Here is a 56,144-nt window from a genome sequence, read left to right on the forward strand (position 1 = left end):
CCGTTTCCATTTGCAAAGTCAGGATATCATAATTAGACATTCCGCGTTTTGACGGTACTAATTTTTCGATATGTAAATCGACTTCCAGCACGAATTCGTCTTTACGGGATTTCTTTTCCTTAACAAAGGAACGTTTCTTTTCCTCTTCCTTTTCTTTCAGAACCTGGCTTAAACTCTGATTTGAAGTAAAATATTTTAAATCACTGGTTTCCATTTCTTTAACCAATTGACCTGACAAAAATTTCATCGTAAAACCATCTTCGGTTTCAATAACGACATACTCCTTTTCGAAACCCACCACGACGCCATTAAAATCGTCATCCAATACCGAAACTTTATCTCCAATACTAAACATCTTTCTCTTCGTCTTTATGGTTACTCGGTGTTTTCGACATCAGCTTCATCATTCCGTAAAAGAATATTACCACACCTACAACCTGAATCCAGATATTTGGATTAGGTTTGGATTGCTCATAAAAAGCAACACCAAAAACAATCAATAAAAGAAGTATATAAACGGTTTTCATCGCTATCCTATTTGCCCTCAAAAATAGTAAAGTTTAAAATATCTTCCGGATTATTTCTAAAGTATTAAGTTTTTCACTAAAATTGCTTACAGAAAAAAGCTACCAATGGAAGAATACATGTTGCCCTGCTTCAGCAAAAAATTTTTAGGAATCGAATGCTTCGGTTGCGGCACACAACGCGCTTTGGTTTTACTGTTTCAGGGAGAATTCAGTGCTGCATTCAAAATGTTTCCGGCCATTTACACCTTAGTGCTTTTTGGCCTTTTCATCGGTTTGAATTTTATGGACAAATCGAGAAATTACCACAAGATTATCGTAACACTGGGAATTGTAAACGCAATAATCATGGTAGTTTCCTATTTCATAAAACATTATTACAACATTTAATACTAACTAACCAAAATCAAATTAAACATGGAAGAAAACTTCAACAATTTTGAAACCAAACAAAAGCTGCCTAACGCGACAGCCGTAATAATTTTAGGAGTTTTATCAATTTTAGTATGCTGCTGCTACGGAATTCTGAGCGTGCTTCTAGGAGCATTGGGGATTTATCTGGCGAAAAAAGACACCGATACCTACAACCTGAACCCTTCCTTGTATACCAACTTCAAGAATGTAAAAACCGGAAGAGTATTGTGTATCATCGGAATCGTTTTAGGTGTTCTTATGTTGGCTTACATGATTTGGGCAATTAGCTACTTCGGATGGGAAACACTTCAGGATCAGGAATTGATGCAGGAAAAAATCCGCGAAATGATGGGGAACTAAAATCCTTCACATTCAGACATAAAAAAATCCGCTTTTCAGCGGATTTTTTTTTATAAGTAATTATTTCTCAAATTCTTTTAGTGTTTTAGTGATTATTGAAACGCAATCTAACAGTTGTTCTTCGGTCATTACCAAAGGCGGCGCAAAACGGATAATGTTTCCGTGTGTTGGTTTAGCCAACAAGCCGTTTTCTGCTAATTTCATACAGATATTCCAAGCAGTCTCGCTTTCTTCCGTATCGTTGATTACAATAGCATTAAGCAATCCTTTTCCGCGAACTAAAGTGGCAATATTCGAAGTTTCGATGTATTTACCAATTTCCGTACGGAACATTTTACCTAAATATTCTGCATTTTCGGCCAGATTTTCATCTTTCACTACTTCTAAAGCCGCGATGGCTACAGCCGCTGCAATTGGATTACCTCCAAAAGTAGAACCGTGCTGACCAGGCTTGATAACATTCATAATAACATCATTGGCCAATACAGCCGAAACCGGGTAAGCGCCTCCTGAAAGTGCTTTCCCTAAGATCAAAACATCCGGAGTTACATTTTCATGCTGCACCGCTAACAATTTACCGGTACGGGCAATTCCTGTCTGAACTTCGTCTGCGATAAATAACACATTGTGTTTTTCACATAACGCTTTTGCTTTTGCCAAATACCCTTCTGACGGTACATAAACACCTGCTTCACCCTGAATAGGCTCTACAAGGAATCCGGCAATATTTGGAGTGGATGTGATCGCTTTTTCCAAAGCATCGATATCATCATAAGCGATTTTAATAAAACCAGCCGTATAAGGACCAAAGTTCTTACGGGCATTCTCGTCGTTTGAAAACGAAATGATGGTTGTGGTTCTTCCGTGGAAGTTGTTTTCACAAACTATAATCTGAGCCTCATTTTCATGAATCCCTTTTTTCTCATAAGCCCATTTACGACAAAGTTTCAAAGCAGTTTCAACCGCTTCGGCACCGGTATTCATCGGCAATACTTTATCGAAACCAAAATAATCGGTTACGAATTGCTCATAAACACCTAATTTGTCATTGTAAAAAGCTCTTGAAGTTAACGTCAGGGTTTGTGCCTGACGGGTCATAGCCTCAATAATTCTCGGATGGCAATGTCCTTGGTTTACTGCTGAATAAGCCGATAAGAAATCATAGTACTTTTTTCCTTCAATATCCCAGACAAAAACGCCTTCACCTTTACTTAATACTACGGGAAGCGGATGATAATTATGGGCACCATATTTATCTTCCAATTGAATAGCTGCTGTAGAACTCATTTTTTCTAACACTTGCATTTTAAATTGATTTTAGTAGTTCCGTTATTATAAAATTCTATTGGGGCTTTATTTGGATGCAAGTTAACAATTCAAATCGAAAAAAATAACATTTAGCACTCATTTTTGTGAATTTTATAACAAACGGCTTTTGTTGTATCCAAAAATATAGTAAAAAAACAACATAATACGCTCTTTACATATAGTTAACAAAAAGCAAAGAACTTGTTACAAATAATAACCTTTTGTGAATATTTCGCAAAAATTACCCTAACATACGCCATATAAATTTGCATTATCTAATAAAAAACAAAAAACAATGAAATTTATCTATGCATTTTTAAGTACGGCGACATTGCTAACCATTGCTGCCTGTAATTCTGATGAAAGTTCAGACAACAAACCTTCAAGTCCAATCGATTTGAAAAACCATTCGATTACTCCTGCATTACTAAATGCGAAACCTGAATTTGCCGGCGTGCAGACATTTGCCTTATTTTCAAGTGAAGACGATTTCGTTGAAACACCTGATTATGTTTTTGGAGGTTCTGCCGATGGTTCCGGATTGTTCAAAAATACTGACGGTACCTTTACTTTCCTTGTAAACAACGAAGATAACTACTCTGTTTCTAAAATCAAACTTGACAATACCTTTAAACCGGTAGCCGGAGAATATGTATTGAATTCAAGCGGATCAGGTAACCGTTTATGTTCTGCTTCTTTAGCAACTCCAGAAATCCACGGTTTCGGACCTATTTTCCTTACTGCCGGAGAAAGCGACAGCGAATCTCAGGTTCACGGCATCACTCCTTATGACACTAAAGCTAACAATACAACACCAAGACCGGTTTTAGGCTTTGGAAGATGGAGTGCTGAAAACGCAGTACCACTGGCAAAAGAAGCTTACACAGGACAGACCATCGTTCTTTTAGGAGATGATGATTCCGGGACCTATGGAGGTCAACTTGTGATGTACAAAGGCACAAGAGGTGATTTGAACAACGGAAAAGTATATGTTATCAAACGTACTGACAACGTTACCAACGAAAGAACCATGACAGAAGGCTCTACTTACCCTGTTGAATTCGTAGAAGTTACAAATGCAAGAACCAATACAGGTTTACAAAACAATCAGGCGGCACAGACTTTAAACACAATTGTGTTTGGCCGTGTTGAAGATATCGATTACCGCAAAGAAGCCGGAAAAGAGCGTGAAATTTACTTTAACGTTACCGGGCAAAATAATACTGGAGCTAATGCCGACAATTCACGTTCTAAATACGGACGCGTTTACAAACTGCAAATGGATGCCAACAATCCTTTGATTGGTCAGCTTACTTTGGAATTAGATGGTGACAACAGAAGCGGAAAAGCCCGTTTGTTCCAGAATCCGGACAATATCTGTGTGACTAAAAACTATGTTTACATTCAGGAAGATTCTAACGGTTATGGCGATGAAACGCATGATGCTTATATCTACCAGTACAACATCACAACAAAAGAATTGAAAGTTGTTTTTGAATTGGATCACAAAAGAACCGATCCTTCAAACAAATTCATGAGTGCAACATCCGCTTTAGGTTCTTGGGAATACGGTGCATTAATCGATGTTTCAGAAACTATCGGCGTTCCGGACACCTTTATGTTATCTGTACAACCGCATACCTGGAGAACAGATGCTTTCAAAGGTGTTGACGGCGGATCGGTTCGTCCTAATGAAAATCAGGGAAGTCAGATTGTTGTAATCAAAGGATTGCCAAGATAACCCATCAATCAAAGAATACAAATAAATCAGGGGCCGGAGAAATCTTGCTCCTGATTTAATAATTATGCCCATGAGAAAACTTATTGCTTTACTGACAGTGCTTTTTTTAGTTTCCTGTCAGCAGGACAAGTACAAAAACCTAAGTCCCGTTGAAAAGACCAGGCAACGCTTTATTGAGGATTATTCCGAATTCGCCAAAAATGTTTCAGAGTTAAATACTGAGGCTTTAAAGAATTCTTCAAAAGAAAAACTTCAGCAAAAGTTTAAAGAAACCCGATTAGCCTACAAAAAAACGGAGGCGCTCTTATCCTTTTATTTTCCGGAAACCGCCACTAAACTCAACGGTGCGGCCATTGATAAAAACGATGTTCAGGAAACCAGCCGCAAAACAGAAGAAGCCACCGGTTTTCAGAAAGTGGAAGAATTGCTTTTCTCCGAAGAAACCGATTCTGCGGAACAGCAAAAACAAATCGGGATTTTGAACGGCTATACGCAATCCATGAAAGCTACCGTGACAAATCTTCAACTTTCCGACAGCAATATTTTCGAAGCACAGAAACTCGAATTATTACGAATTATGAGTTTGGGTATTACAGGTTTTGATTCGCCGGTTGCCTTCAACTCCATTCCGGAAACAAAAGCAGCCATTGCGTCAATCGAAACCACACTTTCCTTTTTTAAAGAGGATAAAGTTTTCACGGAACTCATCGGTAAAACCAAAGTTTATCTGCATAAAAACAATAATTTCAATGCTTTTGACCGTGCCGAATTCATTGTTGGTTACTGCATCCCCATCGCCAAAAAAATACAACAACTCCAGAAAACACTCAACATCAAAAACAATCCCTATTCCGGTGCCATTAATTTTGATGAACCGACAGTTTTCGAAGAAACCGCTTTCAACGTCAATTATTTCGCCCCTGCTTACAACCGAAATCCTTCAAAAGAGCAGATTGCTTTAGGAGAACAACTTTTTACCGACACCATATTGAGCGGCAACAATCAGGTTTCTTGCCTGACTTGTCATATCCCATCAGAAGGATATGCTGATCATAAAGCCAAAGCCGTCGAAAACGGAAAATTATCCCGAAACACACCTACCTTGTTAAATTCAGGGTTTCAGAACACTTTGTTTTTGGACGGTCGCGTGAATTATCTTGAAGATCAGGCTAAGGCAGTTATCAACAATAAAGACGAAATGCACGGAAGTTTTGCCCATGCGCTGCAAAAAGTAAAAGCCAGTGCGAAGTACCAGGCTGAATTCAAAAAAGTTTTTCCTTCCGAGAAAGAAATCACGGAACAGAATCTGTTGAAATCCTTAGCGGGTTATGTGCGTTCGTTATCCAAACTCAATTCTAAATTTGATGATTATTTACGCGGAAAAGCAGCACTTTCGTCAAATGAAAAAAAAGGATTCAATCTGTTTATGGGAAAAGCGAAATGTGCTACCTGTCATTTCTTTCCACTCTTCAACGGAAGTGTTCCGCCTTTGTATAATGAACTGGAAAGCGAAGTTTTGGGTGTTCCTTCAAAAAACACAACTCAAAAGGCAACCATTGATGCGGATTTAGGTGAATATGCGGTTACCAAAGCACCTTTAAAGAAATTTGCCTTCAAAACCCCAACGGTTAGAAATTCGGCAATAACTTTTCCTTACATGCACAACGGTGTGTACCATTCTCTCGAAGAAGTAATCGATTTTTACAACCGTGGTGGTGGTGCAGGCATCGGAATCAATTTAGAAAATCAAACCTTACCGACGGATAAATTGAATCTTTCCAAAACAGAAATACAGGACTTAATCGCCTTCCTAAAAACTTTGAATAATGAGTACTAACGGAAGAAACTCATAACTCATAACTCATAATTTATAGCTCATAATTCATCATACATTTCCAATAGCTTCGTAACGGTATTCAGATTACGCATCGTTGCCGTTACGTTAAGCTTTTTCTCGATGTATTTCTGATCGAAACGCGTCTTCCCTGCCCCGACATCATATTTGATGTAAATACGGTTTTTGTCGATTACGGCTTCGTCGGGTTTCACCTGACTCATTTTCAAATCGTGAATAGCGTTATCGTTCAGTTCTTTGGAGATGAATGTGAAATAGAGTTTTTTGGTATCGACGTCTTTCTCCTTCAGATAAGGTGTATTTTTAAGACAGGCTTCTAGATCCTCTTTAGTGATAACGATAATCGGGACATCGTAGCCCCATTCCTTAAAAATTTCCTGCTTGATTTTAAATCCGACCGTAGCCCCGTGTTCTTCATCGGAATCCACAAACACATTGCCGGATTGGATATATGTACGGACATTTTGAAATCCCATGCGCTCGAGTAAGACACGGAGTTCTTCCATTTTAATCATGTTGTGACCGGAAACATTGATCCCGCGAAGAAGTGCTAAATGACGATTCATAATAGTTCTGAATTTGAACTACGAAGTACGAAATTTGAAGGTGTTTTTGCAACTATATTTTCAGTTTGCCTCAATTTTTAAAATCGCTTCGTTTCTCAATCAAAAACTGAAGTACGTCCAGCACACCGTTTTGTTGGATAATATCCCTTGATTTCAAATCATTTTCACAAAAAGTTATAAAAGGATCGATTTCACTTTCCTTCAGATCCAGCTTAGAGGTAAAGAATTCATTTGAAAATTCCCGTCGCACATATTGTTTAAAACTCACTGTTTTCTTAGCAACACCTGAATCTTTTTTGGGCGCTAATTGCCTGTCCAGAAACTTAATTACTTTAACACCAATTTCGACGAAATCAGTTCCCATTTCTATTTCTCCGGTGTAAACCCCAATTACTTTAGGTTGTGCCTGCTGTTTTTCCAACTGGGCCATTTTGGTAGCCTCATAAGTTGCCTCTACCTGAATTTTTTCAGCTTTGGCAATTTCGACTTCTTTTAATTCAATGGTTTTTTTTTCAAGTTCAAACACGGCTTCGGAAGAAAAATGCCTGCGGTTGACTTTCACTCTTCGCTCATTATAATTCTTTGCCGCAAAAAGAAGTTCATCGTAGACGGAAGCTTCAATTGAAAATCTTCCTTTATCATCTGTTGTTTTGGAAATACGCTTGGTCACATTTACCACTTCAACATGAGCCAAAGGGGAATTATCACTCACCACAACACCTTTCAGAGTAGTCTGTCCGAAAAGATTCAGCGTAAAAAGAAAAAGCGAAAAAACTATAACTATACGACTCATCACACCCATTGTTTATTGCTTCTCCTAAGTTACTCAATCCCTACACCATTTACTATTAATATTTTGTTAATTAAATAACTGATTTTCAATACATAAGCTCACTTTGTACTTTATTCATACTATTAAGTTAACGGGTTTCAAAATACAATCCTTATTTTTGCCGCATGGGAAGAAAAAAAACAGACAAAATCGTATTCGAAAACGTAAAAGTCCTTGATGCAGGTGCAAAAGGCGTTTCGGTAGCCAAAGCTCCGGATGGTAAAGTAATTTTTATTCCGAATGTTGTGCCGGGCGACGTGGTGGATGTGCAAACCTTCAAAAAACGCAAAGCCTATTACGAAGGAAAAGCCGTGAATTTCCACGAGTTTTCCGAGCATCGCATTGAACCGATCTGTGAACATTTCGGGGTTTGTGGCGGATGCAAATGGCAAAACATGAAGTACGAACAGCAATTGTTCTATAAAAATCAGGAGGTTTTCAATCATCTGAAAAGAATCGGTAAAGTGGAATTACCTGATTTTGAACCCATCTTGGGATCTAAAGAGCAATTCTTCTATAGAAATAAAATGGAATTCGGCTTCTCGTCTTCGCGTTGGATGACACAAGAGGAAATCGATTCTGAAGTGGAATTGGACAACAAAAACGCTGTCGGTTTCCATATCCCGAAAATGTGGGACAAAATCCTGGACATCAAAAAATGTCATTTACAGCAGGATCCTTCAAACGATATCCGTAATGAAATCAGACGATTTGCCAATGAAAACGGTTTAACGTTCTTTAATCCGAGAGAAAATCACGGTTTGTTGCGTACACTAATGATCCGTACTGCTTCAACCGGCGAAATCATGGTATTGATCCAGTTCTACGACAAGGACAAAAAAGGCATCGACCTGATGATGAATTTCTTAGCGGAACGTTTCCCGGAAATCACCTCGTTACAATATGTGATCAACCAGAAAGCCAACGATACTATTTACGATCAGGACATCATTCTTTTCAAAGGAAGAGAGTATATTCTGGAAGAAATGGAAGGTTTGAATTTCAGCATCAATGCAAAATCGTTCTACCAGACGAATTCCGCACAGGCATATGAATTGTATTCGATTACAAGAGAATTTGCAGGTTTGACCGGAAATGAACTGGTATACGATTTATATACCGGAACCGGAACCATTGCACAATTCGTTTCCAAAAAAGCGAAAAAAGTAATCGGTGTGGAAGCTGTACCGGAAGCCATAGCCGATGCAAAAGAAAACGCAAAACGCAATAACATCACCAATTGTGAGTTTTTCGTAGGAGACATGAAAAATGTATTCAACGATGACTTCATCAAAACCCACGGTCATCCGGATGTGATTATTACCGATCCACCACGTGACGGAATGCATGCTGATGTTGTAGGACAGATTCTGAAAATCGCTCCTGAAAAAGTGGTTTACGTAAGCTGTAACTCCGCAACACAGGCCCGTGATTTGGCGTTGATGGACGAAATGTACAAGGTAACCCGAGTGCGCCCGGTGGATATGTTCCCGCAAACGCACCATGTGGAAAATGTTGTACTTTTAGAGAAAAGAAATTAGTTTGCAGTCTCAGTAATCCGTTAAAAATATTGATTAGTACATTGATTCTAAATATACTATGAAAAAACTAAAAATAGTTGCCTTATCGATTCTTCTTGCCAATTCCTTTTGGAGTTGCGAGAAAGATGATATCTGTGCGGAAGGAACGCCAACCACTCCGAATGTGGTCATAGAATTTTATGACGCGGCCAATCCAACATCATTTAAATTGATTTCAAACCTTAGGATAAAAGATCCCGCACTTTCTACTTATATTGATTTAGCAGGGGGAACTAAAATAAAAGTGCCTTTGAAGGTCAATGCCGATGAAACCACACTTCAGTTCATCAGAAACGGTTCCGATACAGATAATACCAATGACAATATCGACGTACTGACTTTTAATTATGCACGGGAAGATGTTTACATTTCAAGAGCCTGCGGATTTAAAACCGTTTTTCAGCTGAATGCCGACAGCCCGACTTTAACTGATGGTGATGCCGGTATGTGGATACAATCAAGAACGATAACGCAATCAAATATTCAAAACGAAAATGAAACACACATTAAAATCTATTTTTAATATAGCTTTACTGTTGGTTTCATTATCAACATCGGCACAGGACTCGAGCGTAAGCGAACAGGCGAAGCAAAAAGCAAAAGACACTGTTGCATCCGGAAAAACAGAGCGTTACGGAATCCGGGTTGGCGCGGATTTGCACCGTTTGGCAAAATCAGTTTACGACAAAGATTACAGAGGATTTGAAATCGTCGGGGATTATCGACTGACCAAAAAAATCTACATAGCCGGGGAATTAGGAAACGAAAAGAAAACCGTTGACGAAGAACAATTAAACTTCACCACAAACGGAAGTTATTTCAAAGTTGGTTTCGATTACAATGCCTACCAGAACTGGCTGGATATGGAAAACATGATTTATGCCGGTGTACGTTATGGAGTAAGTTCTTTTTCACAGGAACTCAACAGTTATACAATATACAATACTGAACCTTATTTCGGTCAAACAACGTATTACCCAAATAAAAAATACGACGGATTAAATGCTAGCTGGATTGAAATTGTGGGCGGTGTAAAAGCAGAGCTTTTTGATAATCTTTACTTAGGCTTCTCAGCCCGTGTGAATTATCTGGTATCAAACAAAAAACCGGATAACTTCGACAATCTGTTCATCCCTGGTTTTAACCGAACTTACGAAGGGAAATTCGGGGTTGGCTTCAACTACACACTTAGTTACTTTATACCGTTTTATAAAAGCAAGAAATAAAAAAATCCCAACCGTAAAGTTGGGATTTTTTGTTTTATTTCACTTCTTTAACACCTTTCATAAAGAGCCACTTCATAAAAATCTTTTCCCCTTCGTTCGTATTGATGGCCTGAAACTTCGGAGCCAATATTGACGCAGCCACAGCCGCCGTTAAAGGAAGCCAGAAACCGGTTAAGTTAGTGGTATAACCTGCTACAATTCTGACTAGAATGAACAAGGGTGCAAACCCTAAAAAGTTATATAGAAATGCTTTTGTTTTTTTTGACATATCTTTTTAAAATTACAAATTACGAATTACAAATTACGAAGTACGAAGTAAAAGCCTCAGATTTAAAATCACCACTCTTGCCTCTTGATTCTTGTCTCTTTACTCTTTATTTTGGAATTTCGTACGTTTACTTCCTTCGTACATTTCGTATTTTACCAAACGGGATTCCAGTTTCCCGTTGAATAATTTTATTTTCCTTGACGGTTTTAAACCTACGAATTTAAGCGCTTCCAGGTTGGCCGTGATAAACCAGGCATTGGTTCCCGGATAACTCTGCTTCAACGTATCCCCTATTTCCCTGTAAAAACGTTCCATGTCGATATCCAGACGTTCTCCGTAAGGGGGGTTGAACACCATGTGCAATGGTCCGCGGGTTTCTTTTTCAGTATCGAAGAAATTACGCTCGGAGATTTTTACGTATTCATCAAGATTTGCGTTTCGGATGTTGTCTTTAGCTTTCATCACAGCTGATGGTGCTTTGTCATATCCTGTAATCGTATAATGAAACTCTTTTACTTTCTTCATCAGTGAATCCATGATCTGATCGAAAAGCGCATTGTCCCAATCGTTCCAACGCTCAAAGGCAAATTCCTTTCTGTTGATGTTCGCCGGAATATTACAGGCAATCATCGCTGCTTCTGCTAAAATAGTACCGGAACCACACATCGGATCGATAAAATCACCTTGTCCGTCCCAACCGGAAAGCAAGAGCATTCCTGCCGCTAAAACTTCGTTAATCGGTGCAATATTAGTAGCCGTTTTGTAACCTCTGTGGTGCAACGAATCACCGGAACTGTCCAAAGAAACCGAACACTGGTCACGGTCGATATGCACGTTGATACGCAAATCCGGGAAATCTTTATCAATGTTCGGACGTTTACCGAATTTATCACGGAACTGATCCACAATCGCATCCTTAGTTTTTAAAGCGACAAACTGCGAATGGTTAAAATGTTCCGAATGTAAAGTGACATCCACCACAAAAGCCTGATGTGCCGACAAATACTTTGACCAGTCAATTCCCTGGATACCACGGTACAGACTTTGCTCGTTAAACGCGCGGAAATGGTAAATCGGTTTTAAGATTTTCAGTGCTGTACGCAAAGACAGGTTTGCTTTGTACATAAAACCTTTATCACCCACAAAACTCACCATTCTGGTTCCTGTTTCTACGTCTTGAGCCCCTAATTGCTGCAATTCTTTTGCTAATATTTCTTCGAAGCCAAATAAGGTTTTGGCAATCATTTTAAAATTCTCCATCGATTGAAATTCCAAAAATTAAATTCCAAATTCCAACGCATCTTACAACACAACTATGGAATTAGTCCGCAAAAATACGTTAAATTTGCAAGATTAATTATCCTCCAACAAAAGAATACATGTCAGATATACAAAAACCATCCACCGAAAACTGGTTTGCCTCTTGGTTCGACACTCCTTACTATCATATTTTATACAAAGACCGTGATTATGCCGAAGCGCAACACTTCATGGACAACCTTACCCATTACCTGAATTTACCCGAAGATGCCAAAATCCTGGACTTAGCCTGTGGAAAAGGGCGCCATTCCGTATATCTGAACCAATTGGGCTATGATGTAACCGGTGCCGATTTATCTGAAAACAGTATCGCGGCCGCTTCTGAATTTGCTAATGAAAAACTGCATTTCAAAGTACACGACATGCGTGAACCGTTTGAAGAAAAGTTTGATGCTGTTTTTAATCTTTTCACAAGTTTTGGCTATTTTGAAAGCGACGACGATAATCTGACCACATTAAAAGCAATACAGGACAGCCTTACGGAATACGGTTTTGCGGTAATCGATTTTATGAACGTGAATTACATCATCAACAATCTGGTTCCGCAGGAAGTTAAAACCGTGGAAGGCATTGATTTCCATATCAAACGCTATGTAAAAGACAATCATATTTTCAAAGAAATCGATTTTGAAGATAATGGACAAAAATTTCATTTCACGGAAAAAGTAAAAGCCTTAACTTTAGACGATTTTGAACAGATGATGGAGGAAGCCGGAATTTTCCTTTTGGATGTTTTCGGTGATTATAAATTGCGTAAGTTTTTCAAAAACGATTCAGAACGTCTAATCATGATTTTCAAATAATATGATTTACCTGCTGCCCTTACTTTCGGTAATTTTAGGTTATCTGATTGCAACGTTTTTCAGACCGAAAAGCAAAAAGAACATAAAGGTTTTACTGGCCTTCAGCGGTTCTTTTTTACTGGCCATGACGATATCACATCTGTTGCCGGAAGTCTACAATTCGTCCGGACTTTCTTTTGATGTTCATGGTCATAAAAATCATGTAGGTATTTTTATCATGGTGGGAATCGTTTTCCAGATCATCCTGGAATATTTTTCACAAGGCGCAGAACACGGTCATGTTCACGGACACGACACCATGCACCATATTCCGTGGGCCTTGTTTATCAGTTTGTGTTTACATGCTTTTTTGGAAGGGATGCCGGTAAGTCATAACAACGATTTGGCCTGGGGGATTTCAATACATCATTTCCCGATCGCCATTATCTTAACGACCTTTTTTGCGCAATCCCATTTAAGCAAAGCATCGATACTACTGTTTATGATAACCTTTGCCGTAATGACGCCGTTAGGGACCTTTTTCTCAGAATACAGCAGCCTTTTACAAAATGTAAGAGCAGAAATAACTGCTTTTGTAATCGGGATACTGTTCCACATTTCCTCGACCATTATCTTTGAAACCAGTGAAGGACATAAGTTCAATATGGCGAAACTATCGGCAATAATATTGGGAATTGTGCTGGCTTATTTTATGTGATTTTGGGCGTGATCCCGTTAAAAAAAACGAGACCGGGCTATCCGCTGCAATCTTTTTTGCAAAACGTTTAGCTTAGAAAACAAATTTGTCTTAACAAAAAAGGATTTTCACTTCAAACGTAGTTCACTGAACACATAAAAAAACAAAAGCACCGTGAAGTAATCCCTCACGCGGCCTGTAATTTCAACATTAATTTTACAGTAAAATTTAGAATAGTAATTCCTGACAAAACTTTGTAACTTAGCAACTTTACTACTCAGTAACTTAAAAAATATGTCATTTACCAAAACCACCGAACAATCCTCAAAATACGAACATCTGGAAAAAATGTCGGTTCACGATTTGCTGACCAACATCAACAACGAAGACAAAACTGTTCCGCTTGCCGTAGAAAAAGCTTTGCCACAAATTGAAACACTGGTTGCCAAAGTAGTGGAAAAAATGAAAGACGGCGGACGCTTATTTTACATCGGTGCAGGAACTTCCGGAAGACTGGGAATTGTAGATGCTTCGGAATGTCCTCCTACTTTCGGGGTTCCGTTCGATTTGGTAATCGGATTGATTGCCGGTGGTGATACCGCTATCCGAAAAGCAGTGGAATTTGCCGAGGACGACGCGGCACAGGCCTGGAAAGATTTATCCGAATGGAACATCAATGAGAAAGATGTTGTTATCGGTATTGCCGCTTCAGGAACAACGCCATATGTAATTGGTGGCTTGTCAAAATGCAATGAAAACAATATCACAACCGGCAGTATTTCCTGCAATGCCGGAAGCCCTTTATCACAAACCGCGCAATTCCCTATCGATGTGGTTGTTGGGCCGGAATTCGTAACCGGAAGTTCAAGAATGAAAGCCGGAACAGCACAAAAATTGGTCCTGAACATGATTTCCACGGCAACCATGATTCAGCTTGGCCGAGTAAAAGGCAATAAAATGGTCGATATGCAATTGAGCAATACCAAATTGATTGACCGCGGTGTCCGCATGATTATGGGGGAAATCCCGGTTTCGTATGAAGAAGCCAAAGCATTATTGGAAAAACACGGCAGTGTGAGAAAAGCAGTTGACAATTATAACAACAAATAAAAAGTATGAAGAACATTTTCACCCTAATCTGTATACTGTTTGCAGTTACAGCGTTTTCACAGCAGATCCGAATGGAAAAAGGAAAGTTTTTTGTAAAAGGCGATCAGATTTCCACTCGTGAAACCAAACAGCTATTGGCAACAAATCCTAAGGCTTTAAATCTTTTCAAAGCAGGAAAAAGTAAAGAATCCATTGGTGGATTCCTGATTGGTTTCGGAAGCGCCATGATTGTTGGTGATTTAGTGGCAGGATTGGTTTCCGATGTGGAATACCCTTCCGCGATGACCTATATCGGAGCGGCTTCGGTGATTACTTCCATTCCTGTTATGTCCGGGAAAAACAAAAAGATGAAAGAAGGAATCGATTTATACAACAAAGGCGTTGAAAACACACTTGGTTTCAACGACAAACCAAAGGTTGATTTAAACATTATCGCTAACCGTTACGGTTACGGAATCCAAATTGCATTCTAATGGCTACTGACAAAAAAATTCTGGTCAAAGGCGTACGTTATATGGCTTTTGCCTTACCCCTTATGTTTATCGGCCCGAGTATTGTCCACAGTTCGTTCAAAAATCAGAACCACCCATTTTACATTCCTGTTCTGGGTTTGGGCATTATTTTTTGCCTGTTATCAATTTTCTTATTGTTCAGAGGTATTCAAACTATAATGAAAAGCTTATTCGATGGCGATAAACAATAATTATCTGGAAAGTATAAAAAGGCTGTTCCTCTATTACAAAACCATTGGGGAAAAAGCCATGGACCAGTTAGAACCGGAGCAACTTTTTTTTGCTGCAAACGAAGATACCAATTCGATTGCTGTAATCGTTCAGCATTTATCGGGCAATATGCTCTCGCGCTGGACGGATTTCTTAACTTCCGACGGGGAAAAAGAATGGCGCAACCGGGACGGGGAATTTGAAGAAAACATCAGCAGCAAAGAAGAACTGATGCAGTTGTGGGAAAAAGGTTGGGATTGTCTGTTTTCAGCACTAAATTCTTTAACACCGGAACAACTTTCACAAATCGTTTATATCCGAAATGAAGGCCATTCGGTTTTAGATGCGATTAACCGACAACTGGCACATTATCCTTATCATATCGGCCAAATTGTATTTTACGCCAAAATGATCAAACAAACGGAATGGACGAGCTTATCCATCCCAAAAAACAAATCCGGCGATTACAATACCGATAAATTTTCTAAAGAAAAAAGCACCAAACATTTTACAGACGACGAACTAAACAAACTAAAATGAAACTAGTCGCACTACTTGCTTTATCAGCTCTGATGACTTCCTGCTACAACCAGGAGCGCAACTGTAAAGATTTTAAAACCGGAAAATTTGAATTTGTCCAGGAAATTAACGGGCAACAAAAAAAATCTGTTTTTGAACGTACAGAAAACCTTCAGATTGAAACCTTTAACGGAAAAACCGATACGGCTTCCGTGCGTTGGGTGAACGATTGTGAATTCGTATTGCAGAAACTGCATCCGAAAACCATGACCGAAAAAAAAGCAATCGCCATGAAAATCCTGACTACCAACAAGAAAGGTTATGTTTTTGAATATGCTTTTGTGGGCGAAGGAAAAAAACAACGCGGAACTGTAACAAAAATCGAATAACATACGTTTAACAGCTGTATTTAAACTCAAAATCATAACTATTTAAATGGAAATTTTAGTAAACCCAGATGCTTGGATTGCATTATTAACCTTAACCTTTTTAGAAATTATTTTAGGTATCGATAACATTGTTTTCTTATCGATTGTATCCGGAAAATTGCGTGCGGAAGATCAACCGAAAGCAAGAAGAATAGGACTTTTATTGGCGATGGCCTTCAGGATTATCCTTTTATTCGGTATCACCTGGGTAATGAGTTTAAAGAATTCATTTTTTGATTTTGACTGGGGCTTTGTTTCCGGAGGAATTTCAGGCCAGAGTTTAATTGTTTTTGGCGGGGGATTATTTTTACTTTATAAATCAGTTTCTGAAATCCACCACAAATTAGAAGGTGAAGAAGAAGGTACTACTGGAAAAGCAAGCGGTTCGTTATCAGGTGCTATCATCCAGATCGCTTTATTGAACATCGTTTTCTCCTTCGACAGTATCTTAACTGCTGTTGGACTTGTAAGTGCTTCAGAACCACCGGTTGGTTTTGGACCTGCAGGAGCCTTGGAAATCATGGTAGGCGCTATCGTCATTTCGATTGTAATCATGCTGATTTTTGCCGGACCGGTTTCGAAATTCGTTAACGAACACCCAACCATCCAGATATTAGGACTTTCGTTCTTAATCTTAATCGGTGTGATGTTGTTGGCAGAAGGTTCGCATTTGGCGGAGTTAAAATTCTTCGGAGGCACTGAAGTACACAGCATCCCTAAAGGATATTTATACTTTGCGATTTTCTTCTCGCTGTTTGTCGAGTTCCTGAACTTACGCATGAAGAAAAGCAAAAATCCTGTTCAGTTACACAATAATAAAATCATTGACGAAAAACTGAAAGATACAGACCTTACCGATTAACACATACCAAAAAAGCTCTCATCCCTGAGAGCTTTTTTACTATCTTGCCCACTGAAATACAATTGAAAAATGGATGATATAACCATCAACAGCTTGCTGGAAGCTTTAAAATTTTCCCCGGATAACATTCCGCTTCGTTCGCATTTGGCCGATGTACTTTTTAAAGCCAAACGTTATGACGAATCTGAAAACCAATATATTGAACTGATCCGATTAGCCAATACCGGAGCTCATAAGTTTGGATTGGCGAAAGTGTATTTTGCTAAAAGGGAATTCTCAAAATCCATAGTGATTCTGGAGGACATTTTAGACTACGAAGATAATTTCGACGCACTGATATTATATGCAAGGAATCTACTCGTTGAAAATGCTATTGGTAAAGCACAGGAAGCCTACCAAAAAGCATTAAATATAAATCCACAGTTTAAGGACGATGAACTGGATAGCCGTTTAAGGGTTTCAAACTTCAATTTTGAAGAAGAGGACGAAGAGGAGGATGAAAATAATGACGCTATTAAAAATCATTTTCTTCAGATTACCGAAATCAACTTCAACGATGTCGGGGGGATGGAACAAATAAAAAAGGAAATCGATTTAAAAATCATCAAGCCTTTGGTTCACGAGGATTTATACAAATCATATGGAAAAAAAATCGGAGGCGGCATCTTACTTTACGGCCCACCGGGTTGTGGAAAAACATTCATTGCAAAAGCTACCGCCGGACAAATACAGTCTAAATTCTTCAGTGTGGGGTTGAATGACATCCTTGACATGTGGATTGGCAACAGCGAAAAGAATCTCCATAAGATTTTTGAATTGGCCCGTGAAAACAAACCCTGCGTTTTATTTTTCGATGAAATCGATGCTTTAGGAGCCAGCAGAAGTGACATGAAGCAATCATCTTCAAGACATCTGATCAATCAGTTCTTACTGGAATTAGACGGAATTAACAGTAATAATGATGGCATCTTGGTTTTAGGCGCGACAAATACTCCCTGGAATTTAGATACGGCTTTCAGAAGACCGGGAAGATTCGACCGCATTATCTTCATTCCACCACCCGATGAAAAAGCTAAAGAAACCATTCTTAAAATAAAACTGGAACAAAAACCAACGGACAGTATCGATTATATCCAACTGGCTAAAAAACTGGACAATTATTCCGGAGCGGACATCGAGGCCATCATAGACATCGCCATTGAAGCAAAACTGGAAGAAGCCTTCACCGACGGAATTCCAAAACCTTTAACCACAAAGGATTTACTCAATGCCACTAAAAAACACAGGCCGAGTACCCAGGAATGGTTCAACACTGCGAAAAATTATGCGTTATATGCCAACGAAACCGGTTTGTATGACGAAATCCTTACTTACCTTAAAATAAAGAAATAAGATGTTTGACGAACATATTGAAAGAATACAGTTATTGATCCAGCATGAGCGCTTCGATCTGGCACAAAATGAAATCAGTCAGCTCCTGATTGAAGATGCGGACAATTCTTTTCTCTACTATTTACTTTCCAGTATCAAATTCCAACAGGATAAATTTGAGGAAGCCGGAACTTTGATAGACAAGTCGATTGCACTGTCGCCGGACATTGATTTCTACTATTTTTATAAAGCCTGCATTAATCTTGCGGCCGAAAAATATGACACTGTCGAGGATTTATTGCGCACTGCCATTGCGATGAACCCTGAAGTAGCCGGATACAAAGCGAAACTTGCTCAGTTTAAACTCTTTAAAAAAGAGTACCAGCTTGCTTTGGATTTAGCAAACGAATCCCTTGAACTTGATCCCGAAGACCTGCTTGCCTTAAACACCAGAAGTACCGCTTTGCTTAAATTAGGCAGAAAAGAAGAATCGTTTACCGCAATCGAAGGCGCATTACGTGAAAATCCAGAAAATTCTTTTACCCATTCCAATTACGGCTGGGGTTTGCTGGAAAAAGGGAATCATAAAAAGGCTTTGGAGCATTTCAGGGAATCTTTAAAAAATAATCCTTCAAATGAATATGCACAGGCAGGAATGGTTCAGGCATTAAAAGCAGATAATTTTATCTATCGTGCTTATTTAAAATATGCCTTTTTCATGCAAAACCTTACCAAAAAGAACCAATGGGCATTCATCATCGGGTTTTATATTTTATCAAGGTTTCTGAGAACGCTAGCAAACAACAATGAGACGCTTAGGCCTTACCTGACGCCTGTTGTTATTCTTTTGGCAATTTTTGCTTTTTCAACCTGGATTATCCATCCAATCAGTAATTTGTTGTTCCGATTGAATCCCTACGGAAAATATCTCCTTGACAAAGAAGAAATTAAAAGTTCCAATTTTGTCGGAATCAGCCTGATTGTTTTTCTTGCCGGACTACTGACCTATTTTATTACGGGAAATGAAAACTTTATTGTTCTTACCGGTTTTGGGTTTTTAATGATGATTCCTTTCAGCACTATGTTTACAGCCTCAAGAATCAAGAATCTGCCGTTATATATAACAATCGCTTTAGGTCTCGTAGGATTGCTGGCTATTTATACCGCTTTTTCTCTGAATGTGGCATTTAATATTTTTACAACTATTTTCCTCTTTGGATTCTTGGCTTACCAATGGTTAGCGAATTATTTGACCATCAGCAAGAATAATATTTAAACAAAAAGCTCTCATTTCTGAGAGCTTTTTTGTTTATAAATCAACTGTTTAAAAAATATTTTCAAAAAAATTCGTTTTTTGGATGTAACATATTCGATGGTGATGAATCAAAAGTAAAATTTTAAAACCATCATCATGAAAACTACATCTTTATTATTTCTGTTTTTGACATTGTTTATTTTTAAAACTTCTTATTCCCAATCCGCTTTTAAAGTTGACGTCAAAGGAAAAGGAAATCCTGTGCTATTATTTCCGGGCTTTGGATGTACCGGAGACGTCTGGAATGAAACTGTTGCAGAACTCTCCAAAACCAATGAATGCCACATCTTTACTTTTGCAGGATTTGGAGATGTACCAGCTATAGAAACTCCTTGGCTCTCACAAATAAAAGAGGAAATAATCACCTACGTAAAAACAAAAAAATTAAAGAACACAACGCTTATTGGCCATAGTCTTGGCGGTACTTTAAGTTTGTGGCTGGCATCTGAAGAACCGAATCTGTTCAGTAAAATAATTGCCGTGGATGCTATTCCTTGTGCTGCATCGCTTATGATTCCTAATTACAAGGGTCAGGTAATCCCTTACGACAATCCACAAAGCAAAATGTTGCTTCAGATGGAACAGAAAGCTTTTGAGGCGATGAATTCACAATCTACTGCATTTATGTGCCTGAACAAAGAGAAACAGCAGGTAATCAACCAATGGATGAATAGGGCCGACCGAAAAACTTATGTTTATGGTTATGTTGATTTGCTTAATCTGGATTTACGAAAAGAAATCGCTAAAATTAAAATCCCGGTAGTCATATTAGCCGCTTCTCAACCTAACCTTGAAACCGTTCAGAAAACATACAAAGAACAGTACCAGAATTTACCTTCGGCAACCATTCATTACGCAGAAAATTCTGCCCATTTTATCATGTTCGACCAACCGGATTGGTATCTTAGCAAAGTCAAACAAATTATGAACTAAATTGGACAAAAAGGCAATCTTTAACGGTTTGTACGATTCCCATCATGCAAAGGTTTTCAGGCTCTGCAAAGGTTATTTTACAGGAAATGAAGCCTTAGCCGCTGATGCAACACAGGAAATTTTCATTAAAGTATGGGAAAACCTGGAAGCATTCAGAAGTGAATCCAACATCAGCACGTGGCTATACAGAATTGCCGTAAATACCTGTCTTGTCTTTTTGCGGAAATCATCCTCAAAAAAAGAAATAGCTTCTGAAGTTTTACCTCAAACAGCATCAGAACCTTACATAGACGAAAAGGAAGAACAATTGAGAAAAATGTATCAATGCATTCAAAAGCTTGATGAAACCGGCAAAATGATTATTCTTATGATTTTAGAAGGAATTGAGTATCAGGAGATTTCTGAAATTGTCGGTATTACAGAGGAAACGCTACGAGTGAGAATTCATCGGATTAAAAAGAACTTAACACAATGTGTACAAAATGAAAACATTTGAAGATTTACAAAACGTTTGGAATCAGCAGTCTAATCCTAGCACAGATCAATCTGCTTCTGATTACGTAAAAAAAGCAGAACAGCACCAAAATGAAATCCGCAGCAATCATGTTTGGACCATTGGCATTATTTCAATCACTTTCCTGATACTGGTAGGCTATTTTGTTTGGATTGGTATCTACAGGTTTAATGCATTCAGCTTAGGACTTGGAATCATGATGCTAATGCTGTTAACAAGAATTGCATTGGAAGTAGTGAGCATCCGAAAATTTAGAAATATTAAACCTGACAGTACCCTATTAACGTATGCTGCTCAGCTACAACAGTTTTACAATTGGCGCAAAAGAATTCATTTCATCCTAACCCCAATTATTTACATTACTTATTTCATAGGTTTTACAATTTTATTGCCTGTTTTTAAGGAAAATATGTCGTCGGGATTTTATTTATATGTGGTGATAAGCGGGTTTGCCTTTTTCATTGGATTTGGACTATTTATAATGAGTCGCATCCTAAAAGAAATCAAACTGCTGAATTTTTTAAAAACCATGAAATAAAAAAAGCTCTCATTTCTGAGAGCTTTTTTGTTATTCTAAAGTCAAGGTTATCTGACCGTCGTCATCTAAACTTATGTTGTAATCTGTCAAATCGTTTCCTTCTTCTCCAGATTCCGGATTTACTTCTATTTCCTCGGGAATCACTTCAATGGGTTCTTCATAAGGAAGCGGTTCTAACAAATTCACCTGTTTCAGTTTATCCGCAGTCAATTGGTTCCCTAAGGCTTTTATACCTTTAACCGCGATGAACTGCTCCATGTCAATGGTTTGATTCTCTTTCTGAACACCTTTGCTCTTGGCAAAAATAAGTTCCGCTACCGGACGCCAATCTGTGGAAACGATTTCCAACTGTGACTTTTCGTGTTCCGAGATAAAGATTTCTTCCTTGTTTTCGTTTTCGATTAAGAAACGTTTGATAAAATAACGCTCTTTTTCGCCGTCGTAATAAATAGCCGAAACCGGTTTCTTCGGATGCCATTTTTCAAGGATGATCATATCTTCGTCGAAATGCGTCGTAAGCTCCGGAATAATCGTTTTCAGTTTACCGGATTGGTTGATAATCAGCAAACGGTCGTTCGGACGGAATTCACCCAATAACTCGCCTCTTCCATCTACATTCAAACGCTGAACAGTATCATCAAACCAAATCTTACGCGGACGAAGTGTAGAAATTCCTTTCTCCTTTAATTCGATTTTCTTGATCGGGTATTTCGAAACGGTATTTCCTTTGGAAGCCCGTCCTTTGATGGCAATATCGGCAAAATCCAAATCCCACTTCAGTTTTTTCACGCTTCCCACCTGACGCAGCAAAATAGTCACTACTTCCGCTTCTCCATTAGGATTGTCTGAAAAATATAGTACTTGTGAGCCCGGTTTTTCCTGAGTCAAATCGTATGCTTTATCTCTCGTAACTCCGGAAACGTTGAAACGCTTTATAAACGAGGAGCCTGATTTTCCGTCGCGGTAAATCATGTTGTAGATGGTACGCTTATCGTTCTTATCGAAAACGGCTACGTGGATAATATCTTTCCCGACGAATTTCTTTTCATCGACTTTGGATATCATCATTTTACCGTCGCGAAGGAATACAATCACGTCGTCAATGTCGGAACAATCGGCTACATATTCGTCTTTCTTCAGTCCGGTTCCGATGAAACCTTCTTCACGGTTTACATACAGTTTCGTATTTCGTAAAACTACTTTAGTGGCTTCAATCGTATCAAAACTTCTCAGTTCTGTTTGGCGTTCGCGGCCTTTTCCGTACTTCTCTTTCAGTTTGGTAAAATAATCAATGGCAAAGTCAACTAAATGTGCCAGATGATGTTTCACCTGTTCCATTTCATCTTCCAACTTCGCAATGAACTCATCCGCTTTGTCAGAATCAAAACGTGTGATACGGATCATCGGGATTTGCGTCAGCTTTTGTAAATCTTCGTCAACAATTTCACGTACCAACAATTTTTTAAATGCATCAAAACGTTTGTACATGTATTCGTATAAGGATTCTTTGTCGGAATACAATTTGAAATCGATGTACATTTCTTCACGGATGAAGATTTTTTCCAGGGTTGAAAAATGCCATTTGGTTTCCAGCTCCTGCAATTGGATTTCCAATTCCTGCTTGAGCAACTGAACCGTACGATCCGTTGAAATTTTAAGCATATCCGATACACCGATGAATAGCGGTTTATGATTTTCAATCACACAACCCAGTGGAGCTATGGAAGTTTCACAAGCCGTAAAGGCATACAGGGCATCGATAGTTTTATCCGGAGAAACACCTGGCGGGAGATGAATTAAAATCTCAACCTCAGCTGCGGTGTTGTCTTCAATTTTTTTGACTTTGATTTTTCCTTTTTCATTCGCTTTCAAAATACTGTCAATCAAAGAAGAAGTATTCGTTGAAAACGGAATTTGGGTAATGGTCAGCGTTTGTTTATCCAGCTGACCGATTTTCGCACGCACACGCACACGTCCGCCACGCAAACCGTCATTATAATTGGAAACATCGGCAATTCCTGCCGTTGGAAAATCCGGAAATAAGGTAAACGGTTTTCCTTTTAATATTTTAATGGAGGCATCTATCAGCTCATTGAAATTGTGAGGCAAAATCTTAGTGGACAAACCTACGGCAATCCCTTCTCCACCTTGCGCTAACAATAACGGAAACTTAACCGGTAAATTAATCGGCTCGGCACGACGGCCATCATAAGAAACACCCCATTCGGTAATTTTTGGCGAATACAAAACCTCTAAACCGAATTTAGAAATTCTGGCCTCAATATAACGGGAAGCTGCGGCTCCGTCACCCGTTAAAATATTTCCCCAGTTACCCTGAGTATCAATTAGTAAATCTTTCTGACCGATTTGCACCATCGCATCACCAATACTGGCATCTCCGTGTGGGTGATACTGCATGGTGTGACCCACCACATTTGCAACTTTGTTGTAACGACCGTCATCCAACTCTTTCATGGAATGCATGATACGGCGTTGCACCGGTTTAAAACCGTCTTCGATTGCAGGAACGGCACGCTCCAAAATTACATAGGAAGCATAATCCAAAAACCAATCTTTGTACATTCCTGTAACTTTGGTAATGGTATCTTCCGGGTTTTCATCGTGATCGTAAAAATGTTCCCCTTCAAAAGAATGTCCCTCTACTGAAGGGATTTCTTCAGAAAAATTATCCTCTTCCGGGTTCAAATCTTCGTTTATATTTTCGTTTTCTTCGCTCATAAATTAGTTAACAGTTGACAGTTAACAGTTGACAGTTATGTCTCGGTTCTTGACTCTTGTTTCTTGTTTCTTAACTCGTTAGTTCCTCCACAGTGTCCAATTCCACTTTCAGGTTGTTGATGATAAATTCCTGACGATCCGGCGTGTTTTTCCCCATGTAAAATTCCAGCAAGGTTTCAATGGATGTGGCTTTATCCAACATCACCGGTTCCAGCCTGATACTGTCGCCAATGAAATGCTTGAACTCATCGGGTGAAATTTCTCCTAATCCTTTGAATCGGGTGATTTCCGGTTTTGGCTTTAATTTTTCAATGGCATCTTTCCTTTCCTGCTCAGAATAACAATAAATCGTTTCTTTCCTGTTACGCACACGGAACAAAGGGGTTTGCAGAATATACAAATGTCCTTCTTTAATCATTTCCGGGAAAAACTGCAGAAAAAACGTAATCAACAGCAAACGGATGTGCATACCATCGACGTCGGCATCGGTAGCAATTACAATGTTATTGTAACGCAAATCTTCCATGCTTTCCTCAATGTCCAAGGCCGCTTGAAGTAAGTTGAATTCTTCGTTTTCGTACACGATTTTCTTCGACATTCCATACGAATTCAAAGGCTTACCACGCAAACTGAAAACTGCCTGCGTATTCACATCACGCGATTTGGTAATCGATCCTGATGCGGAATCTCCCTCAGTAATGAAAAGCGTACTTTCCAAGCTTCGCGGATTCTTCGCATCGGTTAAATGCACTCGGCAATCACGCAGTTTTTTATTGTGAAGACTGGCTTTTTTCGCGCGGTCTTTAGCTAATTTTCGAATACCGGAAAGTTCTTTACGCTCGCGTTCGGCTTGTAAAATCTTACGAAGCAGGGCATCGGCAATTTCCGGGTTTTTATGAAGAAAGTTATCTAGCTTGGTTTTGATGAAATCGTTGACAAACGTTCTTACAGACGGTGAATTCGGCCCCATATCGGTAGAACCCAATTTGGTTTTGGTCTGCGATTCGAAAACCGGCTCTTCCACCTTAACGGAAATCGCAGAAACAATAGACTTGCGGATATCCGAAGCTTCGAAATTCTTGTTGTAAAATTCTTTTATCGTTTTTACGATTGCTTCACGGAAAGCGCCTAAATGCGTTCCTCCCTGTGTGGTATTTTGTCCGTTAACGAACGAATAATATTCTTCGGAATACTGTGTTTTACTGTGTGTTAAGGCGACTTCAATATCGTCACCAATCAAATGGATAATCGGATACACCATGTCTTCTTCGGAAATAGTTTCTTCCAATAAATCCTTTAATCCGTTATCGGAATAAAATTTCTCGCCGTTGTAAATTATTGTCAATCCGGTATTCAGATAACAATAATTTTTCAGCATTTTTATGATGTACTCGTTTCGGTACTTGTAGTTTTTGAATATCGCATCATCGGCAACGAAAGTAACTTTGGTTCCTTTACGCTTTGTAGTTTCGGTGATTTCTTCTTCCAGAGTTAAATTTCCTGCAGAGAATTCGGCCGCCTTTTGCTGATTATCACGAACCGATTCTACACGAAAATAGTTCGATAAGGCATTCACCGCCTTGGTACCCACCCCGTTCAGACCTACGGATTTCTTAAATGCTTTGGAATCGTACTTTCCTCCCGTATTCATTTTGGACACTACATCGACCACTTTCCCCAGCGGAATACCACGACCGTAATCGCGAACAGTAACGGTTTTGTCTTTTACGGTAACCTCAATGGTCTTCCCCGCACCCATTACGAATTCGTCAATACAGTTGTCAAGTACCTCTTTCAGAAGGATGTAGATACCGTCATCGGGAGACGAACCATCGCCCAACTTCCCGATATACATACCCGGACGCATACGGATATGCTCTTTCCAGTCGAGGGAACGTATGTTGTCTTCGGTGTACTGATTTTGCTCTAGCATATAGAAATTTTGGAATTTCTGCTAAAATAAGTGAAATCAGTCGGAATTAAAAGTGGTTTTAAGCAAAGTTATTGACAATGAAATGAAATAGTTATGAGTTATGAATTATAATTTAATTTACTCATAATGCATCAAAACCCCCTTATCATACACCGTCCACAAACTCGCTTTCTGATCCGCTGCTTTTAAAGCGTTGTTGGTCCAGGTATTGCAGGTATAGAAAAGATTGTAACTGCCTTTTGCTTCGTAAAACGTATCATTTTTCCCGTAAACAGCATCGGTTTCGATTTTCATGATTTTGTCGTTTTTCAGCTGAAAGGAAGTCAGTATATAGCCTACCAGTTGTTCGTACTGTTTCTCCGAAACAATGATTTTTTTGCACTGCCCATCTTCCCGTACCGAATGGTAAAAAGTACAATGCATCGCCGAAGTACTCAAGCCTGAAGCCGCTTTAAACGCTGTTGAAAATTTCAAATCAGCCCAGGTTGGCGTATTCAGATAAAAGCCTTTGTCACCCCAACCAAAAGCCAAATATTTTGAAGTAGTATCTTTTGCTTTGGTATGTTGATATTGCACCTGTTCAGACCAATCAATAACCGCTGATTTTACAGGTAACACCAAATCAGTATGTACGCCGTTGGTTCTTAGATAAATCGCAATGCCTTTATCATTTTTGGCAATATCGGAGTTCACGGAAATCCTCGAAATTCCGAGTACGGCTAAAACATAAATTATCAGGAATCCAATAATTCCCAATGTGATTTTAAGGAGGATTTTAAGGCTTTTTTTCAACACTTTCATTTTGATACTTTTTTAAATTGTTGCTCACTCCCCAACGACTTTACTTTGAGCATTTTCCTGAACTCGCTTCGGGTTGGTTTTGTGATGCTAGAGCAACTTTCAAGCCAAAATAGATTAAAAATCAAGGTTTTTCAACTGATAATTTCTAACAAACTAATAATCAATACAAAAAACAAAATCGCAATCAATGCACCCCGACCTAAGAACGCGCAACCGTTAAGAAAAATCAGAACACTTCCGTTAAAAATTATCCGCTGTCTGACCGTAGAGAGTTCGGAGAATTTAGGAAGTGTTCTGGTTTTTTAGGTGGAGCGTTCCAGTCTTGACCTTTTGTTACTTTTAACTCATAGGTTAATATTTTGTTTTGGTATTCGTTGACCCGAGCCTGAAAGGCGAACAGATGAAATAATCTTCGATTTGTATCAGGACAAAAGAAAAGAAGAAAGAAAAGAAGAAAGAAAAGAAACATCCTTTTACTTAAGATTCACAAATAAAAAAGGTGACCATTGCCACCCTTTATCTCTTTTTGAAGAATAATACTGTTATTGATCAATCTTCGTTTTCATCGCTGTCATCATTATCATCATCATCTTCGTTTTCTCCCTGTTGATCACCACATTGATTATCGGCTTCTTCGAGATAGGACTCTAACTGATCGTTATTGTTTATTGTAATTATCTCGCCATCCGCATCGGTAATAGTTGCCGGATAAGCGATTGTGAACGATTCGTCGTCTTCCAGATCGTCCAAAAAGGCAAACAATTCTGCATCATTGTTGAAAATCACAACTTCACCTGCATCTGTAGCATCAAAAAAGGTTATACTCAACGGATAGTGGATCTCAAAACATTCGATATCATCTTCGTCGTCTTCAAAATGGCAGCCGTCCAGGACATTCACCAAAGCAGCTGTGTTATTAATTGTCTGCGCGGTTCCATCGGCAAATACTATCGAAATCGGGAATTCAAAAGCTATCGTATTTTGGTCATCATCAATGTTTTCCAGCGCATTTAACACCATCACATAATCAGCCTGATCTACAATAGTAACAAATTCCCCATCAGAGCTAAGGGTTACCGGAAGGTCAACTGTGAAACATTCCTCCCAGTTTTTCTCTGTAGTTTTTGTGTTTTTTGCAGTACTCGAGCGTGACACCCGCATCAGCATGTCGGTTATGGCCGACTTATTGGTCAACTTATCGTTATTCTTACTTACAATATCTTCTTTCAGACAGGATACAGCCGGTATACCAACAAACAGTATAAACAACACGGATAAAATTATCCTTTTCATAGCTGCAAATTAATCGATTACAATTAGGCATTCTAGATAAAAAACATTAATGCTTGTGGAGCAAAATAAGGGTCTTATATAGAACGTGAAATGTGGTGTTTTTATTTTGTGAAATGCATTTAAAATCAATTAATTGCATTTTTTTTCTTTGTACTTTGTCTTGATACAAAGTACCAAAAATCAAGACTGGAACGCTTCACCTAAAAAATAAAACCAAGCCCTAAATTATCTGAACTCTCTCGTTGCTCACAACGAGATCAAACAGGCAGATAATTCTTAACGGTCTTGGTTTTATTTCTCTTAACGGTTACGCTTTTTTAGGTCGGGAAGTGCTTTGATTGGGCATTCTGTTTTACTCACCGGTGGCTGAGGCTCTCGAAGCCATGTGTTTTATCAGTAGCACGGATTTTGGTATTGCTTCGCCAGTTCGCTAACGCTCGGGTCGTTGAACCTTCGGTTTGTGTCAAGACAAAAGAAAAGAAGAAAAAACACACTCAATACTTACTCCATGATAACGTCATGGTAACGCCATACCAAAGCCATGGATAGTCCATGCAAAGCCGTGTAGAAAATTATGTAAAATAGAACATTACAACTTAAAAACTAAACTCCTTCACAATATCCTTAATCTGATTATCTAAAACCGTATTGGCGATTTTCATGTTTTCCACATCGAAATTATCATTAAAACTTGGTAACGAAAAGGTAGCCAAAACATTGGCGCCGTATCTCGGGAAAGCATTTTTGGCAATCTCCAGAACGCTGGCTCCTCCTCTTCCTCCCGGTGAAGTAGCCATTAGCAGCATGGGTTTCTGCTGGAATACTTTTACCTCTATTCTGGAAGCCCAATCAAAAAGGCTTTTAAAAGCTGCTGTATAATTTCCATTGTTTTCTGCCATCGAAACTACGAGCATGTCCGCAGTAGCAATTTTAGCTAAAAAATCCTGGGCTAACGGCTGGTGACCGACTTCCTTTTCCAGATCCACACTGAATAAAGGCATAGCGAAATCGTTTAAATCCAAAACCTCAACCTCATAATTTTCAAAAAGGTGTGAGACGTAAGTGGCTAATTTTTTGTTGATGGAATTTTTGCTGTTACTGCCGCCGAAAGCTATAATTTTCATGAAAATGTCTATTTAATAAAGTTGCTTAAAAGTAATAAAAAAAAGCGAAACATCTCTGCTTCGCTTTTTGCACATATTTTATTGGGTTTCAATTACACATTGAAACGGAAATGCATCACATCACCATCTTTCACAATGTATTCTTTTCCTTCCACACGTAGTTTTCCGGCTTCTTTTACTTTCGATTCTGAACCGAAATTAGAATAATCATCAAAAGCGATAACTTCTGCACGGATGAATCCTTTTTCGAAATCGGTGTGGATTACCCCTGCTGCTTTTGGTGCAGTATCTCCAATGTTGATGGTCCACGCACGAACTTCTTTAACTCCTGCCGTGAAATACGTTTGCAATTTCAGCAATTTATAAGCTGCACGGATTAAAACCGATGAACCTGGCTCTGATAAGCCCATATCTTCCAAGAAAACCTGACGCTCTTCGTAGCTTTCCAATTCCGTAATATCCGCTTCCGCACCAACCGAAAGGATGATTACTTCTGCATCTTCGTCTTTTACCATTTCACGAACCTGGTCTACATATTTGTTTCCGTTAACTGCAGAACCTTCGTCCACATTACAAACATACAATACCGGTTTTGAAGTGATCAATTGGAAACCTTCCATCAATTCTACTTCATCCTGATTTTGAAGTTCAACGGTACGGGCCGATTTTGCGTTCAACAACGTTTCTTTGATTCGGTTCAACAAAGCTTGTTCCGCTAAAGCTTCTTTGTTACCAACTTTCGCCGCTTTGTTTGCTTTTTCAAGACGTTTTTCAACCGTTTCAAGATCTTTTAACTGTAATTCGATATCGATGGTTTCTTTGTCGCGGATCGGATTTACGTTTCCGTCTACGTGCACGATGTTGTCGTTATCGAAACAACGCAATACGTGAATAATCGCATTACACTCGCGGATGTTTCCAAGGAACTGATTTCCTAAACCTTCCCCTTTACTTGCTCCTTTCACCAAACCTGCAATATCCACGATATCCACAGTTGCCATCTGAACGCGCTCCGGTTTTACCAATTCCTCCAAACGGTTGATTCTCGGATCCGGTACATTTACCACCCCAATATTTGGTTCGATCGTACAAAACGGAAAGTTGGCGCTCTGGGCTTTAGCGTTTGACAAACAATTAAAAAGAGTTGATTTCCCTACATTCGGTAATCCTACAATTCCTGCTTTCATTATATTTTGAATTTACAGCTAACAGTTTCCTGCTAACGGATTTAGATTTTTTCAATTAAGTGTGCAAATATAGTGTATTATTCGCAAGTATAAAACTGATACTTAAGCTCCTTTTGCACTCCAAAAATCCCAAAAATGAAAAAGATATAAGCATTTTCCGTAATTCTGTAACAACCTCCCAAATAGTAGTCGTAAATTTGTAACATACTAATCATAAAACAGTTACATTATGAAAACTTCATTTTTAACATGGTTTGCCCTATTCGTATCTGTAAATTGCTTGGCACAGAACACCAATGTTCAGCAGGAAGTCAAAACGACGGTAACGACCATTAAGGATTCTGACGGTGAGCGAAAAATCATCAAAAAAGAGAACATTAAAGAGGTTCAGCCCATTGAGTTACAGGACGCCGAATCCAAAGTACTGAATAAAGATGTGAAGGAAACACCGGTTCGGGTAACCGCAACCACAGAAGTTACTATGGACGGCGTAACCCGAAGCATCGACGTGGACCGATCTGCCTATTATCTTTTAGATGGTAAAAAATACCAGATCGCCGTTGACAAAACCGGATACAGCATGTCGATTCCGAACAGCAAAAAAACAGCCTTGCTGAGAAAAACATCAAACGACAATTACCTTTACATCAATAAAGGAAAAGTATCCGTTGGCTATTTCGACAGTGAGGGTAACCTGATCCTGGAAACCTACGACGAAAAAAACGATAAAATGACCCTTGAAAAATTCAAATTGGTCAAAGAATAAAAAAAGCAGCCGGTTGGCTGCTTTTTTTATTTCATCTTAAAGTTCAATCCTATGTTTAAGGCTCCCCTTGAATTGGTATAGTTATCCTCTTCCGTATATTCAAAAAGATCTGAAAGCCCTGCCTGTCCTTCATATTCGATAAACAGCCTTAACTTATCATTCAAAGGGATTTTAACCCCGATTCCGAAAGCAAGTCCCGCATCTGTGGAATTAAATGCATCTTTAACATCCAGGTCAAAACGGGTTTCCTTGGCATCCATTAAAAAACCAACGTAAGGACCAAAATTCAGATACCAGTTACGTTTCTTACCAAAATGCCAGTTGGCCATTACCGGAATGGTCAGATAGTTCAGGTTATAATCCGTTTCGTAGTATCCTGACGGAAACATCGGATCATTGCTGTCGATATAGATAAACCCTTCGTCCCATCCTTTCTGATCGTAAATCAGTTTTCCTTTAATACTCCAACGGTCTGAAAAATAATAATCTATGGAACCTCCGAAATTAATACCGGAAGAATATTCCGAAGTATCATCTTGACTTGAAACGGAAGACGAGTTAAACCCCAGGTTAACACCAAATTCCACATCGCCTTTGGTTTGAGCTCCAACGGAAACTGCAAAACCAAGCGCTAAAACTGCTAATAAAATTTTTCTCATATCTATTAAAATTTATTTCCAATTAATCGGTTTATATTTCTTTTCCGGTAAAAGTATTCCTAAAAGTATTGATCCAAAAATAAGAATAAGTAACCCATAAAAAACATCCCAGACAGTCAACCAAAAAAGAAAAAAAAGATTTAACTCAAAAATATCCTTCTTTTTGTCAATTAAGACGGTCACTGAGTCATTAACTTTCAAAGCGGCGTACTCATTATCCCAATTACTTTGTGTGAACATTTGTGTCTCACCTTCAATATTCGCTTCAATTATGGGAGTTTCATAAGAATAATAAGTAATCACTTCGTTGCCATGTCGGTTTGTATGTACGTTTCTTGAGCTATAACCTTTAAAATTCACCACTTTTCCCTTTATTTTATCACACGAAAAATAGAGTTCGGCTTTATATCCAAAATGGAAAACTAAAAGTATTGTCAATATGCCAAAAAAAATTTTTTTCATGTATAAAAAAACCTCAGCAAAACTGAGGCCAATTTTATTCGTTATGTAAAAACGACTGCCTGTTCAGCAAGGTTTCTTCGTCTTCCACGTGATTATCATCCGGAACGCAACAATCTACCGGGCAAACTGCCGCACATTGTGGTTCTTCGTGAAAGCCTTTACATTCCGTACATTTTCCGGGAACGATGTAATAAATATCATCCGAAATCGGTGTTTGCGCCGCATCAGAATCTACTTCGGTTCCGTCCGGCAATATGATTTTACCGCTTAAACGGGTTCCGTCTTTCCAGCGCCAGTCGTCGGCACCTTCATAGATTGCTGTATTCGGGCACTCCGGTTCACAAGCTCCGCAGTTGATACATTCGTCTGTTATAATGATGGCCATTTTTTCTTTGCTTTATGCTTTAAGCCTTACGCTCAAAACTGTTAAACCTCTATTTTAGAAGCTTATAGCATATTGCTTACCGCAAGTGCTATAAAAACCTTATTTTTGTACAAAATTACAACGTAAACCCTACATAAACAAGTAAGAAATGTCACAAAAGGAAATTATTGCCGCTTTTATTGAACTGGGAAAGTTTTTACAACAATTTTCAGAAAACGGAAACAGTAAAAATTCCGGGGTAAAAAATAACGACCTTTTTTATGACGATTTTATCGCCTTGATAGAGCTTTCACAATCCCACAACGGTTGGTTCACACCGGAGCAGGTATATTTTTCCATTAATTCCTGGGCAGAAGCTTTAACGGATGAAAACCTTACGCAATGGGTTTCCAACTATGATTTTTCAAACGTCCAGCCGAAAACCGTTGGGTTGATTTTGGCCGGAAACATTCCGCTGGTTGGATTTCATGACTTCTTATCGGTATTGATTTCAGGGCATAACGTAATGGTAAAATTGTCGTCCAACGATCAGAAATTGTTACCGTTCCTGGCAAAATACTTAATCAGTGCCGAACCGAAATTAGAAAGCCGTATCACTTTTGTGGAAGGCAAACTGGAAAACTTCGACGCTGTAATTGCCACCGGAAGCAACAACACGGCACGTTATTTTGAATACTATTTTAAAGACAAGCCGAGCATCATCCGTAAAAACAGAAACTCGGCAGCTGTTTTAAACGGAAGTGAAACCAAAGAAGACCTTAGTAATTTAGGCGAAGATATTTTCCGTTACTTCGGATTGGGATGCCGCAACGTGTCCAAACTTTTTGTTCCGAAAGGGTACGATTTCAAACTGTTTTTTGAAGCCATCTATCAATATGGCGATATCATTCATTACGAGAAATACGCCAACAATTACGACTACAACAAAGCGGTTTTTCTGATGAGCCTGTTTAAGTTACTGGACAACGAATTCCTTACTTTAAAAGAAGATACAAGTTACGCTTCGCCTATTTCATCAGTATTCTACGAGTTTTATGATGATCTGCAAACCGTGAAAGAACGCTTAAAAAATGATGAAGACAGGATTCAGTGCATCGTATCGAATAACCTTATTGAGGACAGCATTCCGTTCGGGAAAACCCAGCAGCCGAAACTATGGGACTACGCCGACAATGTGGATACACTTACATTCTTAAACAAAATATAATTGATATTTTAAAAAAAGTAAGCAATTACCGGTTTAAGGTTATTTTTTTTCAGGGTTCGCATCTTTTTTATGACATTTGCTTGCATTAAACACACAACATAATGCAACTAGAACACAAAAACAATGTTAGTCCTGTTTTACACGAAGGGATTAAAAACTACCTCATCGACATCGACGGTACCATCACCGAAGATGTTCCCAACGAACAACCCGAAAGAATGGCTACCTGCGAGCCTTTTCCGGATGCACTGGAAACCATCAACAAATGGTATGACGAAGGGCATCAGATCTGTTTTTTTACTTCCAGAACCGAAGATCACCGCGAAGTTACCACCGAATGGCTTATCAGACACGGTTTTAAATTCCACAGTATTTTATTCGGAAAACCACGAGGCGGAAATTATCACTGGATTGACAACCATTTGGTAAAAGCAACGCGATATAATGGTAAATTTACCGATCTTGTAGACAAAGAAGTAGTAATTCAGGTATTTAAAGACTAATCATAAAATGAAAAAACATAATTTCAGTGCCGGTCCGTGTATTTTACCTCAGGAAGTTTTTGAGAAAGCTGCACAGGCTGTTTTAGATTTCAACGGAATGGGCTTGTCTATTTTAGAGATTTCCCACCGTGACAAAGCATTCGTAGCCGTAATGGAAGAAGCTCAGGCGTTAGCATTAGAGCTTTTGGGATTAACCGGAAAAGGCTATCAGGCGTTATTTTTACAAGGTGGTGCCAGTATGGAGTTTTTGCGAATCCCTTACAACCTGATGAAAGTAAACGGAAAAGCCGCTTATTTAGACACCGGAACGTGGGCAAGTGGCGCCATCAAAGAAGCAAAAGCTTTTGGTGAAACCGTAGTGGTAGCTTCTTCAAAAACAGATAATTACACTCATATTCCTACTGAGTATTCAATTCCGGCAGATTCGGATTATTTCCACTGCACCAGCAACAACACGATTTTCGGAACCCAAATGAAAAGTTTTCCGGACACGAATGTTCCGATGGTTTGCGATATGAGTTCCGATATTTTTTCAAGAACCCTGGATTTTTCAAAATTCGATTTGATTTATGCCGGCGCACAGAAAAACATGGGCCCTGCCGGTGTTACTTTAATCGTTGTGAAAGAAGAAATTTTAGGAAAAACCGGAAGAGCCATTCCGAACATCATGAACTATCAGCAGCATATCGAAAAGGAAAGCATGTACAACACACCTGCTGTTTTTGCAGTGTACACTTCCCTTCTAACCATGCAATGGCTGAAAAACTTAGGCGGAATTACGGCCATTGAAAAACAAAACGAAGCCAAGGCAAAACTGCTTTATAACGAAATCGACAGAAACCCTTTATTCATCGGAACAACTGTAAAAGAAGACCGTTCCAATATGAACGCAACATTTTTATTAGCCGATGAAAGTCATAAAGAACTATTCGATTCGATGTGGAAAGCAGCCGGCGTATCGGGCATCAACGGGCACCGCTCTGTTGGTGGGTACCGTGCTTCGATGTACAATGCCTTACCGATAGAAAGCGTTCAGGTTTTAGTCGATATCATGAAAGAATTGGAAAATGCTGTTAGTTCGCAGTCCCAATCGCAGGTTTCAGTTAAGGAACAGTAAAATATAGTTTATTCGGTTATTTGGTTAGTCGTTTATTAGACAAAACAAATAACCAAATTAGCAAATCAACAAATTAACATACAATGAAAATATTAGCCAACGACGGCCTTTCTCAAAGCGGAATTCAAACTTTGGAAAAAGCCGGATTTGAAGTTATCACAACAAAAGTAGCTCAGGAACAAGTAGCTAACTATATTAATAACCATAACATTGACGTGATTTTAGTGCGTAGTGCCACCAAAGTACGTCAGGATATTATCGACAATTGCCCGTCTTTGAAAATCATCGGTCGCGGTGGTGTGGGTATGGACAACATTGATGTAACCCATGCCCGTGAAAAAGGAATCCATGTGATCAATACACCGGCATCTTCTTCGGAATCTGTGGCCGAATTGGTTTTCGCGCATTTGTTCTCAGGCGTTCGTTTTTTACACGATTCTAACCGAAACATGCCTTTGGACGGCGATTCGCAGTTCAACAGTTTAAAGAAAGCTTATGCAGACGGTATCGAACTTCGCGGTAAAACCATCGGGATTATCGGATTTGGAAGAATCGGTCGTGAAGTGGCAAGAATGGCATTAGGATTGGGCATGAAAGTTATCGCTTCAGATAAATACGTTGACGAAGCTACCATCAAAGTAGATTTCTACAACGGTCAGTTCATCAATGTGGATATTGAAACCGAACCCATGGAAGATATCCTGAAACATGCCGATTTTATAACGCTTCATGTTCCGGCTCAGGACGATTACATTATCGGAAAAGAACAATTCGATATGATGAAAGACGGCGTGGGAATCGTAAACTGTGCCCGTGGCGGCGTGATTGACGAAGTAGCCTTAATCGATGCTTTAGACGAAAACAAAGTACGATTTGCAGGTTTAGATGTTTTTGAAGAAGAACCGACTCCGGCCATTCAGGTTTTGATGAACCCGAAGATTTCCATGACACCTCATATCGGTGCTGCAACCTTGGAAGCTCAGGACAGAATCGGAACGGAATTAGCCGAACAGATTATCAGTTTACTGAAAAACAATTAAGAATTTTGTAACCTTTTTTTGCGTAAATTTGATATCCAACCTTAAAAAATTATTTCAATGTTAGATCAGATATCAGAATTAGTAAAACAGTTTGGCGGTGATGCCATTGTGAACAATCAGAACGTTCCGAACGAACATAATGATGCCGTGATGAACGAAACCAGTTCTTCCATACTATCCGGTTTGAAAGAAATGGTAGCTTCCGGAAATATTAATGATGTTGCCGGATTATTGAATGGTGGTTCCGCGGATACTTCTAATCCGGTAGTCCGTCAATTGACAGAGCAATTGTCCGGTAATCTTGGACAGAAATTCGGTTTGAGCAATGAAGCCGCTTCAGGTGTTGCAGGAAATATGATCCCTAAAGTATTGGGTTCTCTTATCGGGAAAGCACAGGATCCGAATCAGCCGGGCTTTAATGTTTCCGATATCGTCAACTCTATCGGAGGCGGGAATGCAGGCGGACTGATGGATGCGGTTTCCAAATACGGAGGGCAATTCGGGTTAGATCAAAACAACGACGGAAAAGTAGACATGAGTGATGCCACTACTGCCCTTTCAGGTAAAAGCGGTGGTTTTTTAGGAGGCTTACTCGGGAAGTTTTTCGGAAAATAATACAACTTAAATCTTATAGGAAAGCCAGACAGCAATGTTTGGCTTTTTTGTTAAATAGGTTTTTCAATTAGTTGATATTTAGTAACTTTATAAGAAATTTCACAGTAATGAAAACGATACTTTGCGGCTTACTAATTGTGATCGGTTCAATCTTTTTCGGATGTAATTCGACCAGTAAGCCCGTTGCAGAAAAGCAGCTGAACAAAAACACCAATGATACGGTACGTATTGCCAATGAGGAGTTGGAGTACGAAATCATTATAATTGACGGAGGCTTTAACACTTGGTTAAATTCAACAGCCCGACGCAGAGGCTTTTATTCACAAAACTACTTTGAAGCCAGAAATATTCCATGGGTGATCGAATGGAACAACAGGGCGCGTATTGCAAGAACAGATCGTGACCGTGATCTTTTTGGAATGGAAATCAATTATCGAAGCAATGTGAATTATGGTTATGAAGTAAATTATTTACTGTACAACTATCTGGTATATTTTCAAATAAAAAATAATATTCGCCTGGGAGGTTTCATGCCTACCCCATAATTTGTATTTTTGCCAATATTTCTGAAAGATGTCGAACTTAAAACAGCGTTGGGGAATACAAAGCAATTGGCAAATGGCAATTATCTTTGTCGTTTTTGCCATTACAGGTACCTCGGCTTCCTATCTTTCAAAACCTATTTTGGCCAGTCTTGGAATAACCAGAGACAGCCTGCACCCTGTTTTATACTGGATCCTTTATATCCTGATTATACTTCCGGTTTATAAAGTTTTACTGGTACTCATCGGTACACTTTTCGGACAACACACTTTCTTTAAAAATTTTGTCTTCAAAATGCTTCGCGGCATGAAACTGGGCTTCATTGCTGATATGTTCGGTAACAAAAAAGGAGACCAATAAGCCTCCTTCCTTTCTATTTTCTATTTTCTATTTTCTATTTTCTTTCTTTATCAGATACGTATAAATCCAAGTAAGGGTAAACGTTGGAATAAAGTCAATCCCTGGTAAAAGTTCTTCAACAAAAACTGTTAAACCACCTACAGTCCCAACGGTTCCTTTATACATCCTTGCCAATATAAATCCGGCTATTGGCGCCCAAATTATATCGGTTAATTCAGCTACCAAAGGTATTCCGTAGGATGCATACCCAATCAGGTCGAAGATAATACTCAACACTAATTTTCGACTTTTATCATCCGTTTTTGTTTGTACTGCTGTGTCTGTCATTTACTTATGTTTTTACAAATAACTATCAAATCCAATGCCAGTATTTTCATTGTATGTTAATTTGGTTATTTGTTTTGCCAAATAAACGATTATCCAAATCCCCGAATCCTCAAATTACCTCAATCCAGAATAACCAAATCCCCGAATAACCAAACCCACGTCTACTTCAACTTCGATTGATAATTTTCACGAAGCTTATCCAGTTTAGGGCTGATGACTGCCATACAGTATCCCTGATTTTTATTTCGGTTGTAATAATTCTGATGGTAATCTTCCGCCGGATAAAAAACAGTTGCTTCAGAAATTTTAGTAACTACTTTCTTCCCGAAAATATTCTGTTCGTTCAACAACTTAATAAAATTTTCAGCAGATGTTTTCTGAACTTCACCATGATAGAAAACCTCGCTTCTGTATTGTGTACCCACATCAGCTCCCTGTCGGTTTAGGGTTGTGGGATCATGGGTTGCGAAAAACACTTCAAGAATATCTTCATACGAGATTTCTTTTGGATCGAACGTAATTTCAATGGCTTCTGCATGACCGCTGTATCCGGAACACACTTCTTCATAGGTAGGATTTTTGGTTTTTCCACCCGTATACCCTGACACTACTTTCTTAACACCTTTCAACTCTAAAAACAATGCTTCCGTACACCAGAAACATCCTCCGGCAACCGTGGCCACTTCTAATCCTTTTTGTTCTTCCATTACTTTGTTCTGATTGTTTTCTTCTGCTGACAAACTTTTTTCTTTCGATTGGCAACTTCCCATCGAAAAGCTTACTAAAAATACAAAAAATGCCTTCATCGCTATTTTTTTATCAAAATTAAACAAGTTACTAAACTTACTTTTCGCTCTTAACGAAACTTTATAGTAGTATACGGTATATTGACGGGTTTGGATTTCATTTTCCCGAAATTCTTTGTTTCTTTGTACAAATACATCGTAATGATCCAGGCAAAAAACATTCATAAATATTTCGATAAACTTCACGTACTTAAAGGTGTAAACCTTCATATCAAGAAAGGGGAAATCGTTTCCATCGTTGGTGCTTCAGGTGCCGGAAAAACAACGCTTTTACAAATATTGGGTACGTTAGACAAACCTTCTTCCGATAAAAACATGGAACTGGTTATCAACGGGGAAGATTTATTGAAAATGAAGGACAAGTCGTTGTCTAAATTCCGGAATTTAAAGCTTGGTTTTATCTTTCAGTTTCATCAATTGCTACCCGAATTTACCGCTTTGGAAAACGTTTGCATTCCTGCTTATATCGCCGGAAAAGACAAAAAAGAAACCGAAGCCGAAGCCAAACGATTACTTGACTATTTAGGTTTATCACACCGTTACGACCACAAACCGGGTGAACTTTCCGGTGGTGAACAACAACGTGTGGCGGTAGCCAGAGCCTTAATCAACAAGCCTGCGGTAATTTTTGCCGATGAACCTTCCGGAAATCTGGATACGCATTCTGCCGAAAACCTGCATCAGTTGTTTTTTAAACTGCGGGATGAATTCGGCCAGACGTTTGTAATTGTAACCCACAACGAAGAACTCGCCAATATGGCCGACCGTAAATTGGTTATGGTGGATGGTGACATCCGTAACGAGGTAATTAAATAAATTATGAGTTATGAGTTATGAGTTATGAGTTATGAATAATTAAAAAAAATCTCTATTCTCTATTTTCTATTCTCTATTTTCTATTCTCTATTTTCTATTTTCTATTCTCTTAAAAAGTGACCGAATCTGAATTAAAAGAATTCCTGGACGAAAAAGTCGAGCTGTACAACAACCCGGATTTTATCGAAAGTGATCCGATACAGATTCCGCATGCCTATTCTTTAAAAGAAGATATTGAAATTGCCGGCTTTCTAGCCTCCGTTATTGCTTGGGGGAATCGTAAAATGATTATCCGCAACGCCCGGAAGAAAATGGAACTCATGGGGAATTCTCCGTATGATTTCATCATGAGCCACAGGGAAAAAGATTTAGAGCCGCTTGAAAATTTCGTTCACCGTACTTTCAACGGGCAGGATTTCATCGGTTTTATTAAGAGCCTGCAAAACATTTATAAAAATCATGGCGGACTGGAAAACGTGTTCGCCTTGCATCAGGAAGAAGATTCAATACAAAAAAGCATTTCCGAGTTCAAAAAAACGTTCTTCGAAATCAAACATTTGACACGAACCGAAAAACATCTGCCCGATCCCATTGGGGGTTCAGCTGCCAAACGCATCAACATGTATTTGCGCTGGATGTGTCGTCAGGACAATAAAGGCGTTGATTTCGGAATCTGGAAAAGTATTCCACCATCCAAATTATCGTGCCCGCTAGATGTACATTCCGGAAACGTGGCCCGAAAACTGGAATTGCTCACCCGTAAACAAAACGATGCTAAAGCACTTTTCGAATTGGATGCTAACCTAAGAAAGTTAGATGCTAATGATCCTGTAAAGTATGATTTCGCTCTTTTTGGATTAGGTGTTTTTGAAGGTTTCTGATAAAAAAACTTCGATTGCTATGTGGCTTGCTTAATTCAGCTTATATTTTACTTAAAATTTAACTAATCAAATACCTCAAAAAATACTGAAAACAGTAATGAACGGATTAAGCGTTTCAAAAATCTGGCGATCTCCGTTCATTACTGACTTTAGTCAAAGATTCTTACAAAAAAACAATTCCTTACAATACTGTTAATTTTTATTAATTTTTAACCGAATTTTAAATTTTATTAGGAATTCAGCAATCTGCAACCTACATTCGCACTGATTTTTATATTTTTTTAGACAAATTACCCAAATCTGTTATAAAAACCTAAAATATAAACACGAATTGTTATTTTTTTAATGGTCGATTTACTACTTGTCTTTTTAGAAGATATTATTCTGAATGAAATCCCGGAAATCGGTATTCAGATTGTTGACCTGTTTTTGGCAAAATTTAACACCATTAAACTTACCTTTTTAGAGGAATATTTCAATGCTGCTTTTATCTATAATTTACTGAAATTCATCATAATCCCTTTTCTTATTTCAGTAATCGGGCTTTTGATTTTTGCACTGGTATCAAATCGTTACAGGTCGGAACAATTGGACGTAAAAAGAAAAGAAATTGATGCCACTTTGAACAATTTCCTTACTGAAATGATTTTCCTGGATTTTGAGGCGGATGAAATCAAAAGCAGAATAGCGGCATTTAAGAAAACAATTCCTTACGAAGAAAAATGGTGCCGTTACCTGATTCTTAACAAACTGATTCATTTCAAACAAAATCTTCACGGCCTTCACAAAAACCGTATTTTGCTGATGTACAAATATTTCGGTCTTCAGGAATACAGTCAGAAACTGATTAATGACAAACGCTGGTATTTCAAATCCTTGGGTATTTACCATTATCAGGTTTTGGATTATAAGATCAAGAAAGGCTATATGAAGTCGTTCTTAAAAAGCAAAAACAAGTACCTGCGTTCCAATGCCTTAATTGCGGTTATTGCTTTATCCGATGAAAAATTCGGGGTTCTGGACAACTATCCGGAAACTATTTCAAGGGCGGATGAACTTAAAATCCTGGACATCATCTATCAGAAACAATCCAGAATACCAAAAAACATTGAGCAGTGGCTTTACAATTCAAATCATTCGGTGACGCTTTTGGCTTTGAAACTGATGATCCGTTACAAGGTGAATTTGACGCTTCCGCAACTTTCCTATTTGCTACTTCATGATGATGTACTGGTGAGAAAAGAAACGCTTTTGGCTATCAGGGAACTGGTCATCAAAGATGCTAATGAGAATTTAATTGCCCATTATCCGAAAGAAAACCACAAACGAAACAAGATTTCCTGTCTGAAAACCCTTGGCGTAATCGGGGATAGAACCACCTTGGAATTTGCCAAAACCTTGCTGCCCGAAGAAACCGACCTGGAAATCAAATTTGAAATCGTTAGCTGTATCCACAAACTGGATCAATCCTTTTTTGATAACTACAGCACTGATAATCAAGCTGAGAATAGCCTTATTCATAAGATTGCCTTACACGTTAAAAACCCTTATCTGAATTGAAAACAGCAGCATCCTTTATAAAGTACTACGAAATTTTTGCCGCTTATTATTCAATAAGTTATGTGGCGCTTTACCTGATTCTGGCGGTACTTTCCTATCTCGCGATCAAGAAATATTACAATTCAAAATATTACCTGCATAAGGATGTCCTGATAAAATCCAATCATACCATAGGCGTTTCAGTGATTGCCCCGGCTTTTAATGAATCAGCAACTATCGTTTACAATGTAAAATCCTTACTGGCACAAGTGTATCCGAAGTTTGAAGTTATCATTATTAACGATGGTAGTACCGATAACTCGCTGGAATTGCTGATTGAGGAATTCAGCCTGATAAAAGTCGATTTCTTCTATCAGGAAAAAATAAAAACCAAACCGGTAAGAGGCCATTACAAATCGACCAACCCGATCTACTCAAAACTTCTGGTAATCGACAAAGAAAACGGAAACAGTAAAGCCGATGCTTCAAATGCCGGAATCAATTCTGCCAAATATTCGTTATTCCTTTGTACCGATGTGGATTGTATTTTACGCAAAGACACCATCGCGATGTTAGCAAAACCTTTCATCGAAAACACTGAAAAAGTCATTGCAACAGGGGCAACAATCCGTATTTCCAACTCCTGTGAATTCAAGGATGGGGAACTTTACAAATCCCATTATCCGGACAATTTCTTTTCGCGTTTTCAGGAATTGGAATACATCCGATCGTTCATCTTCGGAAGAATGGCCTGGAGCCGTATGAACAGCTTGCTTTTAGTTTCCGGCGGATTAGGTATGTTCGATAAGGAAACAGTGATAAAAGTGGGTGGCTACTGGCACAAATCGCTCGGAGAAGACATTGAACTGATTACCCGCATGCGCAAATACATGCACGAGAGGAAAGAAAATTTCCTGATCAAATACATTCCGGAAACCCTTTGCTGGACGGAAGTTCCAAGTACTTTGGAATTGTTCATGCGACAACGTACCCGTTGGTCCAGAGGTTTGATACAAACCCTTACCCTTCACAAGAATGTTTTTTTTAACCCCAAATACGGAAAAACCGGGATGCTGGCCTTCCCTTATTTCGTGTTGTTTGAATTTGCCGTACCGGTCCTGGAAGTTGTTGGACTGGTGGTTTTACTACTGGACTTTTTGTTTTTTGATATTAACTATGAATTTTTGCTGATTGTCAGCATTTTTATTTATCTGTTCTATACGACAATTACCCTTATTTCGGTACTGTTGGATCAGCTCATTTACCGCCATTATTCGAGCATCAAAGAAATTTTGACGCTGATAGCCATGGTGTTTTTAGAGCCATTCCTTTACCATCCGATAACCATTTACACCTCATGGAAAGGCTATTGGAATTATTTCTTCCGAAAGAAACAGAAATGGGGTGTGATGTCGCGAAAAGGATTCATCAATTCAAATCAACCGGCGTGAAAAGAATAGTTTTTTTAATCAGTATCAGCCTATTTTTCAATATCACTCTGCACGCGCAGCAAGTAGATACCGATAGTCTTTTAAAGGAAGCTTCAAATGAACTGAATGTCAAAAAAGAGGTGTCAAAAGCTATAAAACTGGCACATATCGGTATAAAAGAAGCACCGGATTATCTTGATTTCCATCTGTTATTAGGAAGAGCGCATTGGCAAAACAAAGCGATTGACAGCGCACGCTACTACTTCAATCATGTCATCACAAAAAATCCTAAATACAAAGACGCTTTTCTGTATTTGTCAAAACTGGAACTGGAACAAAAAAAGGTTTCCGAAGCCAATACCGTAATCGACAACGGAATTTTGAATTATCCTGATGAAAAGGAATTCTACATCCTGAAAGCCGAAGCCATAAAAACAAAAAATGATGATGGAGAAACGATAGCATATCTGTCCAAACTGGCTGAAAAATTTCCGCACGACAAACGTTTTCAGGACGAAATCAAGGAGCTTAAACTCAAATCTGTTTCAGATCGTATCGGCGTGAATTACAACTATACTACTTTCAGTCGGGACGGAATCGGTCCTTGGCATTTGGTGGGTTTGCAATACATCCGTGAACGAAAAAAACTAACCTTAATCGGCAGGATAAATTATGCCGACAGACATTACTTCGGTGAAAGCCTGAGCAACGGTTTGCAATACGAATTTGAAACCTATTTCACCAACAGTGCAAAAAGTTATTCTTTTGCCAACATCGCCGTTGGAGATAAAACAGTATTTCCGGAATTCCGAATCGCTTATTCTTATTTCCGCAATTTAGGAAAAGGCTGGGAAGGAGATTTGGGTATCCGTTACACCAAAACAACCGATAAAGATTTATATGCCGGAGTAGTAGGCATCGGAAAATATACAGGTTCCTATTGGCTGAACCTGAAATCGTATCTGCAATGGCAAGAGGACAAAATGTACCCGGCTTTTATCGGAACTGCGCGTTACTATTTTGACACCAAATTTGATTATGCCACTGTAATAGCTGGCTACGGAACTTCTCCGGACGAACGCGTGACACTTGGACAATTCCAACAGCGAATCGCTTTAAACTCTTACCGTATCGGAGCCGGTTATTACCGTTTGCTTTGGCAGCATTACTGCGTTGGAATACAAGGCATGTACAACCGTCAGGAATATGCGCCGGACAATTACCAGGATGAATACGATTTGTTTTTATCCTTACAATACAAATTCTAAAACAACAACAACTCTCAACCAACAACAACTCTCAACCCAACAACAACCAACCATGAAAAAAATCCTGATCATCGACGACGACAAGATTATCTCCAACATCATTAACTTTCTGCTTAAAAAAGAAGGCTTTGAAGTGCACATCGCCCAAAACGGGATCGAAGGCATTGAAAAAATAAGCCAACTTAACCCGGATCTTATCATAACCGATATCATAATGCCTTATAAGTCAGGCCTGGAAATCACTATGTTTGCTAAAACCCACTATCCGGACACGCCTATTTTAATGGTTTCTTCATTAGGCAAAGAAGATCAGACCGTTACCGAGGTATTCAATTTAGGTGTTGATGAATTTCTGGCAAAACCATTCGATCCATCTGAAATCCTGACAAAAGTAAAATCGTTATTAGAACCGAATCTGGTATAAAGCCTTTCCTTTTTGCCCTATAAAGCACTCAACTGATTCGAAATACGGATAACTGGCCCAGAAATCGTATCTTTGCCGAAAATATCCGTTTTTATGAACAGTTTTGAGCAATTCAACCTACCAAAATCCTTACAGAAAGCCATCGACGAAATCGGTGTAACTACCCCTACGCCTATTCAGGAGCGTTCGTTTCCGGTGATTATGTCTGGACGTGATATGATGGGGATTGCCCAAACGGGAACCGGTAAAACCTATGCGTACCTGCTTCCCATTTTAAAACAATGGAAATTTACCCCCACCCATACCCCAAAAGTGGTGATTATGGTACCTACCCGTGAATTAGTGGTTCAAGTAGCCGAAGAAGTTGAAAAACTGACCAAATACATGTCCGTTCGTGTGCTGGGCGTTTTTGGTGGTGTAAACATCAATACGCAGAAAACTTCGGTGTACGAAGGCGTGGATATTTTAGTGGGAACTCCGGGTCGTATCATGGATTTGGCTTTGGACAATGTGGTTCGTTTTGATGAAATGCAAAAACTGGTTATCGACGAATTCGATGAAATCCTGAACTTAGGATTCCGTTTTCAGGTGACTTCCATCCTCTCGATGATGAAACCGAAACGCCAGAACATTCTTTTTTCCGCAACGATGACCGATGAAGTGGATGAAATCCTGGAAGACTTTTTCGATTTTCCAGAAGAAGTTTCGTTAGCCCCTTCAGGAACGCCGTTGGAAAAAATCAGACAGACCGTTTATCATGTTCCTAACTTCCTTACGAAAATTAACGTATTAAAGCATTTACTGACCGAAGACGAAACCATGGAGCGTCTTTTGGTATTCGTAAACAATAAAAAAGTGGCCGATATTGCCATGGATCTTTTGGAAGAAGATTTCCCGGGTCAGTTCGGGGTAATCCACTCCAACAAATCGCAGAATTACCGTTTGAACACCATGGCAACTTTCCAAAATGGTGAAATCCGGGGAATTGTTACGACCGATATCATGGCGCGTGGTTTAGACATTTCAGATATTACACACGTTGTCAACCTACAGTTTTCGGAAGTGCCGGAACAATATATTCACCGTATCGGGCGAACCGGGCGTGCGGACAAAGAAGGAATTGCCATCAGTTTAATTTCCCCAACCGAAGAAGAATTTCAGGTGGAAGCTGAACTTTTAATGGAAAAAGAATTGGAAATCCTTGAAATTCCTGCTTCTATCAAAATTGAAGAAAAACGCCTTGAATTCGAAAAGGAAAAGAAAAAAGTAAAATTCCTTTTAAAGAAACCAAAAGTAGAAGGTGGAGCAGCCTTCCACGACAAATCAGAAAAAAACAAAAAGGTTAACCTTGGAGGTCCCGGAAAACGTAATCCGAGAAAAACCAAACCGACCAATCGCGGTGTGGAGAGAACACGTGCAGCAAAAAGAAAGAAGAAATAATTCTAGTGACTAGTAATTACTCTAATTTAATTATCTTTGAAAAATCTTTAAACTAAATGCAATTCAAACATCCTGAAATCCTGTATTTCCTGTTTCTGTTGGTGATACCAATTTTAGTGCATTTATTCCAGTTACGACGTTTTAAGAAAGAGTACTTCACCAACGTCAAACTCCTTAAAGAACTTTCCATTCAAACCCGTAAAAGCTCGACCATCAAGAAATGGTTATTGTTGGCGACACGTTTATTGTTGCTTGCCTGTTTTATTTTTGCTTTTGCACAACCTTACTTTAAAGCCAAAGATAGCGAAAGCACCGGCAACGAAATGGTTATTATTTTAGACAATTCGTTTTCGATGCAGGCCAAAGGCAGCAAAGGCGAATTACTGAAACGCGCAGTTCAGGATTTATTAGAAAATACTCCCGAGAACCAACGTTTTTCCTTGGTAACCAATACTGAAACCTTCTGGGATACCGATATCAAATCACTTCAGAAAGATTTACAGAACCTTCAATACAGTTCGACACCTTTTCAGTTGGATTTCCTGCTGACGAAAATCGAAACGAAAAAACACGACGTTCCTCTTGACATTGTAGTCATTACGGATGCAGTAGGCACGAATCAAAAAGATGTGCAACGGCTTTCAGAACGAAAATCAGTCTACAGCCTGGTTGCTGAAGCGGAAAACAAAAACAATGTTTCCATCGACAATGTTTCCATCAGCCAACATCTGGACAATTTTTATGAAATAAAAGTGGATGTTTCGGCTTACGGTGACATCGAAAATGACATACCGATGTCGGTCTACAACAGTAAAAACCTGATCGCCAAAACAGTTGTAAAACCGGAATCCAATAAAAAATCGGTTACTTTCACTCTGCCAAAGAAAGATTTCCACGGATATGTTGCCATAGAAGATAACAGCCTTGCTTACGACAACAGCTTTTATTTCAGTATTTCCAAACCTAAAAAATCTAATGTGACCGTAATTGGAGAAGCGGCCAAAAACGAATTCCTTACCCGGATTTACACCGCAGACGAATTCCATTTCACCAATACCGAATTAAGTTCCTTAAACTACAACACCATTGGAAATCAGGACGCTGTGGTTTTAAATGAGTTAGAAGAAATCCCACTGGCACTTATCACGACACTTAAAGATTTTTATGCTAAAGGCGGAAACATTGTAGTGATTCCTTCGTCTGTAAGTTCATCGGAAAACTTAAATACTTTCCTGAGCAATTTCACGGGATTGAAAACCGGATCGCTTCAAAATCAGGAAAAACAGATTACCAAAATCGCGTTCAGCCATCCGTTGTACCAAACCGTTTTTGAAAAGAAAACCGACAATTTCCAATATCCGAAAGTAAACTCAGCCTTTACCTTTACCGGAAATATGGCTCCTATTTTAAGCTACGCCGACCAATCGTTTTTCTTGGGATCGGTAACTAATAAAATTGGTCATTTTTACCTGTTTTCGGCACCCGTAAACAAAACCAACAGCAATTTCCAGAATTCACCGTTGATTGTACCGACGTTTTACAACATGGCGCAAAACAATCAGAAAACCGGGATTTCGGCTTATATCATCGGAGAAAACCAAAACCTTATTCTGGATGTTTTATTATCGAAAGATGAAGTGGTAACCATTGCCAATGACAATTCCGACTTCATTCCAATGCAACAGATCCTGAACAACAAAATCAAGTTGTCTTTCGGGGATTATCCGGAAACATCCGGAAATTATTCGGCCTTAAAAAACAAAGAAAACCTGAAAAATATCAGTTTCAACCACGCGCGTACCGAAAGTGATTTAAGTCAGGTCAACGATAATTTATTTGATGCTTTTACTTCCGTGAATTCGGTATCCACAGTTTTTGACGATATTCATTCGGCACGGACCGGTAATGAAATCTGGAAATATTTCATCATCGCAACACTACTATTTTTACTACTTGAACTACTAATCCAAAAATTCGTAAAATGAACGTAATTTTTAAAAACACAACGATAATCGATACAGAAAGCCCGTTTCACAACCAAAAAATGGATATAAAAGTTGAAAACGGAATTATAAAAAATATTGGTCAGAATCTTTCAGCGGAAAATGGTTTTGAAGTTGTGGCGTTAGAGAATTTACATATTTCACAAGGTTGGTTTGATTCCTCAGTTTCTTTCGGAGAGCCTGGTTTTGAAGACCGCGAAACCATCGTCAACGGATTGACCACTGCAGCCAAAAGCGGTTTCACAAACGTAGCCTTGCAACCGAATTCACAACCTGTTATCGACAATCAGTCACAGGTAAGTTTTGTATTGAACAGAGCAAACGGTGCTGCGACGCAATTGCATCCGATAGGCGCTTTCACCAAAAACAGCGAGGGAACGGATTTAGCCGAAATGTTTGACATGAAAAATGCCGGAGCTGTTGCTTTTGGCGATTACAATAAAAATCTGGACAATGCTAATCTTCTAAAAATCGGCTTGCAGTATGTGCAGGATTTTGACGGTTTACTGATTGCGTATTGTCAGGACAAAACCGTAAAAGGAAGCGGCGTAGTACACGAAGGCTTAGTAAGCACAAGATTGGGTTTAAAAGGGATTCCTTCTTTAGCAGAAGAGCTGGAAGTAGCTAGAAACCTATTTTTAATGGAATACACTGGTGGTAAATTACACATTCCGACGGTTTCATCGGCTAAATCGGTGGAATTGATTAGAGCGGCAAAAGCAAAAGGTTTAAAAATTAGTTGTTCAGTAGCGGTTCACAGTTTAGTATTGACTGACGAAGTTTTAAACGGATTCGACTCAAGATACAAAGTAACGCCGCCCCTACGCGATGAGAACCACAGAAAAGCATTAATCGATGCGGTTTTAAATGGTACTATCGATATGATTACTTCTGATCATAACCCGATGGATATCGAACTGAAAAAAATGGAATTCGACAATGCCAAAAACGGGACAATTGGTCTGGAAAGTGCTTTCGGAGCCTTGCAAAATGTATTACCAACGGCTGTTATCATTGAAAAATTAACCGCCGGTAAATCGGTTTTCGGGATTGAAAAAGTTGCAATCAAAGAAGGTAACAAAGCGTGTCTTTCTCTTTTCACAACTGATGGTGCCTGGGAATTCTCCAAAGAGAATATTATTTCTAAATCTAAAAATTCCGCGTTCTTAGGGCAACCGATGAAAGGTCGTGCCTACGGAATTTACAATAACGGACAATTAATCTTAAACTAATCGTCATGGAAAACAATACAGTCGAACAGGGAAAAACAACAGCTATTATCAGCTATATTACCATTATCGGTACCATCATTGCCTTTTTAATGAATAACGAAAAGAAAAATACGTTTGCAGCTTTTCATATTCGTCAGGCACTAGGAATCAACCTTATGTTTTATATAATCGGCTGGTTTATAGGATATTTTAACAACTGGGGGGTTTCTTCCGCTTTTTATATTTTCTTTGTTGTTCTTTGGGTATTCGGATTGATTGGAGCAATTCAGGGTGAACAGAAAATTGTTCCTCTCGTTGGAAATTACTTCCAGGACTGGTTTAAAAATTTATAATTCATGAGCTTTTCACTATATCATCTCGTAAGAGAACCTAAAGTAAAATTGGACAAAAACCCTTTATTGCTTTTATTGCACGGTTATGGCAGTAACGAAGAGGATTTGTTCTCTTTTGCCAGCGAATTACCGGAAGAATATTACGTAATTTCCGCCCGAGCGCCATATTCGCTTCCGCCTTATGGAAACGCTTGGTACGCTATTCATTTTGATGCGGATGAGAACAAGTTCTCCGATAACGACCAGGCAAGGGAATCCCGCGATCTGATTGCAGGTTTTATTGATGAACTAATCGAAAATTATCCGATCGATCCTGAAAAAGTAACTTTGATAGGGTTTAGCCAGGGTTCCATTTTGAGTTACGCCACAGCACTTTCTTATCCTGAGAAAGTACAACGTGTGGTAGCCTTAAGCGGCTATCTGAATCTGGACATCATTGATGAAAACTTCAGAAACAAAGCTATTTCAAAACTAAAATTCTTTATCTCACACGGAAGCGTTGATCAGGTTATCCCGGTAGATTGGGCCAGAAAAGCACCTGAATTTCTTAAAGAACTTGGCTTAGAAGCGGTTTACAAAGAATATCCGGTTGGCCACGGCGTTGCCCCGCAAAACTTCTACGATTTTAAAAACTGGCTGCAGTCTTAAATAAAAAATCCCGCCAAACAGCGGGATTTTCTTTTATTGTTCAGCTTTGTCACTTCCGACAAATTTCTTTAGTTCTGCAACAGCGGAAACATATTGTATCTGATTCCTTTGTTTGAGCACATAGCCTTTCCAGGTTTCTAACATCCATTCCCCACTAACATAAGGTTTGCCTTCACTTTCTCTTTCCAAAAGCACGGATTTTTTGTTGTTAGGTAAGAACAATTCTGCTTTATCTTTCTCTTCATTGAAAATCACATAGGCATTTAAAGTTGCTTGTTCGTTGTCCTCTTCCTCCGCTTCAGCCTGATCTTTATAAGGGGCTAAACGATATCCTTCTTCAAAAACACGAATACAGTTTTTTCTAAGATCCGACCACATGTAACCTGCCGATGTCACACATCCTTTTTCATCTTTATCTGCCCCCAAAACAACTTTCTCATCATTGGATTTCCCCGTATCATCATTGCTGTGATCTTTGAGAATTAAGTCACAGGAAGCCAAAAGCAACGAAAGTGCAAAAACTATATGTAATGTTCTTCTCATAATCTGAATCTGATAAAAAATTAAAAACTCAAATCTAAGAATTTTTATTGTACTGGTTTTCTTGGCTGGTGCAAAATTGTTTCCACAGTTTCAAAATCCGTTGGTTTTCCATCATTTAAAAAATATTTGATCAGGATTTCACCGCGAATGGTTCCGGAATACACATCGGCAATAATCCATCTGTGGTTCAGGATTTTAAACTTATTGATGATAAACTTATTACCGTTAATTGGGTCATAAGGCACTAAACGATTACCGTTAGGCGCATCATTCAAAGACAACAATTCATTTCTTATTTGCTCCGTTAACTCCGGAATGCTGTAATTTTCAAGGTAATCCTTAGATTCATCATCCATTTCCAGTGAAAAATAATTAGCATCCAGCATTTGGTTATAAACAATATTGGAAGAATCTCTGACCTGTTTGATTTTGTCATCGCAATTTACGAGTTCTTTACTCTGTGTTTTCAGTATTTTAGTCGAATTCATGTACTGAAAAATGTTGAACAACAACGAAACAATAAAAAGGTATAAAACTGCTTTTTTCATATATATTAAATAGTAATTTCTAAATTATCGTAAGCTAAAAACACATTTTCAGGAAGTTTACTTTCTACTTCAGCATGAAAACCTAAATTGTGGCTTATGTGAGTAAAATAGGTCTTTTCAGGTTTGATCAACTGCACAAAATCCAAGGCTTCCTGCAAATTGAAATGCGTCGGGTGCGGTTCTTCGCGAAGGGCGTTCACCACTAAAACCTTCAGGCCTTTCAATTTTTCAATTTCTTCTTTATCAATGGTTTTCACATCCGTAAGATACGCAAAATCATCAATCCTGAATCCTAACACCTCCAAACTTCCGTGCCATACTTTTACTGGAATTGCGGTTTTATTACCGATGGAAAAGGGCTGATCGTTAATAATTTCATTTGCCTGTACCGATGGCGCCCCCGGGTAGCGGTTTTCCGTTTCAAAAATATAGCCGAAACGATCCTTCAGGCTCTTTAACACCCTTCCCTGAGCAAAAAGAGGAACATCACCCTGACGATAATTGTACGGTCGGATGTCATCCAGTCCAGCGGTATGATCGGCATGTTCGTGGGTAAACAGTATTCCGTCCAACTTTATACAGTTAGCATTGATCATTTGCTGACGGAAATCCGGGCCACAGTCGATTACATAACAATAGTCGTCCCAACGAATTAAGGCCGAAACCCGTAATCGTTTGTCCCTACTGTCCTGACTTAAACACACAGGATCTGTGCTTCCAATAACCGGAATTCCCTGTGAAGTGCCTGTACCGAGAAAATATACTTTCAAAAGAATGATTTTTTACAAAAATAGAATTATTTATCTTTTGTAAAAATAGCTATTTTGTTAACTTTGTCAATATCTATTGAAATCATGAAGATTACCGAAGGAGAACTGATATTAAAAGGGGACCGAATTATTGAACACGTTCCTGCTATTGCTGACAAAGCTTTACGAATCAATCTTAACAAAAACATTTACGGAACCTTTGCCGAAATTGGTGCCGGACAGGAAACTGTACGCCATTTTTTCCGTGCTGGAGGTTCATCGGGAACTATTGCGAAAGCGATGTCCGCTTACGATAAAGATTTTAGTGACGCTATTTACGGTGTGGAAGATGATGGTCGTTATGTAACGGAAAGCCGTCTTAAAAAAATGCTTGCTCACGAAACACGCTTAATCGAAGAACGTTTAGGCCGTGAAAAACATCCTGAAAAATTATTCTTCAGTTACGCCAATACCGTTGCTACCATTGATTTTGCCAAGCAATTCAAAGGACACGGCTGGGTTGGAATCAAATTTCAGGTAGATCCGGGTGAAGAGTATAACGAAATTACGCTGCACATCCGTTTCAAGGAAAACGATTCGAAGTTACAACAGGAAACCCTTGGAACCCTTGGGGTTAATCTTATCTACGGAGCTTTCTACAAACACAAAGACCCTAAGAAATTATTAAAATACTTATACGATCATTTAGATAAAGATCAATTGGAAATCGACACCATCAACTTTTCGGGACCTATATTCCAAGATGTTGACAACCGTCTGATGAGTTTGCAATTGGTTAAAAACGGAATGACAGACGCGGTAATGTTCGGTCCGGACGGGAACAACGTTTTACCCGCCGCAGTACTTTACAAAAAAAATATCCTTGCGCTTCGTGGTAGTTTCAGACCGGTAACGAAAGTGAACATGGACATGTACGAGAAGTCTTTGGAGATGTTCCTTCAGGAGAAAAAAGTAGAAAAAGAAAATACTTTGGTGGTTTTTGAAATTACCTTATCCAATTTACGTTCCGAAGGTGAAATTGACGAGCGCGATTTCATGGACAGAGCGGAATTACTGTGCTCCTTAGGACAAACCGTAATGATTTCCAACTTCCAGGAATATTACAAAGTGGTGGAATACTTCTCCGAATACACTAAAGCCCGCATGGGATTAGCCATGGGAGTAAGCAACCTGATTGATATTTTTGACGAGAAATACTACCGTCATTTGAGTGGCGGCATTCTGGAAGCTTTCGGTAAATTGTTCTACCGTGATTTAAAAGTGTTCCTGTATCCGATGGAAGAAAACGGAGAAATCATCAACTCACAAAACCTGAAAGTGCACCCTCGTATGAAAGAATTGTACAAATTCTTCGCTTACAACGGAAAAGTACTGGATATCACCGATTTCGACCAGGATCACCTTAAAATTTTCTCAAGAGAAGTACTGAAAATGATTTCCAAAGGAAAATCCGGTTGGGAAGATATGCTGCCGGAAGGTATTGCCGAACTGATTAAAAAAAACAATTTGTTCGGATTTGGTGAGAAAAAACAACTTGAAGAAGTTTAAAAATACAAGCAGTAATCAGTGGTCTGTAATTTACTAACAGACCACTGAACACTTTTTACTAAACACCTAATATCTGAGCAGCGTGCTCCTTTGTTTTTACTTTTGCGATTACTTCTTCAATAATTCCTTTTTCATTGATTACAAAAGTCGTTCTGTGGATGCCGTCAAATTCGCGACCCATGAATTTCTTTGGCCCCCAAACCCCAAAAGCTTCAATTACTTTTTTATCTTCATCAGCTAAAAGCGGGAAAGGCAACTCAAACTTATTTTTGAAATTGGATTGTTTTTTCTGGGTATCGGCACTCACACCCAATAACTCGTATCCTTTACTGATAAGTTCCGAATAATTGTCTCTTAAATTACAAACTTCTATCGTGCAACTCGGTGTGTTGGCTGCCGGATAAAAAAATACGACTAGCTTTTTTCCTTTATAATCTGATAGTTTATGTGTAAGCCCTTCTTGATCAACAGCGGAGAAGTTCGGTGCTTTATCACCTTTTTGTAAAGTAGTCATCTTATTTTTTTGTTTGGAATGTTTAAAGTTTAATTTTGTTCAAAGTTGCACATTTTATAAACATAAAAAAAATGACCAAAGACGAAAAAGTACAATTCGTAATTGCTACTTTAAATGAATTATATCCGGAAATACCCATTCCGCTGGATCACAAAGACCCTTATACTTTATTAGTAGCCGTTTTACTTTCCGCTCAGTGTACAGATGTTCGGGTGAATCAAATCACACCGTTGTTATTTGCCAAAGCCGATAATCCTTATGATATGGTAAAATTATCAGTGGAGGAAATCAAGGAAATCATCAAACCGTGCGGGCTTTCACCAATGAAATCAAAAGGAATTCACGGCCTGTCCCAAATTCTGATCGAAAAACACAACGGTGAAGTCCCCCAAAGTTTTGAAGCTTTGGAAGCGTTACCGGCTGTAGGTCATAAAACCGCAAGTGTTGTAATGAGCCAGGCTTTTGGTGTTCCTGCTTTTCCGGTCGATACCCATATTCACCGTCTGATGTACCGCTGGAACCTGTCAAACGGAAAAAATGTACAACAAACCGAAAA

General features: G+C 38.9%; 63 protein-coding genes (2 of these 63 cut by a window edge). 41 read left to right on the forward strand and 22 right to left on the reverse strand.

Translation table 11 applies throughout. From position 1 onward, the window contains the following. Together ACWPKD_RS12815 and ACWPKD_RS12820 are read right to left on the reverse strand one after the other, a co-directional pair. A protein-coding gene (locus ACWPKD_RS12815) for a Smr/MutS family protein (protein WP_455413078.1) crosses the window boundary here: on the reverse strand, positions 1-355 show its 5' portion. The gene continues 200 nt to the left of window position 1, outside the view; the window shows 355 of its 555 coding nt (coding positions 1-355); the start codon lies at positions 353-355; its stop codon lies off the left edge, out of view. After that, positions 348-527, reverse strand: a complete 180-nt coding sequence (locus tag ACWPKD_RS12820) for a hypothetical protein (RefSeq protein WP_455413079.1) — start codon at positions 525-527, stop codon at positions 348-350. Before ACWPKD_RS12820 ends, ACWPKD_RS12815 begins: the two co-directional genes overlap by 8 nt. A 105-nt stretch (positions 528-632) precedes the next feature. Between ACWPKD_RS12820 and ACWPKD_RS12825 the strand changes: the two genes are divergently transcribed. Continuing rightward, positions 633-914: a DUF2752 domain-containing protein gene (locus ACWPKD_RS12825; protein ID WP_455413080.1), complete on the forward strand. Its 282-nt coding sequence runs from the start codon at positions 633-635 to the stop codon at positions 912-914. Between the two features lie 27 nt (positions 915-941). After that, a complete protein-coding gene (locus ACWPKD_RS12830; protein WP_455413081.1) occupies positions 942-1,298 on the forward strand; it encodes a CCC motif membrane protein in 357 nt (118 codons plus the stop codon). Positions 1,299-1,358: 60 nt separating this feature from the next. On the opposite strand, the gene rocD is transcribed toward ACWPKD_RS12830, so the two are convergent. Further along, a complete protein-coding gene (gene rocD / locus ACWPKD_RS12835) occupies positions 1,359-2,603 on the reverse strand; it encodes an ornithine--oxo-acid transaminase (protein WP_455413082.1) in 1,245 nt (414 codons plus the stop codon). Positions 2,604-2,901: 298 nt separating this feature from the next. Here rocD and ACWPKD_RS12840 point away from each other — a divergent pair, with 298 nt between their 5' ends. Both ACWPKD_RS12840 and ACWPKD_RS12845 read left to right on the forward strand, forming a co-directional pair. Beyond that, positions 2,902-4,347, forward strand: a complete 1,446-nt coding sequence (locus ACWPKD_RS12840) for a hypothetical protein (protein ID WP_455413083.1) — start codon at positions 2,902-2,904, stop codon at positions 4,345-4,347. A gap of 70 nt (positions 4,348-4,417) precedes the next feature. Next, complete coding sequence (locus tag ACWPKD_RS12845) at positions 4,418-6,184, forward strand: cytochrome-c peroxidase (protein WP_455413084.1); 1,767 nt, start codon at positions 4,418-4,420, stop codon at positions 6,182-6,184. 38 nt (positions 6,185-6,222) lie between these two features. On the opposite strand, the gene ACWPKD_RS12850 is transcribed toward ACWPKD_RS12845, so the two are convergent. After that, the gene (locus ACWPKD_RS12850) at positions 6,223-6,768 is read right to left on the reverse strand and encodes a DUF1697 domain-containing protein (RefSeq protein WP_455413085.1); all 546 of its coding nucleotides are present in this window, start codon (positions 6,766-6,768) and stop codon (positions 6,223-6,225) included. A gap of 70 nt (positions 6,769-6,838) precedes the next feature. Further along, positions 6,839-7,561, reverse strand: coding sequence for a hypothetical protein (locus tag ACWPKD_RS12855; protein ID WP_455413086.1), 723 nt, complete (start codon positions 7,559-7,561; stop codon positions 6,839-6,841). A 164-nt stretch (positions 7,562-7,725) separates the two neighbouring features. Here ACWPKD_RS12855 and rlmD point away from each other — a divergent pair, with 164 nt between their 5' ends. Genes rlmD through ACWPKD_RS12870 form a run of 3 tightly spaced genes read left to right on the forward strand, consistent with a single transcriptional unit; the run spans position 7,726 to position 10,406 of the window. After that, a complete protein-coding gene (rlmD, locus tag ACWPKD_RS12860) occupies positions 7,726-9,141 on the forward strand; it encodes a 23S rRNA (uracil(1939)-C(5))-methyltransferase RlmD (RefSeq protein WP_455413087.1) in 1,416 nt (471 codons plus the stop codon). Between the two features lie 58 nt (positions 9,142-9,199). Continuing rightward, positions 9,200-9,703, forward strand: a complete 504-nt coding sequence (locus ACWPKD_RS12865) for a DUF6452 family protein (protein WP_455413088.1) — start codon at positions 9,200-9,202, stop codon at positions 9,701-9,703. Beyond that, a complete protein-coding gene (locus ACWPKD_RS12870) occupies positions 9,675-10,406 on the forward strand; it encodes a DUF6048 family protein (RefSeq protein ID WP_455413089.1) in 732 nt (243 codons plus the stop codon). The genes ACWPKD_RS12865 and ACWPKD_RS12870 overlap by 29 nt, the downstream gene beginning before the upstream one ends. A 34-nt stretch (positions 10,407-10,440) precedes the next feature. Here the strand turns inward: ACWPKD_RS12870 and ACWPKD_RS12875 are convergent, their stop codons facing one another. Then, complete coding sequence (locus ACWPKD_RS12875) at positions 10,441-10,674, reverse strand: hypothetical protein (RefSeq protein ID WP_455413090.1); 234 nt, start codon at positions 10,672-10,674, stop codon at positions 10,441-10,443. 99 nt (positions 10,675-10,773) lie between these two features. After that, on the reverse strand, positions 10,774-11,934 hold the full coding sequence (locus tag ACWPKD_RS12880) for a THUMP domain-containing class I SAM-dependent RNA methyltransferase (RefSeq protein WP_455413091.1): 1,161 nt from the start codon (positions 11,932-11,934) through the stop codon (positions 10,774-10,776). A gap of 119 nt (positions 11,935-12,053) precedes the next feature. Between ACWPKD_RS12880 and ACWPKD_RS12885 the strand changes: the two genes are divergently transcribed. From ACWPKD_RS12885 to ACWPKD_RS12945, 13 genes are all read left to right on the forward strand, one after another. Then, positions 12,054-12,797 carry an SAM-dependent methyltransferase gene (locus ACWPKD_RS12885; protein WP_455413092.1) on the forward strand — a complete coding sequence of 248 codons (744 nt, stop codon included), beginning with the start codon at positions 12,054-12,056 and terminating at the stop codon, positions 12,795-12,797. Between the two features lies 1 nt (position 12,798). Then, a complete protein-coding gene (locus tag ACWPKD_RS12890) occupies positions 12,799-13,494 on the forward strand; it encodes a ZIP family metal transporter (protein WP_455413093.1) in 696 nt (231 codons plus the stop codon). Between the two features lie 273 nt (positions 13,495-13,767). Further along, complete coding sequence (gene murQ, locus ACWPKD_RS12895) at positions 13,768-14,583, forward strand: N-acetylmuramic acid 6-phosphate etherase (RefSeq protein ID WP_455413094.1); 816 nt, start codon at positions 13,768-13,770, stop codon at positions 14,581-14,583. A gap of 5 nt (positions 14,584-14,588) precedes the next feature. Continuing rightward, complete coding sequence (locus ACWPKD_RS12900) at positions 14,589-15,056, forward strand: hypothetical protein (RefSeq protein ID WP_455413095.1); 468 nt, start codon at positions 14,589-14,591, stop codon at positions 15,054-15,056. A 41-nt stretch (positions 15,057-15,097) separates the two neighbouring features. Next, a complete protein-coding gene (locus tag ACWPKD_RS12905; RefSeq protein WP_455413177.1) occupies positions 15,098-15,286 on the forward strand; it encodes a DUF6095 family protein in 189 nt (62 codons plus the stop codon). Next, positions 15,270-15,845 carry a DUF1572 domain-containing protein gene (locus ACWPKD_RS12910; RefSeq protein WP_455413096.1) on the forward strand — a complete coding sequence of 192 codons (576 nt, stop codon included), beginning with the start codon at positions 15,270-15,272 and terminating at the stop codon, positions 15,843-15,845. Before ACWPKD_RS12905 ends, ACWPKD_RS12910 begins: the two co-directional genes overlap by 17 nt. After that, positions 15,842-16,213, forward strand: a complete 372-nt coding sequence (locus tag ACWPKD_RS12915) for a DNA topoisomerase IV (RefSeq protein WP_455413097.1) — start codon at positions 15,842-15,844, stop codon at positions 16,211-16,213. Before ACWPKD_RS12910 ends, ACWPKD_RS12915 begins: the two co-directional genes overlap by 4 nt. A gap of 46 nt (positions 16,214-16,259) precedes the next feature. Continuing rightward, positions 16,260-17,114 (forward strand): TerC family protein, encoded by an 855-nt coding sequence (locus tag ACWPKD_RS12920; RefSeq protein WP_455413098.1) that lies wholly within the window; start codon positions 16,260-16,262, stop codon positions 17,112-17,114. Between the two features lie 69 nt (positions 17,115-17,183). Next, on the forward strand, positions 17,184-18,506 hold the full coding sequence (locus ACWPKD_RS12925) for an AAA family ATPase (protein ID WP_455413099.1): 1,323 nt from the start codon (positions 17,184-17,186) through the stop codon (positions 18,504-18,506). 1 nt (position 18,507) lies between these two features. Next, positions 18,508-19,761 (forward strand): tetratricopeptide repeat protein, encoded by a 1,254-nt coding sequence (locus ACWPKD_RS12930; protein ID WP_455413100.1) that lies wholly within the window; start codon positions 18,508-18,510, stop codon positions 19,759-19,761. A gap of 135 nt (positions 19,762-19,896) precedes the next feature. Further along, positions 19,897-20,733 (forward strand): alpha/beta fold hydrolase, encoded by an 837-nt coding sequence (locus tag ACWPKD_RS12935; protein WP_455413101.1) that lies wholly within the window; start codon positions 19,897-19,899, stop codon positions 20,731-20,733. 1 nt (position 20,734) lies between these two features. Further along, positions 20,735-21,229, forward strand: coding sequence for an RNA polymerase sigma factor (locus tag ACWPKD_RS12940; protein ID WP_455413102.1), 495 nt, complete (start codon positions 20,735-20,737; stop codon positions 21,227-21,229). Further along, entirely contained in the window at positions 21,216-21,785 is a 570-nt protein-coding gene (locus tag ACWPKD_RS12945) for a hypothetical protein (RefSeq protein WP_455413103.1), read from the forward strand. Before ACWPKD_RS12940 ends, ACWPKD_RS12945 begins: the two co-directional genes overlap by 14 nt. A 30-nt stretch (positions 21,786-21,815) precedes the next feature. On the opposite strand, the gene ACWPKD_RS12950 is transcribed toward ACWPKD_RS12945, so the two are convergent. The 6 genes from ACWPKD_RS12950 to ychF all read right to left on the reverse strand — a co-directional run bounded on the left by ACWPKD_RS12950 (position 21,816) and on the right by ychF (position 30,862). Then, a complete protein-coding gene (locus ACWPKD_RS12950) occupies positions 21,816-24,524 on the reverse strand; it encodes a DNA gyrase/topoisomerase IV subunit A (RefSeq protein WP_455413104.1) in 2,709 nt (902 codons plus the stop codon). A 70-nt stretch (positions 24,525-24,594) separates the two neighbouring features. Continuing rightward, the gene (locus tag ACWPKD_RS12955; protein WP_455413105.1) at positions 24,595-26,457 is read right to left on the reverse strand and encodes a DNA topoisomerase IV subunit B; all 1,863 of its coding nucleotides are present in this window, start codon (positions 26,455-26,457) and stop codon (positions 24,595-24,597) included. A 117-nt stretch (positions 26,458-26,574) separates the two neighbouring features. Continuing rightward, positions 26,575-27,258, reverse strand: a complete 684-nt coding sequence (locus ACWPKD_RS12960; RefSeq protein ID WP_455413106.1) for a TIGR02117 family protein — start codon at positions 27,256-27,258, stop codon at positions 26,575-26,577. 549 nt (positions 27,259-27,807) lie between these two features. Then, positions 27,808-28,551, reverse strand: a complete 744-nt coding sequence (locus ACWPKD_RS12965; RefSeq protein ID WP_455413107.1) for a hypothetical protein — start codon at positions 28,549-28,551, stop codon at positions 27,808-27,810. Positions 28,552-29,147: 596 nt separating this feature from the next. Beyond that, positions 29,148-29,675 (reverse strand): NADPH-dependent FMN reductase, encoded by a 528-nt coding sequence (locus ACWPKD_RS12970; RefSeq protein ID WP_455413108.1) that lies wholly within the window; start codon positions 29,673-29,675, stop codon positions 29,148-29,150. Positions 29,676-29,767: 92 nt separating this feature from the next. Next, positions 29,768-30,862 carry a redox-regulated ATPase YchF gene (gene ychF, locus ACWPKD_RS12975; RefSeq protein ID WP_455413109.1) on the reverse strand — a complete coding sequence of 365 codons (1,095 nt, stop codon included), beginning with the start codon at positions 30,860-30,862 and terminating at the stop codon, positions 29,768-29,770. Positions 30,863-31,091: 229 nt separating this feature from the next. Between ychF and ACWPKD_RS12980 the strand changes: the two genes are divergently transcribed. Beyond that, positions 31,092-31,628 (forward strand): hypothetical protein, encoded by a 537-nt coding sequence (locus ACWPKD_RS12980; protein WP_455413110.1) that lies wholly within the window; start codon positions 31,092-31,094, stop codon positions 31,626-31,628. Positions 31,629-31,654: 26 nt separating this feature from the next. Here ACWPKD_RS12980 and ACWPKD_RS12985 read toward each other — a convergent pair whose 3' ends face one another. The 3 genes from ACWPKD_RS12985 to ACWPKD_RS12995 are packed head-to-tail and all read right to left on the reverse strand — an operon-like array spanning position 31,655 to position 33,134. After that, the gene (locus tag ACWPKD_RS12985) at positions 31,655-32,287 is read right to left on the reverse strand and encodes a porin family protein (RefSeq protein WP_455413111.1); all 633 of its coding nucleotides are present in this window, start codon (positions 32,285-32,287) and stop codon (positions 31,655-31,657) included. Positions 32,288-32,299: 12 nt separating this feature from the next. After that, complete coding sequence (locus ACWPKD_RS12990; protein ID WP_455413112.1) at positions 32,300-32,749, reverse strand: hypothetical protein; 450 nt, start codon at positions 32,747-32,749, stop codon at positions 32,300-32,302. Positions 32,750-32,783: 34 nt separating this feature from the next. Continuing rightward, positions 32,784-33,134, reverse strand: coding sequence for a 4Fe-4S dicluster domain-containing protein (locus ACWPKD_RS12995; protein WP_455413113.1), 351 nt, complete (start codon positions 33,132-33,134; stop codon positions 32,784-32,786). A gap of 148 nt (positions 33,135-33,282) precedes the next feature. On the opposite strand from ACWPKD_RS12995, the gene ACWPKD_RS13000 reads away from it, so the two are divergent. From ACWPKD_RS13000 to ACWPKD_RS13030, 7 genes are all read left to right on the forward strand, one after another. Beyond that, positions 33,283-34,341, forward strand: coding sequence for an acyl-CoA reductase (locus ACWPKD_RS13000; RefSeq protein WP_455413114.1), 1,059 nt, complete (start codon positions 33,283-33,285; stop codon positions 34,339-34,341). Positions 34,342-34,442: 101 nt separating this feature from the next. Beyond that, positions 34,443-34,844, forward strand: coding sequence for an LNS2 domain-containing protein (locus tag ACWPKD_RS13005; protein WP_455413115.1), 402 nt, complete (start codon positions 34,443-34,445; stop codon positions 34,842-34,844). Positions 34,845-34,851: 7 nt separating this feature from the next. Then, positions 34,852-35,961, forward strand: coding sequence for a 3-phosphoserine/phosphohydroxythreonine transaminase (serC, locus tag ACWPKD_RS13010; protein WP_455413116.1), 1,110 nt, complete (start codon positions 34,852-34,854; stop codon positions 35,959-35,961). A gap of 83 nt (positions 35,962-36,044) precedes the next feature. Further along, positions 36,045-37,001: a D-2-hydroxyacid dehydrogenase gene (locus ACWPKD_RS13015; protein ID WP_455413117.1), complete on the forward strand. Its 957-nt coding sequence runs from the start codon at positions 36,045-36,047 to the stop codon at positions 36,999-37,001. A 57-nt stretch (positions 37,002-37,058) separates the two neighbouring features. Further along, positions 37,059-37,616, forward strand: a complete 558-nt coding sequence (locus ACWPKD_RS13020) for a hypothetical protein (RefSeq protein WP_455413118.1) — start codon at positions 37,059-37,061, stop codon at positions 37,614-37,616. A 107-nt stretch (positions 37,617-37,723) separates the two neighbouring features. Further along, positions 37,724-38,161: a DUF6146 family protein gene (locus ACWPKD_RS13025; protein WP_455413119.1), complete on the forward strand. Its 438-nt coding sequence runs from the start codon at positions 37,724-37,726 to the stop codon at positions 38,159-38,161. A 28-nt stretch (positions 38,162-38,189) separates the two neighbouring features. Further along, a complete protein-coding gene (locus ACWPKD_RS13030; RefSeq protein ID WP_455413120.1) occupies positions 38,190-38,519 on the forward strand; it encodes a DUF6787 family protein in 330 nt (109 codons plus the stop codon). Positions 38,520-38,546: 27 nt separating this feature from the next. On the opposite strand, the gene ACWPKD_RS13035 is transcribed toward ACWPKD_RS13030, so the two are convergent. Together ACWPKD_RS13035 and msrA are read right to left on the reverse strand one after the other, a co-directional pair. Next, on the reverse strand, positions 38,547-38,846 hold the full coding sequence (locus ACWPKD_RS13035; RefSeq protein WP_455413121.1) for a hypothetical protein: 300 nt from the start codon (positions 38,844-38,846) through the stop codon (positions 38,547-38,549). Between the two features lie 161 nt (positions 38,847-39,007). Continuing rightward, positions 39,008-39,652, reverse strand: a complete 645-nt coding sequence (gene msrA, locus ACWPKD_RS13040; protein ID WP_455413122.1) for a peptide-methionine (S)-S-oxide reductase MsrA — start codon at positions 39,650-39,652, stop codon at positions 39,008-39,010. Between the two features lie 141 nt (positions 39,653-39,793). Here msrA and ACWPKD_RS13045 point away from each other — a divergent pair, with 141 nt between their 5' ends. From ACWPKD_RS13045 to ACWPKD_RS13095, 11 genes are all read left to right on the forward strand, one after another. Beyond that, positions 39,794-40,468, forward strand: a complete 675-nt coding sequence (locus ACWPKD_RS13045) for an ABC transporter ATP-binding protein (protein ID WP_455413123.1) — start codon at positions 39,794-39,796, stop codon at positions 40,466-40,468. Positions 40,469-40,584: 116 nt separating this feature from the next. Further along, positions 40,585-41,349: a TIGR02757 family protein gene (locus ACWPKD_RS13050; protein WP_455413124.1), complete on the forward strand. Its 765-nt coding sequence runs from the start codon at positions 40,585-40,587 to the stop codon at positions 41,347-41,349. A gap of 345 nt (positions 41,350-41,694) precedes the next feature. Beyond that, complete coding sequence (locus ACWPKD_RS13055) at positions 41,695-42,909, forward strand: hypothetical protein (protein ID WP_455413125.1); 1,215 nt, start codon at positions 41,695-41,697, stop codon at positions 42,907-42,909. After that, a complete protein-coding gene (locus ACWPKD_RS13060; protein ID WP_455413126.1) occupies positions 42,906-44,339 on the forward strand; it encodes a glycosyltransferase family 2 protein in 1,434 nt (477 codons plus the stop codon). Before ACWPKD_RS13055 ends, ACWPKD_RS13060 begins: the two co-directional genes overlap by 4 nt. Beyond that, positions 44,336-45,586 (forward strand): YaiO family outer membrane beta-barrel protein, encoded by a 1,251-nt coding sequence (locus tag ACWPKD_RS13065; protein WP_455413127.1) that lies wholly within the window; start codon positions 44,336-44,338, stop codon positions 45,584-45,586. Before ACWPKD_RS13060 ends, ACWPKD_RS13065 begins: the two co-directional genes overlap by 4 nt. 52 nt (positions 45,587-45,638) lie before the next feature. Beyond that, positions 45,639-46,010 carry a response regulator transcription factor gene (locus ACWPKD_RS13070; RefSeq protein ID WP_455413128.1) on the forward strand — a complete coding sequence of 124 codons (372 nt, stop codon included), beginning with the start codon at positions 45,639-45,641 and terminating at the stop codon, positions 46,008-46,010. A 93-nt stretch (positions 46,011-46,103) separates the two neighbouring features. Beyond that, positions 46,104-47,450 (forward strand): DEAD/DEAH box helicase, encoded by a 1,347-nt coding sequence (locus ACWPKD_RS13075; protein WP_455413129.1) that lies wholly within the window; start codon positions 46,104-46,106, stop codon positions 47,448-47,450. Between the two features lie 56 nt (positions 47,451-47,506). Further along, positions 47,507-49,435 carry a vWA domain-containing protein gene (locus ACWPKD_RS13080; RefSeq protein WP_455413130.1) on the forward strand — a complete coding sequence of 643 codons (1,929 nt, stop codon included), beginning with the start codon at positions 47,507-47,509 and terminating at the stop codon, positions 49,433-49,435. Continuing rightward, the gene (locus ACWPKD_RS13085) at positions 49,432-50,685 is read left to right on the forward strand and encodes a dihydroorotase (RefSeq protein ID WP_455413131.1); all 1,254 of its coding nucleotides are present in this window, start codon (positions 49,432-49,434) and stop codon (positions 50,683-50,685) included. Before ACWPKD_RS13080 ends, ACWPKD_RS13085 begins: the two co-directional genes overlap by 4 nt. Before the next feature lie 5 nt (positions 50,686-50,690). Beyond that, the gene (locus ACWPKD_RS13090) at positions 50,691-51,017 is read left to right on the forward strand and encodes a DUF4870 domain-containing protein (protein WP_455413132.1); all 327 of its coding nucleotides are present in this window, start codon (positions 50,691-50,693) and stop codon (positions 51,015-51,017) included. 3 nt (positions 51,018-51,020) lie between these two features. After that, positions 51,021-51,665: an alpha/beta hydrolase gene (locus tag ACWPKD_RS13095; protein WP_455413133.1), complete on the forward strand. Its 645-nt coding sequence runs from the start codon at positions 51,021-51,023 to the stop codon at positions 51,663-51,665. Positions 51,666-51,698: 33 nt separating this feature from the next. Here ACWPKD_RS13095 and ACWPKD_RS13100 read toward each other — a convergent pair whose 3' ends face one another. From ACWPKD_RS13100 to ACWPKD_RS13110, 3 genes are read right to left on the reverse strand one after another with little or no spacing between them, the layout of a single operon-like run. Further along, a complete protein-coding gene (locus tag ACWPKD_RS13100) occupies positions 51,699-52,208 on the reverse strand; it encodes a hypothetical protein (protein ID WP_455413134.1) in 510 nt (169 codons plus the stop codon). Positions 52,209-52,252: 44 nt separating this feature from the next. Beyond that, entirely contained in the window at positions 52,253-52,756 is a 504-nt protein-coding gene (locus tag ACWPKD_RS13105) for a hydrolase (protein ID WP_455413135.1), read from the reverse strand. A gap of 5 nt (positions 52,757-52,761) precedes the next feature. Beyond that, positions 52,762-53,526: an MBL fold metallo-hydrolase gene (locus tag ACWPKD_RS13110; protein ID WP_455413136.1), complete on the reverse strand. Its 765-nt coding sequence runs from the start codon at positions 53,524-53,526 to the stop codon at positions 52,762-52,764. Between the two features lie 84 nt (positions 53,527-53,610). Here ACWPKD_RS13110 and ACWPKD_RS13115 point away from each other — a divergent pair, with 84 nt between their 5' ends. Next, entirely contained in the window at positions 53,611-55,074 is a 1,464-nt protein-coding gene (locus ACWPKD_RS13115; protein WP_455413137.1) for a TonB-dependent receptor, read from the forward strand. Between the two features lie 58 nt (positions 55,075-55,132). Here the strand turns inward: ACWPKD_RS13115 and bcp are convergent, their stop codons facing one another. Next, the gene (gene bcp, locus ACWPKD_RS13120) at positions 55,133-55,588 is read right to left on the reverse strand and encodes a thioredoxin-dependent thiol peroxidase (protein WP_455413138.1); all 456 of its coding nucleotides are present in this window, start codon (positions 55,586-55,588) and stop codon (positions 55,133-55,135) included. Positions 55,589-55,659: 71 nt separating this feature from the next. Between bcp and nth the strand changes: the two genes are divergently transcribed. Next, a protein-coding gene (gene nth / locus ACWPKD_RS13125; RefSeq protein WP_455413139.1) for an endonuclease III crosses the window boundary here: on the forward strand, positions 55,660-56,144 show its 5' portion. The gene runs 169 nt beyond the window's last position; 485 of the gene's 654 nt are visible here — the first part of the coding sequence; its start codon is at positions 55,660-55,662; its stop codon lies off the right edge, out of view.

Source organism: Flavobacterium pedocola (genome assembly GCF_053764385.1).

What these genes read in the sequence shown, in the direction of transcription:
- ACWPKD_RS12820 (WP_455413079.1), bottom strand. Translation starts at nt 527, where the DNA reads ATGAAAACCGTTTATATACTTCTTTTATTGATTGTTTTTGGTGTTGCT.
- ACWPKD_RS12825 (WP_455413080.1), top strand. Translation starts at nt 633, where the DNA reads ATGGAAGAATACATGTTGCCCTGCTTCAGCAAAAAATTTTTAGGAATC.
- ACWPKD_RS12830 (WP_455413081.1), top strand. Translation starts at nt 942, where the DNA reads ATGGAAGAAAACTTCAACAATTTTGAAACCAAACAAAAGCTGCCTAAC.
- rocD (WP_455413082.1), bottom strand. Translation starts at nt 2,603, where the DNA reads ATGCAAGTGTTAGAAAAAATGAGTTCTACAGCAGCTATTCAATTGGAA.
- ACWPKD_RS12840 (WP_455413083.1), top strand. Translation starts at nt 2,902, where the DNA reads ATGAAATTTATCTATGCATTTTTAAGTACGGCGACATTGCTAACCATT.
- ACWPKD_RS12845 (WP_455413084.1), top strand. Translation starts at nt 4,418, where the DNA reads ATGAGAAAACTTATTGCTTTACTGACAGTGCTTTTTTTAGTTTCCTGT.
- ACWPKD_RS12850 (WP_455413085.1), bottom strand. Translation starts at nt 6,768, where the DNA reads ATGAATCGTCATTTAGCACTTCTTCGCGGGATCAATGTTTCCGGTCAC.
- ACWPKD_RS12855 (WP_455413086.1), bottom strand. Translation starts at nt 7,561, where the DNA reads ATGAGTCGTATAGTTATAGTTTTTTCGCTTTTTCTTTTTACGCTGAAT.
- rlmD (WP_455413087.1), top strand. Translation starts at nt 7,726, where the DNA reads ATGGGAAGAAAAAAAACAGACAAAATCGTATTCGAAAACGTAAAAGTC.
- ACWPKD_RS12865 (WP_455413088.1), top strand. Translation starts at nt 9,200, where the DNA reads ATGAAAAAACTAAAAATAGTTGCCTTATCGATTCTTCTTGCCAATTCC.
- ACWPKD_RS12870 (WP_455413089.1), top strand. Translation starts at nt 9,675, where the DNA reads ATGAAACACACATTAAAATCTATTTTTAATATAGCTTTACTGTTGGTT.
- ACWPKD_RS12875 (WP_455413090.1), bottom strand. Translation starts at nt 10,674, where the DNA reads ATGTCAAAAAAAACAAAAGCATTTCTATATAACTTTTTAGGGTTTGCA.
- ACWPKD_RS12880 (WP_455413091.1), bottom strand. Translation starts at nt 11,934, where the DNA reads ATGGAGAATTTTAAAATGATTGCCAAAACCTTATTTGGCTTCGAAGAA.
- ACWPKD_RS12885 (WP_455413092.1), top strand. Translation starts at nt 12,054, where the DNA reads ATGTCAGATATACAAAAACCATCCACCGAAAACTGGTTTGCCTCTTGG.
- ACWPKD_RS12890 (WP_455413093.1), top strand. Translation starts at nt 12,799, where the DNA reads ATGATTTACCTGCTGCCCTTACTTTCGGTAATTTTAGGTTATCTGATT.
- murQ (WP_455413094.1), top strand. Translation starts at nt 13,768, where the DNA reads ATGTCATTTACCAAAACCACCGAACAATCCTCAAAATACGAACATCTG.
- ACWPKD_RS12900 (WP_455413095.1), top strand. Translation starts at nt 14,589, where the DNA reads ATGAAGAACATTTTCACCCTAATCTGTATACTGTTTGCAGTTACAGCG.
- ACWPKD_RS12905 (WP_455413177.1), top strand. Translation starts at nt 15,098, where the DNA reads ATGGCTTTTGCCTTACCCCTTATGTTTATCGGCCCGAGTATTGTCCAC.
- ACWPKD_RS12910 (WP_455413096.1), top strand. Translation starts at nt 15,270, where the DNA reads ATGGCGATAAACAATAATTATCTGGAAAGTATAAAAAGGCTGTTCCTC.
- ACWPKD_RS12915 (WP_455413097.1), top strand. Translation starts at nt 15,842, where the DNA reads ATGAAACTAGTCGCACTACTTGCTTTATCAGCTCTGATGACTTCCTGC.
- ACWPKD_RS12920 (WP_455413098.1), top strand. Translation starts at nt 16,260, where the DNA reads ATGGAAATTTTAGTAAACCCAGATGCTTGGATTGCATTATTAACCTTA.
- ACWPKD_RS12925 (WP_455413099.1), top strand. Translation starts at nt 17,184, where the DNA reads ATGGATGATATAACCATCAACAGCTTGCTGGAAGCTTTAAAATTTTCC.
- ACWPKD_RS12930 (WP_455413100.1), top strand. Translation starts at nt 18,508, where the DNA reads ATGTTTGACGAACATATTGAAAGAATACAGTTATTGATCCAGCATGAG.
- ACWPKD_RS12935 (WP_455413101.1), top strand. Translation starts at nt 19,897, where the DNA reads ATGAAAACTACATCTTTATTATTTCTGTTTTTGACATTGTTTATTTTT.
- ACWPKD_RS12945 (WP_455413103.1), top strand. Translation starts at nt 21,216, where the DNA reads ATGAAAACATTTGAAGATTTACAAAACGTTTGGAATCAGCAGTCTAAT.
- ACWPKD_RS12950 (WP_455413104.1), bottom strand. Translation starts at nt 24,524, where the DNA reads ATGAGCGAAGAAAACGAAAATATAAACGAAGATTTGAACCCGGAAGAG.
- ACWPKD_RS12955 (WP_455413105.1), bottom strand. Translation starts at nt 26,457, where the DNA reads ATGCTAGAGCAAAATCAGTACACCGAAGACAACATACGTTCCCTCGAC.
- ACWPKD_RS12960 (WP_455413106.1), bottom strand. Translation starts at nt 27,258, where the DNA reads ATGAAAGTGTTGAAAAAAAGCCTTAAAATCCTCCTTAAAATCACATTG.
- ACWPKD_RS12965 (WP_455413107.1), bottom strand. Translation starts at nt 28,551, where the DNA reads ATGAAAAGGATAATTTTATCCGTGTTGTTTATACTGTTTGTTGGTATA.
- ACWPKD_RS12970 (WP_455413108.1), bottom strand. Translation starts at nt 29,675, where the DNA reads ATGAAAATTATAGCTTTCGGCGGCAGTAACAGCAAAAATTCCATCAAC.
- ychF (WP_455413109.1), bottom strand. Translation starts at nt 30,862, where the DNA reads ATGAAAGCAGGAATTGTAGGATTACCGAATGTAGGGAAATCAACTCTT.
- ACWPKD_RS12980 (WP_455413110.1), top strand. Translation starts at nt 31,092, where the DNA reads ATGAAAACTTCATTTTTAACATGGTTTGCCCTATTCGTATCTGTAAAT.
- ACWPKD_RS12985 (WP_455413111.1), bottom strand. Translation starts at nt 32,287, where the DNA reads ATGAGAAAAATTTTATTAGCAGTTTTAGCGCTTGGTTTTGCAGTTTCC.
- ACWPKD_RS12990 (WP_455413112.1), bottom strand. Translation starts at nt 32,749, where the DNA reads ATGAAAAAAATTTTTTTTGGCATATTGACAATACTTTTAGTTTTCCAT.
- ACWPKD_RS12995 (WP_455413113.1), bottom strand. Translation starts at nt 33,134, where the DNA reads ATGGCCATCATTATAACAGACGAATGTATCAACTGCGGAGCTTGTGAA.
- ACWPKD_RS13000 (WP_455413114.1), top strand. Translation starts at nt 33,283, where the DNA reads ATGTCACAAAAGGAAATTATTGCCGCTTTTATTGAACTGGGAAAGTTT.
- ACWPKD_RS13005 (WP_455413115.1), top strand. Translation starts at nt 34,443, where the DNA reads ATGCAACTAGAACACAAAAACAATGTTAGTCCTGTTTTACACGAAGGG.
- serC (WP_455413116.1), top strand. Translation starts at nt 34,852, where the DNA reads ATGAAAAAACATAATTTCAGTGCCGGTCCGTGTATTTTACCTCAGGAA.
- ACWPKD_RS13015 (WP_455413117.1), top strand. Translation starts at nt 36,045, where the DNA reads ATGAAAATATTAGCCAACGACGGCCTTTCTCAAAGCGGAATTCAAACT.
- ACWPKD_RS13020 (WP_455413118.1), top strand. Translation starts at nt 37,059, where the DNA reads ATGTTAGATCAGATATCAGAATTAGTAAAACAGTTTGGCGGTGATGCC.
- ACWPKD_RS13025 (WP_455413119.1), top strand. Translation starts at nt 37,724, where the DNA reads ATGAAAACGATACTTTGCGGCTTACTAATTGTGATCGGTTCAATCTTT.
- ACWPKD_RS13030 (WP_455413120.1), top strand. Translation starts at nt 38,190, where the DNA reads ATGTCGAACTTAAAACAGCGTTGGGGAATACAAAGCAATTGGCAAATG.
- ACWPKD_RS13035 (WP_455413121.1), bottom strand. Translation starts at nt 38,846, where the DNA reads ATGACAGACACAGCAGTACAAACAAAAACGGATGATAAAAGTCGAAAA.
- msrA (WP_455413122.1), bottom strand. Translation starts at nt 39,652, where the DNA reads ATGAAGGCATTTTTTGTATTTTTAGTAAGCTTTTCGATGGGAAGTTGC.
- ACWPKD_RS13045 (WP_455413123.1), top strand. Translation starts at nt 39,794, where the DNA reads ATGATCCAGGCAAAAAACATTCATAAATATTTCGATAAACTTCACGTA.
- ACWPKD_RS13055 (WP_455413125.1), top strand. Translation starts at nt 41,695, where the DNA reads ATGGTCGATTTACTACTTGTCTTTTTAGAAGATATTATTCTGAATGAA.
- ACWPKD_RS13070 (WP_455413128.1), top strand. Translation starts at nt 45,639, where the DNA reads ATGAAAAAAATCCTGATCATCGACGACGACAAGATTATCTCCAACATC.
- ACWPKD_RS13075 (WP_455413129.1), top strand. Translation starts at nt 46,104, where the DNA reads ATGAACAGTTTTGAGCAATTCAACCTACCAAAATCCTTACAGAAAGCC.
- ACWPKD_RS13080 (WP_455413130.1), top strand. Translation starts at nt 47,507, where the DNA reads ATGCAATTCAAACATCCTGAAATCCTGTATTTCCTGTTTCTGTTGGTG.
- ACWPKD_RS13085 (WP_455413131.1), top strand. Translation starts at nt 49,432, where the DNA reads ATGAACGTAATTTTTAAAAACACAACGATAATCGATACAGAAAGCCCG.
- ACWPKD_RS13090 (WP_455413132.1), top strand. Translation starts at nt 50,691, where the DNA reads ATGGAAAACAATACAGTCGAACAGGGAAAAACAACAGCTATTATCAGC.
- ACWPKD_RS13095 (WP_455413133.1), top strand. Translation starts at nt 51,021, where the DNA reads ATGAGCTTTTCACTATATCATCTCGTAAGAGAACCTAAAGTAAAATTG.
- ACWPKD_RS13100 (WP_455413134.1), bottom strand. Translation starts at nt 52,208, where the DNA reads ATGAGAAGAACATTACATATAGTTTTTGCACTTTCGTTGCTTTTGGCT.
- ACWPKD_RS13105 (WP_455413135.1), bottom strand. Translation starts at nt 52,756, where the DNA reads ATGAAAAAAGCAGTTTTATACCTTTTTATTGTTTCGTTGTTGTTCAAC.
- ACWPKD_RS13115 (WP_455413137.1), top strand. Translation starts at nt 53,611, where the DNA reads ATGAAGATTACCGAAGGAGAACTGATATTAAAAGGGGACCGAATTATT.
- bcp (WP_455413138.1), bottom strand. Translation starts at nt 55,588, where the DNA reads ATGACTACTTTACAAAAAGGTGATAAAGCACCGAACTTCTCCGCTGTT.